The 44,423-nt window shown below is 74.8% G+C and carries 50 protein-coding genes; 25 read left to right on the top strand and 25 right to left on the bottom strand.

All coding sequences use genetic code 11. From position 1 onward, the window contains the following. Positions 1–7: 7 nt before the first annotated feature. Positions 8–508: a metallophosphoesterase gene (locus EAD96_RS20300; RefSeq protein ID WP_121685429.1), complete on the top strand. Its 501-nt coding sequence runs from the start codon at positions 8–10 to the stop codon at positions 506–508. Positions 509–510: 2 nt separating this feature from the next. Here EAD96_RS20300 and EAD96_RS20295 read toward each other — a convergent pair whose 3' ends face one another. Continuing rightward, positions 511–735, bottom strand: a complete 225-nt coding sequence (locus EAD96_RS20295; protein ID WP_120573858.1) for a DUF3072 domain-containing protein — start codon at positions 733–735, stop codon at positions 511–513. A 101-nt stretch (positions 736–836) separates the two neighbouring features. Between EAD96_RS20295 and EAD96_RS20290 the strand changes: the two genes are divergently transcribed. After that, on the top strand, positions 837–1,775 hold the full coding sequence (locus EAD96_RS20290; protein ID WP_199733243.1) for an NAD(P)/FAD-dependent oxidoreductase: 939 nt from the start codon (positions 837–839) through the stop codon (positions 1,773–1,775). A 10-nt stretch (positions 1,776–1,785) separates the two neighbouring features. On the opposite strand, the gene EAD96_RS20285 is transcribed toward EAD96_RS20290, so the two are convergent. The 3 genes from EAD96_RS20285 to EAD96_RS20275 form a co-directional block, all read right to left on the bottom strand. Next, entirely contained in the window at positions 1,786–3,075 is a 1,290-nt protein-coding gene (locus tag EAD96_RS20285) for a sodium:proton antiporter (RefSeq protein WP_120570616.1), read from the bottom strand. A 101-nt stretch (positions 3,076–3,176) separates the two neighbouring features. After that, entirely contained in the window at positions 3,177–3,854 is a 678-nt protein-coding gene (locus EAD96_RS20280; protein ID WP_120570615.1) for an HAD family hydrolase, read from the bottom strand. Between the two features lie 9 nt (positions 3,855–3,863). Next, positions 3,864–6,017 carry a SpoIIE family protein phosphatase gene (locus EAD96_RS20275; RefSeq protein ID WP_121685427.1) on the bottom strand — a complete coding sequence of 718 codons (2,154 nt, stop codon included), beginning with the start codon at positions 6,015–6,017 and terminating at the stop codon, positions 3,864–3,866. A 199-nt stretch (positions 6,018–6,216) separates the two neighbouring features. On the opposite strand from EAD96_RS20275, the gene EAD96_RS20270 reads away from it, so the two are divergent. Then, on the top strand, positions 6,217–7,074 hold the full coding sequence (locus EAD96_RS20270) for a hypothetical protein (RefSeq protein ID WP_120570613.1): 858 nt from the start codon (positions 6,217–6,219) through the stop codon (positions 7,072–7,074). 60 nt (positions 7,075–7,134) lie between these two features. Here the strand turns inward: EAD96_RS20270 and EAD96_RS20265 are convergent, their stop codons facing one another. Beyond that, positions 7,135–7,497, bottom strand: a complete 363-nt coding sequence (locus tag EAD96_RS20265) for a DUF6401 family natural product biosynthesis protein (RefSeq protein WP_121685426.1) — start codon at positions 7,495–7,497, stop codon at positions 7,135–7,137. A gap of 164 nt (positions 7,498–7,661) precedes the next feature. Between EAD96_RS20265 and EAD96_RS20260 the strand changes: the two genes are divergently transcribed. Further along, positions 7,662–8,108, top strand: coding sequence for a hypothetical protein (locus EAD96_RS20260; protein ID WP_121685425.1), 447 nt, complete (start codon positions 7,662–7,664; stop codon positions 8,106–8,108). Position 8,109: 1 nt separating this feature from the next. Here EAD96_RS20260 and EAD96_RS20255 read toward each other — a convergent pair whose 3' ends face one another. The 5 genes from EAD96_RS20255 to EAD96_RS20235 form a co-directional block, all read right to left on the bottom strand. After that, positions 8,110–8,322, bottom strand: a complete 213-nt coding sequence (locus EAD96_RS20255) for a hypothetical protein (protein ID WP_018784964.1) — start codon at positions 8,320–8,322, stop codon at positions 8,110–8,112. A 163-nt stretch (positions 8,323–8,485) separates the two neighbouring features. Further along, positions 8,486–8,746, bottom strand: a complete 261-nt coding sequence (locus tag EAD96_RS20250) for a hypothetical protein (protein WP_162959122.1) — start codon at positions 8,744–8,746, stop codon at positions 8,486–8,488. A gap of 99 nt (positions 8,747–8,845) precedes the next feature. After that, the gene (locus EAD96_RS20245) at positions 8,846–9,307 is read right to left on the bottom strand and encodes an SRPBCC family protein (protein ID WP_120570609.1); all 462 of its coding nucleotides are present in this window, start codon (positions 9,305–9,307) and stop codon (positions 8,846–8,848) included. A 56-nt stretch (positions 9,308–9,363) separates the two neighbouring features. Further along, positions 9,364–9,780: a DUF2795 domain-containing protein gene (locus EAD96_RS20240; RefSeq protein ID WP_120570608.1), complete on the bottom strand. Its 417-nt coding sequence runs from the start codon at positions 9,778–9,780 to the stop codon at positions 9,364–9,366. Positions 9,781–9,837: 57 nt separating this feature from the next. Beyond that, positions 9,838–10,869, bottom strand: coding sequence for a YihY/virulence factor BrkB family protein (locus tag EAD96_RS20235; protein ID WP_121685423.1), 1,032 nt, complete (start codon positions 10,867–10,869; stop codon positions 9,838–9,840). Between the two features lie 138 nt (positions 10,870–11,007). Here EAD96_RS20235 and EAD96_RS20230 point away from each other — a divergent pair, with 138 nt between their 5' ends. After that, the gene (locus tag EAD96_RS20230; RefSeq protein WP_030499864.1) at positions 11,008–11,412 is read left to right on the top strand and encodes a ChaB family protein; all 405 of its coding nucleotides are present in this window, start codon (positions 11,008–11,010) and stop codon (positions 11,410–11,412) included. A 73-nt stretch (positions 11,413–11,485) separates the two neighbouring features. On the opposite strand, the gene EAD96_RS20225 is transcribed toward EAD96_RS20230, so the two are convergent. Next, the gene (locus EAD96_RS20225; RefSeq protein WP_121685422.1) at positions 11,486–12,919 is read right to left on the bottom strand and encodes an aldehyde dehydrogenase; all 1,434 of its coding nucleotides are present in this window, start codon (positions 12,917–12,919) and stop codon (positions 11,486–11,488) included. Between the two features lie 72 nt (positions 12,920–12,991). Here EAD96_RS20225 and EAD96_RS20220 point away from each other — a divergent pair, with 72 nt between their 5' ends. After that, complete coding sequence (locus EAD96_RS20220) at positions 12,992–14,584, top strand: NAD(P)/FAD-dependent oxidoreductase (RefSeq protein WP_121685421.1); 1,593 nt, start codon at positions 12,992–12,994, stop codon at positions 14,582–14,584. A gap of 380 nt (positions 14,585–14,964) precedes the next feature. On the opposite strand, the gene EAD96_RS20215 is transcribed toward EAD96_RS20220, so the two are convergent. Together EAD96_RS20215 and EAD96_RS20210 are read right to left on the bottom strand one after the other, a co-directional pair. Next, positions 14,965–15,732: a polyprenol monophosphomannose synthase gene (locus EAD96_RS20215; protein WP_121685420.1), complete on the bottom strand. Its 768-nt coding sequence runs from the start codon at positions 15,730–15,732 to the stop codon at positions 14,965–14,967. 90 nt (positions 15,733–15,822) lie between these two features. Next, positions 15,823–16,269: an SRPBCC family protein gene (locus EAD96_RS20210; RefSeq protein ID WP_120573857.1), complete on the bottom strand. Its 447-nt coding sequence runs from the start codon at positions 16,267–16,269 to the stop codon at positions 15,823–15,825. Between the two features lie 270 nt (positions 16,270–16,539). On the opposite strand from EAD96_RS20210, the gene EAD96_RS20205 reads away from it, so the two are divergent. Genes EAD96_RS20205 through EAD96_RS20170 form a run of 8 tightly spaced genes read left to right on the top strand, consistent with a single transcriptional unit; the run spans position 16,540 to position 25,170 of the window. Next, the gene (locus EAD96_RS20205; RefSeq protein ID WP_233586093.1) at positions 16,540–18,117 is read left to right on the top strand and encodes an HAD-IIIA family hydrolase; all 1,578 of its coding nucleotides are present in this window, start codon (positions 16,540–16,542) and stop codon (positions 18,115–18,117) included. Then, a complete protein-coding gene (locus EAD96_RS20200; protein WP_121685418.1) occupies positions 18,114–19,088 on the top strand; it encodes a glycosyltransferase in 975 nt (324 codons plus the stop codon). The genes EAD96_RS20205 and EAD96_RS20200 overlap by 4 nt, the downstream gene beginning before the upstream one ends. After that, positions 19,073–20,290, top strand: a complete 1,218-nt coding sequence (locus tag EAD96_RS20195; protein WP_121685417.1) for a glycosyltransferase — start codon at positions 19,073–19,075, stop codon at positions 20,288–20,290. The genes EAD96_RS20200 and EAD96_RS20195 overlap by 16 nt, the downstream gene beginning before the upstream one ends. After that, complete coding sequence (locus EAD96_RS20190) at positions 20,290–20,997, top strand: SIS domain-containing protein (protein WP_121685416.1); 708 nt, start codon at positions 20,290–20,292, stop codon at positions 20,995–20,997. Before EAD96_RS20195 ends, EAD96_RS20190 begins: the two co-directional genes overlap by 1 nt. After that, positions 20,994–22,484 carry a PfkB family carbohydrate kinase gene (locus EAD96_RS20185; protein ID WP_121685415.1) on the top strand — a complete coding sequence of 497 codons (1,491 nt, stop codon included), beginning with the start codon at positions 20,994–20,996 and terminating at the stop codon, positions 22,482–22,484. Before EAD96_RS20190 ends, EAD96_RS20185 begins: the two co-directional genes overlap by 4 nt. Before the next feature lie 55 nt (positions 22,485–22,539). Next, complete coding sequence (locus EAD96_RS20180) at positions 22,540–23,241, top strand: SDR family oxidoreductase (protein WP_121685414.1); 702 nt, start codon at positions 22,540–22,542, stop codon at positions 23,239–23,241. Continuing rightward, on the top strand, positions 23,238–24,197 hold the full coding sequence (locus EAD96_RS20175; RefSeq protein ID WP_121685413.1) for a glycosyltransferase family 9 protein: 960 nt from the start codon (positions 23,238–23,240) through the stop codon (positions 24,195–24,197). The genes EAD96_RS20180 and EAD96_RS20175 overlap by 4 nt, the downstream gene beginning before the upstream one ends. Continuing rightward, positions 24,181–25,170: a DNA topoisomerase IB gene (locus tag EAD96_RS20170; protein ID WP_121685412.1), complete on the top strand. Its 990-nt coding sequence runs from the start codon at positions 24,181–24,183 to the stop codon at positions 25,168–25,170. Before EAD96_RS20175 ends, EAD96_RS20170 begins: the two co-directional genes overlap by 17 nt. A 176-nt stretch (positions 25,171–25,346) precedes the next feature. On the opposite strand, the gene EAD96_RS20165 is transcribed toward EAD96_RS20170, so the two are convergent. The 5 genes from EAD96_RS20165 to EAD96_RS31805 all read right to left on the bottom strand — a co-directional run bounded on the left by EAD96_RS20165 (position 25,347) and on the right by EAD96_RS31805 (position 29,951). Then, entirely contained in the window at positions 25,347–26,390 is a 1,044-nt protein-coding gene (locus tag EAD96_RS20165) for a helix-turn-helix domain-containing protein (RefSeq protein WP_121685411.1), read from the bottom strand. Positions 26,391–26,513: 123 nt separating this feature from the next. Continuing rightward, the gene (locus tag EAD96_RS20160) at positions 26,514–27,017 is read right to left on the bottom strand and encodes a hypothetical protein (protein WP_121685410.1); all 504 of its coding nucleotides are present in this window, start codon (positions 27,015–27,017) and stop codon (positions 26,514–26,516) included. Positions 27,018–27,080: 63 nt separating this feature from the next. Continuing rightward, positions 27,081–28,712: an ATP-dependent DNA helicase RecQ gene (locus EAD96_RS20155; RefSeq protein ID WP_121685409.1), complete on the bottom strand. Its 1,632-nt coding sequence runs from the start codon at positions 28,710–28,712 to the stop codon at positions 27,081–27,083. 49 nt (positions 28,713–28,761) lie between these two features. Continuing rightward, positions 28,762–29,712 (bottom strand): TIGR03557 family F420-dependent LLM class oxidoreductase, encoded by a 951-nt coding sequence (locus EAD96_RS20150; RefSeq protein WP_121685408.1) that lies wholly within the window; start codon positions 29,710–29,712, stop codon positions 28,762–28,764. Positions 29,713–29,828: 116 nt separating this feature from the next. Next, positions 29,829–29,951 carry a hypothetical protein gene (locus EAD96_RS31805; protein WP_255474080.1) on the bottom strand — a complete coding sequence of 41 codons (123 nt, stop codon included), beginning with the start codon at positions 29,949–29,951 and terminating at the stop codon, positions 29,829–29,831. A gap of 139 nt (positions 29,952–30,090) precedes the next feature. Between EAD96_RS31805 and EAD96_RS20145 the strand changes: the two genes are divergently transcribed. After that, entirely contained in the window at positions 30,091–31,590 is a 1,500-nt protein-coding gene (locus EAD96_RS20145; RefSeq protein WP_120570592.1) for a glycoside hydrolase family 3 protein, read from the top strand. 45 nt (positions 31,591–31,635) lie between these two features. Here the strand turns inward: EAD96_RS20145 and EAD96_RS20140 are convergent, their stop codons facing one another. After that, entirely contained in the window at positions 31,636–31,923 is a 288-nt protein-coding gene (locus tag EAD96_RS20140; RefSeq protein WP_121685407.1) for a GNAT family N-acetyltransferase, read from the bottom strand. Further along, positions 31,920–33,146: a cysteine desulfurase-like protein gene (locus tag EAD96_RS20135; protein WP_121685406.1), complete on the bottom strand. Its 1,227-nt coding sequence runs from the start codon at positions 33,144–33,146 to the stop codon at positions 31,920–31,922. Before EAD96_RS20135 ends, EAD96_RS20140 begins: the two co-directional genes overlap by 4 nt. A gap of 99 nt (positions 33,147–33,245) precedes the next feature. Here EAD96_RS20135 and EAD96_RS20130 point away from each other — a divergent pair, with 99 nt between their 5' ends. From EAD96_RS20130 to EAD96_RS20100, 7 genes are all read left to right on the top strand, one after another. Further along, positions 33,246–33,605 (top strand): hypothetical protein, encoded by a 360-nt coding sequence (locus tag EAD96_RS20130; protein WP_121685405.1) that lies wholly within the window; start codon positions 33,246–33,248, stop codon positions 33,603–33,605. Between the two features lie 65 nt (positions 33,606–33,670). Further along, positions 33,671–34,492 carry a DUF1206 domain-containing protein gene (locus tag EAD96_RS20125; RefSeq protein ID WP_121685404.1) on the top strand — a complete coding sequence of 274 codons (822 nt, stop codon included), beginning with the start codon at positions 33,671–33,673 and terminating at the stop codon, positions 34,490–34,492. A 76-nt stretch (positions 34,493–34,568) separates the two neighbouring features. After that, the gene (locus EAD96_RS20120; RefSeq protein ID WP_120570587.1) at positions 34,569–35,765 is read left to right on the top strand and encodes a mechanosensitive ion channel family protein; all 1,197 of its coding nucleotides are present in this window, start codon (positions 34,569–34,571) and stop codon (positions 35,763–35,765) included. Positions 35,766–36,004: 239 nt separating this feature from the next. Beyond that, positions 36,005–36,439 carry a phage holin family protein gene (locus tag EAD96_RS20115; protein WP_013285414.1) on the top strand — a complete coding sequence of 145 codons (435 nt, stop codon included), beginning with the start codon at positions 36,005–36,007 and terminating at the stop codon, positions 36,437–36,439. After that, positions 36,436–36,777, top strand: coding sequence for a DUF3618 domain-containing protein (locus EAD96_RS20110; protein WP_013285415.1), 342 nt, complete (start codon positions 36,436–36,438; stop codon positions 36,775–36,777). The genes EAD96_RS20115 and EAD96_RS20110 overlap by 4 nt, the downstream gene beginning before the upstream one ends. Next, positions 36,774–37,046 (top strand): DUF4235 domain-containing protein, encoded by a 273-nt coding sequence (locus EAD96_RS20105; protein WP_120570586.1) that lies wholly within the window; start codon positions 36,774–36,776, stop codon positions 37,044–37,046. The genes EAD96_RS20110 and EAD96_RS20105 overlap by 4 nt, the downstream gene beginning before the upstream one ends. Before the next feature lie 288 nt (positions 37,047–37,334). Continuing rightward, positions 37,335–37,538 (top strand): cold-shock protein, encoded by a 204-nt coding sequence (locus EAD96_RS20100; protein ID WP_007075740.1) that lies wholly within the window; start codon positions 37,335–37,337, stop codon positions 37,536–37,538. A gap of 82 nt (positions 37,539–37,620) precedes the next feature. On the opposite strand, the gene EAD96_RS20095 is transcribed toward EAD96_RS20100, so the two are convergent. Further along, a complete protein-coding gene (locus EAD96_RS20095) occupies positions 37,621–37,812 on the bottom strand; it encodes a hypothetical protein (RefSeq protein ID WP_120570585.1) in 192 nt (63 codons plus the stop codon). 82 nt (positions 37,813–37,894) lie between these two features. Then, positions 37,895–38,878 carry an aldo/keto reductase gene (locus EAD96_RS20090; protein WP_120570584.1) on the bottom strand — a complete coding sequence of 328 codons (984 nt, stop codon included), beginning with the start codon at positions 38,876–38,878 and terminating at the stop codon, positions 37,895–37,897. 84 nt (positions 38,879–38,962) lie between these two features. Between EAD96_RS20090 and EAD96_RS20085 the strand changes: the two genes are divergently transcribed. Both EAD96_RS20085 and EAD96_RS20080 read left to right on the top strand, forming a co-directional pair. Then, positions 38,963–39,754: a trans-aconitate 2-methyltransferase gene (locus tag EAD96_RS20085; protein ID WP_120570583.1), complete on the top strand. Its 792-nt coding sequence runs from the start codon at positions 38,963–38,965 to the stop codon at positions 39,752–39,754. Continuing rightward, positions 39,751–40,776, top strand: coding sequence for an adenosine deaminase (locus EAD96_RS20080; RefSeq protein ID WP_120570582.1), 1,026 nt, complete (start codon positions 39,751–39,753; stop codon positions 40,774–40,776). The genes EAD96_RS20085 and EAD96_RS20080 overlap by 4 nt, the downstream gene beginning before the upstream one ends. Here EAD96_RS20080 and EAD96_RS20075 read toward each other — a convergent pair. The 3 genes from EAD96_RS20075 to EAD96_RS20065 form a co-directional block, all read right to left on the bottom strand. Beyond that, positions 40,733–41,008, bottom strand: a complete 276-nt coding sequence (locus tag EAD96_RS20075; RefSeq protein ID WP_147457907.1) for a hypothetical protein — start codon at positions 41,006–41,008, stop codon at positions 40,733–40,735. The genes EAD96_RS20080 and EAD96_RS20075 overlap by 44 nt on opposite strands. A gap of 228 nt (positions 41,009–41,236) precedes the next feature. Continuing rightward, on the bottom strand, positions 41,237–42,628 hold the full coding sequence (locus EAD96_RS20070) for a HAMP domain-containing sensor histidine kinase (protein ID WP_199733242.1): 1,392 nt from the start codon (positions 42,626–42,628) through the stop codon (positions 41,237–41,239). 29 nt (positions 42,629–42,657) lie between these two features. Further along, positions 42,658–43,347, bottom strand: a complete 690-nt coding sequence (locus EAD96_RS20065; protein WP_013285422.1) for a response regulator transcription factor — start codon at positions 43,345–43,347, stop codon at positions 42,658–42,660. A 73-nt stretch (positions 43,348–43,420) separates the two neighbouring features. Between EAD96_RS20065 and EAD96_RS20060 the strand changes: the two genes are divergently transcribed. Next, complete coding sequence (locus EAD96_RS20060) at positions 43,421–44,347, top strand: ADP-ribosylglycohydrolase family protein (protein ID WP_121685401.1); 927 nt, start codon at positions 43,421–43,423, stop codon at positions 44,345–44,347. Positions 44,348–44,423 lie beyond the last annotated feature (76 nt).

Genomic DNA, 44,423 nt, shown 5'->3' with positions numbered 1-44,423 from the left:
TGAGGGGGTGGATCTCGTGATCATGGCGGACACGCATGTGCCGAAGCGGGCGCGGGACCTTCCGGCGGTGCTGTGGGCGGCCGTGGAGGCCGCGGACGTGGTGGTGCACGCCGGGGACTGGGTGGACGTCGCGCTGCTGGACGCGCTGGAGGAGCGGTCACGCCGGCTGGTCGGGGTGTACGGCAACAACGACGGCCCCGACCTGCGCGCCCGGCTGCCCGAGGTGGCCCGCGTCGAGCTGGACGGCCTGCGGGTCGCCGTGGTGCACGAGACCGGCCCGAAGACCCGCCGCGAGGAGCGCTGCGCCGCCGCGTACGGCGACTGCGACCTGCTCGTCTTCGGGCACTCGCACATCCCCTGGGACAGCGTCGCCCCGGGCGGTCTGCGCCTGCTCAACCCCGGCTCACCCACCGACCGGCGGGCGCAGCCGTACGCCACGTATCTGACGGCGCGGGTGGCGGCGGGGCGGCTCGACCGGGTCGAACTGCACCGCCTGCCCCCGCGCTGACCTCAGCGGCCCCGGCCGGTCTCAGCCTGGAGCTCGTCGATCCGCCGGGACGCCTCGGCCTTGGTCAGGCCCTCCGGCACCGGCTCGCCCGCCTCCTGGGCCAGGGTGTGCAGGTACGACTCCTGGGCGGCGGTGGGCGGCTCGTCGCCGGTGACCCAGTCGTCCGGGTCCTTGACGGCGGCGTCCGGGTTCACGTTCCTGCCGCTGGTGTTGTTGCGGTCGGCCATGTCGATCACCTCTCCTCGAACAGGTGTACCACTACCCCCGGCCCGGCGGGTTCATGCCGCCCGCCGCCTACGATCACCTGGTGACGGCGGACCGGACGGGCGTGGTGGTGGTCGGTGCGGGCATCGCCGGGGTGGCGTGCGCGACCGAGCTGGCGCGGGCCGGTGTGCCGGTACGGGTGCGCGAACGCGCCCGGGTCACCGGCGGGCGGATGGCCAGCAGACGCTTCGACGGCCGCCCGGCCGACCTGGGCGCCGCGTACTTCACAGTCGACGACCCGGACTTCGCCGCCGTGGTGGACCGGTGGCGGGCCGCCGGGCTGGCGCGGGAGTGGACCGACACGCTCGCCGCGTACGGGCCGGGCGGGCGCGAGCAGGTCACCGGCCCGATGCGCTGGGCCGCCCCGCGCGGGCTGCGCTCGCTCGTCGAGCACCTGGCCGGCGACCTGCCGGTGACGCACGACCGGCTGGTGATGACGGTCGAGCCCGGCCCCCGGGTGGACGGCACCGACGCCGAGGCGGTCGTGCTCGCCATGCCCGGCCCGCAGGCCGCGCTGCTGCTGGACCCGGCGCTGGCCGAGGCGACCCGGGCGGTGGCCGCGCAGCGGTGGTCGCCGGCGCTGAGCGGGGTGCTGCACTTCCCGGCCCGCCGCTGGGCGGACTTCCGGGGCGCGTTCGTCAACGACCACCCCGTGCTCGGCCTGGTCTGCGACGACGGCGACCGGCGCGGCGACGGCGCGCCGGTGCTGGTCGCGCACACCACGGCCGAGTTCGCGACCGGGCACCTGCTCCAGCCCACCGCCGCCCGGCCGGCGATCGAGCAGGCGGTCCGCGACCTGCTCGGACTGCCCGAGCCGGCCGTGGCGGCCCACGTGCACCGCTGGACGTACGCGACCCCCGCGGCGCACGCCGGGAGCGCCACGTTCCACCTGGACGACGACGGGATCGGCCTGGCCGGTGACGCGTTCGGCCGCCCGCGCGTACAGACCGCCTGGCGCTCCGGCCGGGACCTGGGACGCGCGCTCGCCGCCCGGCTGGCCTGAACGTCCCGGCTCAGCCGGTGGCGCCCACGGGTTGCGCCGCCGACCCGGCCCGCGTGTCCTCGCCGGTGCGTTCGCCCTCCCGGTCCAGCAACTGCATCACCGGTGTCGCGGCGATGCCGTGCGCCACCACCGACACCACCACCACGAGACCGACGGTGGCCCAGACCAGATCCGCCTGCGGGAAGTCGGTCTTGCTGGTGGCGTACGCCAGGTAGTAGAACGAGCCGACGCCGCGGATGCCGAACAACGAGATCACCCAGTGCTCGGCCGGCTTGCCCGGCGCCCCGCGCAGCGACAGCCACCCCGCCAGCGGCCGGATCACCAGCACCAGGGCCAGCCCGGCCAGCGCCGCCGGCCAGGTCAGCGGCGCGAGCAGCCCGCCGATCACGGCGCCGCCGAACAGCAGCAGCAACAGCACGGTGAGCAGCCGCTCCACCTGCTCGGCGAAGTCGTGCAGCACGGAGTGGAACTCGTGCGTACGCTCGGCGGCCCGGATCGCGCGGGCGGCCACGAACACGGCCAGGAAGCCGTACCCGCCGATCACCTCGACCAGCCCGTACGCGAGGAACGTCGCGGCCAGCGCGAGGAAGCCCTCGGAGTGCTTGGCCAGCCGCAGCTTGCTCGGGGCGCGGAAGAACAGCTTGCCGAGCAGCCAGCCGACGAGCAGCCCGCCGCCCACCCCGGCGGCGAGCTTGTAGAGCACGTCCACGGCGAACCACTCGCCCAGCCAGCCGGAGGGCGCGAGCCCGGTGGTGGCGATCGCGATGGCCGCGTACACGAACGGGAACGCCAGGCCGTCGTTCAGGCCCGCCTCCGAGGTGAGCGCGAAGCGCACCTCGTCCTCCGAGTCCTCCACATCGGTCGGTTCGCCCACCTGCACGTCGGAGGCGAGCACCGGGTCGGTGGGCGCGAGCGCCGCGCCGAGCAGCAGCGCGGCGGCCGGCACCAGCCCGGCCCACCACCAGCCGAGCAGCGCCACCGCGGCGATGCACAGCGGCATGGCGATCGCCAGCAGCCGCCAGGTCGACGACCAGCGGGCCCAGCTCAGCGGACGGTCGATCTTCAGGCCGGCACCCATCAGCGCGACGATCACCCCGACCTCGGTGAGGTGGGTGGTCAGCTCCGGCCAGCGCAGCGGGTCCGGTGTGGGCAGACCGGTGGGCAGCACGAACACGAGCATGCCGAGCCCGAGGAACGCGATCGGCATCGACAGCGGCCGTCTCTCCAGGACCCGGGGCAGCACCCCGGCCAGCAGCGCACCGACGCCCAGCAGAGCGAACGCGACATCGACCGGTTCCACGACACCACCCTTCGGTCGCCCGTCGGCCGGGCGGCGGAGTCCAGCAGTGCCCCGAAGCGGGCCCGGCTAAGCCTGCGCCCGCCGGCCGATCGGACGGCCGGTCAGCCGAGCGTCGCGATGGCGCTGTCCGGCAGGGCGTGCAGCAGCGCCGCCGGGTCGTCGTAGACCGCCACCGCGCCCGCGCCGGCCAGCTCCGCCCGGCCGGTCCCGCCGCAGGTCAGGCCGATGCAGGGGATGTCCAGCTTGCCGGCGGCGGCCACGTCCCAGACCGAGTCGCCGACGAACACCACCCGCTCCGCGGCCAGCCCCGACTGGTCCAGCGCGGCGACCAGGATGTCCGGCGCCGGCTTGCTCTCCTGCGCGTCGGCCGACGAGGTGACCGAGTCGATCACGTCGTCCACGTCCAGCGCGGCGCGCAGCGCGGTCACCTCGTGCTCGGCGGCCGAGGTCGCCAGCACCACCCGCAGTCCGCGCTCCGCGCAGGCGCGCAGCAGCTCCCGCGCACCGGGCAGCGGCGCCAGCCGCTCCCAGTACTCGGCGTAGAGCGCGTCGTGCGCGTCGCGCAGCCGGCCGTCGGCGTCCCGGTCCCGCTCCGCGCCCAGCAGGTGGTCGAGCAGCTTGTCCGAGCCCATGCCGATGGACCTGTGGATCCGCGCCATCGGCACCCGGTGGTCGGCCTGGCGCAGCGCCTCCCACCAGCTCACCGTGTGCAGGTACGTCGTGTCGACCAGGGTGCCGTCCACGTCGAAGAGGACACCGCGTCGCTTGTCGTCGGCCATGCCCGGCTTCTACCCGCCCGGGGCGTCGCCGACGCGCGGCTCACCCGCGGGAATGAGGATCTCGAACCAGACCGTCGAGCCGCGTACGGTCGGGTCGGTGCCCCAGGCGTCGCTCAGCTCCTCGATCAGGCCGAGCCCGCGGCCCCGGCTGCTGAGCGTGTCGGTCTGCGCCCGGGTGACCTGACCCCGGGTGCCCGAGTCGGCCACCGACACCAGCAGCCGCTCCGCGGACAGGTCGACCTCGACCCGGGCGGCGGTGCCGGCGTGCAGCAGCGCGTTCGTGGTCAGCTCGCTGGTGCACAGCACCGCCGCGCCGATCACCGCCTCGGGCACCTGCCACTCGCCGAGCTGCGCGGTCATCCAGTGCCGGACCCGGCTCGGCGCGGTCGGCTCGGCCGGCACCTCCATGCTCGCCGACCGGCTGGGGCGCACCGCGTACTCCACCGCGAGCACCGCCACGTCGTCCTCGGTGGCGCCCGGCACCGACGCGGTCGCCACCGCGCAGAGCGCGCGCGGATCGCCGCCGGCCGCCCCGGTCACCGCCGCGCCCAGCCCGGCCATCCCGGCGGTCAGGTCCTGCCAGCGCCGCTCCACCACGCCGTCGCTGTAGAGCAGCAGGGTGTCGCCGGGCCGGAACGGCACGGTGGCGGTACGCGCCCGCCCACCCAGGCCCAGCGGAGGAGCGGGCGGCACGTCCACGAACTCGGCAACCGCCGCGTCGGGCCCGGCGCGCCGGATCAGCGGCGCGGGATGACCGGCGCTGGCCAGCGTGATCCGCTCCCGGTCGGCCTCGACCACGCCGAAGACCACCGTCACGAACAGCTCCTGGGTGCCGCCCTCGACGCCGAGGCTGGCCACCAGCCGGTCCAGGCCGTCGAGCACCGCGTCCGGGCGGGGATCGACCAGGGCGAGCGCGCGCAGCGCGGCGCGTACCTGGCCCATCCGGGCGGCGGCCTGAACGTCGTGCCCGGCCACGTCGCCCAGCACCACGCCCAGCGCGCCGGTGGGCAGCAGGAACGCGTCGTAGAAGTCGCCGCCGGCCGCGTTGCCGTCCACGCCCGGGTCGTAGCGGGCGGCGATCCGCAGCCGGGGCAGGTCCGGCAGCCGCTCCGGCAGCATGCTGCGTTGCAGCATCTGGGCGGTGCCGTGCTGGGTCTCGAAGCGGCGGGCCCGCTCGGCGGCCTGGCCGACCAGCTCCGCGGACGCGGTCAGCAGCGCCCGTTCGGCGGGGGACCAGGGACGCGGCGTCCGGTAGCCCACCGTGAGCGAACCCCGCACCACTGTGGTGCGCAGCGGCAGCGCCGCCAGCGCGCTGATCTTCTCGTCGTGCCGGTCCGCCGCGACGCCGCGCAGCGGCTGCCCGTCGGCGATGAACGAGGCCACGCCGCTGCGCGCGGTCACCACCGCCGGCAGCGCCGACTCGGCGGACATCCGGCGCCATAGCGGAGGCAGCCGCTCGTCGGCCTCGTCGAGCAGCTCGCCGCGGATGCGGCGGACCAGCCGCCAGGCGCTGCCCTCGTCCACCGCGAAGGACACCCGGTCGGCGTCGAAGGAGTGCAGGCAGTAGCGCAGCGTCACCCGCGCGACGTCGTCGAGCGTGAGCGTGCCGGCCAGCGCCGCCGCGAAGTCGCTCAGGCTCTGCAACTGCTGGGTCAGCTGGGTGGTCTGCGCCGAGACGGTGAGCACGCCGACGATGCGGCCGGTGGAGTCGCGTACCGGGCAGTGGCCCCGGGTGAACACGGCCGGCTCGGCGGGGCCCTGCCGGTCGGCCGGCAGCACCGCCTCCCGCTGCAGGAACGGCTCGCCGTTCCGGTAGACCCGTTCCAGCGCCTCACCGGCGCCCGGGTCGCGCCACACCTCGGCGAACGCCTCGGCCGCCGGCCGGCCCAGCGCGTCCGGGTGCCGGTCGCCGATCAGCTCGGCGTAGCCGTCGTTGTAGAAGACCACCAGGTCGTCGCCGAGGAGCAGGGCCATCGGCACCGGGGAGGCGAGCACCACGTCGGTCACGGCGCGTACCGCGGGGTCCCAGGTGTGCGGGGCGCCCAGCGGCGTGCCGGCCCACGGGTGGGCGGCCCCGGCCGCCTGCCCGCCGACGACGGGATCGGTGGGCGCTCCCGGTGCGGGGGCGGACGGTGTGGGAACCCGACCGACGGTGCCTGGCATGACCGCAGCCTAACCGGAGCGTGGCCGGGGGGTTCCGATCATGCGTCCGTGGCGGGTGCGGGTGCCCGGTGGCGCGGACGTTCGGGCAGGTCAGGGCGGTTCGGTGGGGCATGTCGGGAAATTGCCCCGGTCCGGCCCGGCGTGCTGCCCAGGCCACCGGGTATGCGGGCGGCGCAGTTCACGCGACAGGAGGGACATCATGCCGAAAACCCTCGCGGTCGGGCAGGTCGACATCGGTGCGGCCTGGACCGACTTCTGGAGGTCGGTGCTGCTCTTCGTACCGCGGGCGATCGCGTTCATCGCGATTCTCGTCGTGGGTTGGCTCATCGCCCGAGCCGTCCTCAAAATCGTGGACGCGGCACTGGAACGGGTCGGATTCGACCGCGCCGTCGAGCGCGGCGGCATCAAACGGGCCCTGGAACGCACCAAGTACGACGCCAGCGACATCCTGGCCAAACTGGCCTACTACGCGGTCCTGCTGTTCACCCTGCAGTTCGCCTTCGGGGTGTGGGGACCGAACGCGATCAGCGACCTGATCCGCGGGGTGGTGTCCTGGCTGCCGCGGGCCTTCGTGGCGATCGTGATCGTGGTGATCGCGGCTGCCATCGCCAACGCCGTCCGGGACCTGGTCTCCGGCGCGCTGGGCGGGCTCTCGTACGGCCGCGTGCTGGCCGACGTGACGGCGATCTTCATCTTGGCGCTCGGCGTGATCGCTGCGCTGAACCAGGTGGGCATCGCCACCACGGTGACCACACCGGTGCTGGTGGCGTTCCTCGCCACCGTGGCCGGCATCCTGATCGTCGGTGTCGGTGGTGGTCTGGTCAAGCCGATGCAGGACCGCTGGGACGGGTGGCTGCACCGGGCCTCGGAGGAGTCCCGGGCGTTCCGGGAGCAGCGGCAGGCCCAGCAGGCCGGTCGTGGCGACTACGAACGGCAGCAGGCCGACCGGGGCGGGCAGCCGACGCCGGCCGGACCGCAGCCGATGTCGGGCGCGGGCACGTACCGCTCCGGCGAGGCAGGGGACCAGACGCAGCAGTTCCGTCGGCCGGGCGGCTGACGGCAACGGGTGACGGGGTGTCCGCGGGGCGATCGCGGGCGCCCCGTAGCCGTGTCCGGGTCAGGCCAGGTGACGCGGGTCCAGCCCGCGGGCCAGCAGGCAGACCGCGAGCAGGCGGGTGAGCACCCAGTCCGGCTCGGACCAGTCCACCGGCTCCGTGGGCGGCGTCCACCCGTGCTCCGACGCCGCGTCGCGCAGCCCTTCGGCGTACCCGGCGAGCGCCGCCACGGTCAGCGGGCGGCGGTCGCCGTCGAGGCTGTCGCGTACCCCCGCCGCGTGCTGGTCGACCTCGGCGAGCAGCCCGGGGTTGGCGTGGGCCGCGGCGAGGCCGGCGGTGCCGACGGCGGCGGTAAGCGTGGTGAGGGTCGACCGCGCGGCCACCGCCGCGGAGCGGGTCGCGACCCGGTTGTTCGGCACGCGCATGGTGTCCGAGGCTATCGCCGGTCACCGCGGGCCGACCTCGGCCGAGCGGCGGATGCCCGGGTCGTCCCGGGGGAGCGGCCGCCTCGTCCGCCGGGATTGAGTCGCCCGTGCGGGGGCAGAAGTCCGGTACGCAGACCACACGATCGGGGTCACGGAGGGACACGATGGGACAGCGGGCCGACGGACCGGACCGGGCACACCGGCGCCCGGACGGAGTGAGTGACGCCACGGTCGAGGCGCTGGGCAAGCTCAGCGAGGCCCTGGAGTGCGTCGAGCGGGCCCGCGGCCACCTGTACGAGCTGCACCAGCTCATCGGCCACGCCGACCTGATGCTCGACGACGCGGTGGCGATGTTCCGCTCCGCCGGCCATCCGGCGCTCGCCGAACGGATCGACACGGAACTGCTCGGCCGCAACGTCATCGCCGGGCGCTGGACGTTCCAGATCGTCGAGGACTTCGACGACGGCTACTACGCGCTCTTCCGGGAGCTGGACCGGCAGGCCCGCGACGAGCTGGTCGAGGGCCGGCGGCACCTCTACGAGGCGGAGATGAAGGAGCGGCGCCGCAGCCGGGGGATGCCGGGGCACGAGGCGCGCCCCGGCACACGCTGACTCAGTCGGAGGAGCGTGCTTCGGCCGGGCGGCGGCGGGCGCCGTCGTCGGCGATGATCACGGTCGCGACCATCAGCGCCACCACCAGGCTGAACAGCCAGGAGCTGTCCTCGGTGAACCGGGCGGAGACGGGAGCCTGGATCGCGGCGAGCAGGAAGCCCAGCCAGGCGAGCTTGCGCTGACGGTTGGAGAGGAAACCGGAGCCCTGTTGCATCCCGAAAGTCTTGCGCGCATCGGGGGGAGTGCCGTCAGCCGTTCGGCCGATTCTAGATGGGCTGTCCGTTTTCCCGGCCGTCCGTACCGCACTTTTTGTCGTTTCGGCCGAGCATGAATCCGGCGGCCGCGGGCATCGGCACTGATGCCCGCAGCCGGCGGAGTCACATGCTGTCCGGGCCGGTCCGGCCGATCGTCGACGGCCGGTAGGCCCGGTCCGCGTCGGTCATCTCACGGCGCTCGGCCTCGGCGCCCGCGCCCCGGTCCACCGCCTCCGGGCCGTGGCCGAACGCGGCCTCCTCGCCGGCGTCGTTCGCGGTGACGTCGTCGCCCTGGCCGTCCGTGGCCGACCGGGCGACGGCCTGGTCCAGCTCGTGCAGGGGAGTACGGTCCTCGTCGCGCCACTGGCGGTCGTTGTCGGTCATTCCCCTGCGGTACCCGGACCGGATGATCGCAAACGGCCGGGCACGGCGATGGCCGCCGGCATCGCCGGCGGCCATCGAAACTCGGGTACGGGGGATGGATCAGGGGGTCGGCCGGTCGACCGCGCCGCGCCAGGCGCCGGTCTCCTGACCGCGCCGCTCGATGAACTGCTTGAACCGCTCCAGGTCGCCCTTGGCGCGCCGGTCGACCACGCCCAGCTTGTCGCCGGCCTGCTCGACCACGCCGTGCGGCTCGAATTCCATCTGGAGCGTGACCCGGGTGTGCCCCTCGTCGAGGCGGTGGAACGTCACCACGCCCGCCTGCTGGGTGCCGCCGGTGGAGCGCCAGGCCACCCGCTCGTCGGGCAGCTGCTCGGTGATCTCGGCGTCGAACTCGCGCTTCACGCCCGCGATCTCGACGGTCCAGTGGGTCATCGTGTCCGAGAGCTGCCGGACCTCCTGCACACCCTCCATGAAGTGCGGGAACTCCTCGAACTGGGTCCACTGGTCGTACGCGGTCCGGATCGGGACGTCCACGTCCACGTGCTCGGTAACGCCGCTCATGTCGGGGTTCCTCCTGTTCCGCTGGGTGTCTACGTACGGGCCGTGGGCCGGCCCGCTCACCAGCGCGTCGTCTCGTTCCTGTGCCCGAGTGCGGCCCACACCTCGGAGATGGTCTGGTAACGGGTGCCCTCGGGCAGGGTCTCCAGGGCGGCGACGATGTCCGCCGGCGCCTCGTTCTCCCGCGCGTTGGCCAGCAGCGTCTCCCGGTCACCGGGCAGGGCGGTCATGGTGATGAACCGTCCCAGTCGGCTGCGCGCCTCGACGTCCTCGGAGCTCATGCCCTGCGGCGCGCCGCTGCGCAACTCCCCGGCCGGCGCGGTGGTGGCCTCCGGCTGGTCCTCGCCGGCCGGCTCGGGGATCCGGAACTCCTCGGCCCGCGAGCCGCCGGTGCCCGGTCCCTGGACGAGACCGCTGACCTCGCTGCTCATCTGGTCGTCGACCCTGGGCGAGTGCTTGCTGCTGCCACGTTCCATGCCTTGGGAGATGCCCCGGGGGGCCGCCGGTAAACCGGCGCCGGCCGGGGGAGCCGGTCATCCGGGCGGCAACCGGTCGGCCGTCTTCTCCCCGTCCGCCTTCGCTGCCTTGTCCTCGTCGGCCGGGGCGCGCGGCGGCAGCACCGGGTCGTCCGGTTCCTCGACCCCGGCCTGCATCGCCCGCCCGCGTTGCAGCTCGGCGTTCACCTGCACGCCGAGCATCAGCGCGCAGTTGGACAGGTAGAGCCACACCAGGAAGGCGATGACCGCGCCGAGACTGCCGTACGTCACGTCGTACGAGCCGAAGTTCGCCACGTACAGGCCGAAGCCGAAGGAGGCGAGCACCCAGACCACGAGCGCCAGCGCGCCGCCCGGGGTGAGCCAGCGGAACCGCGGCTGGCGCACGTTCGGGGCGATCCAGAACAGCAGCGACAGCAGCGTCATGGCGACCACCGCGAGCAGCGGCCACTTCGCCACCGACCACGTCGTACGGGCCACCGCGCCGGCGTTCACCAGGTCACCCACCGCGTCGGTGACCGGGCCGCTGACGATCAGCCCGGTGGCGACCACTGCCAGCAGCACCAGCGTCACCGCGGCCATGCCGATCTGCAACGGGCGCAGCCGGTAGAACGGGCGGCCCTCCCGTACCCCGTAGATCGCGTTGGAGGCGCGGGTGAACGCGCCGATGAACCCGGACGCCGACCAGAGCGCGCCGAGCAGACCGAAGCTGAGCAGCACCTTCGCCGAGCCCTGCTGCTCGACCACGTTGCGGACCACGCCCACGAACGCGTCGTTGCCGACCACCGAGCCGGCGCCGATCTCCCGGGCCAGGTCGATCACGGTGTCGACGGTGCGCGGGCCGTCGGAGACCAGGCCGACCAGCGCGACCACCACGATCGTGGACGGGAACAGCGCCAGCACGCCGTAGTAGGTGAGCGCCGCGGCCCAGTCGGCGCAGTTGTCCGTGACGAAACCCTTGCCGCTGCGCACCAGCACACCGCGCCAGGTGCGCCAGTTGAGCTGGCGGATCCGCCGCGGGAGACGCGACCGCGTCCGGCCGCCGACCGTCTGTGGTGTCGTCACGGTCATGTCCGCCTCCTCCAGGCCCCGCCACCGGGCGTGGGCGGGCGGTACCCCCGGGGGGAAATCGACAAACCGGGTGCCGGTTTGCCCGCCGGGCGGGAGGGAACCACACCAGACACCCGATCGAGACTCCAGGAGGACGAGATGCCCGGGCGCGAGGTACTGCCCAGCACGCTGCGGCGCTCCCCGGCGAAGGCGCAGCGGACCTGGGAGAAGACGCACGACTCGGCGGTCGAGACGTACGGCGAGGGGGAGCGGGCGCACCGCACCGCCTTCGCCGCGGTCAAGCACGAGTTCGAGAAGGTGGGCGACCACTGGGAGCCCAAGGGCCGCAAGGGGCCCAGCGACAAGCAGGCCGAGGGCGGCGGCCCGGCCCGGCGCGCGCCGACGGCCGGCGGGGTGGACGCCAACGCCACCAAGGACCACCTCATGGAGGTGGCGAAGAAGCTGGACGTGCGCGGCCGGTCCCGGATGACCAAGCCGGAACTGGTCAAGGCGATCGAGAAGGCCAACAACAACGCGACCCGCAAGGCCCGCGGGGGTCGTTGACCCCTGGGGTACGCGCCGAGCCCGGGACCGATGCGGTCCCGGGCTCGTGTCGTCCGGTCTCAGTCGTACGGTCTCACCAGTGGCCGCCGCCCGGCGCCTCCAGGTGCACCGCCTTCACTGTGCTGAACTCGTCCAGCAGTTCCGGGCCGTACCCGAAGCCCTGCCCGCTGCCCCGGCGCGGCTGGGCCGCGCCGCCGGGCGCCCCGCCGAACACGGAGTTGATCTTCACGGTGCCGACCGGCAGCTCCCGCCAGGCGCGCTGGGCGTGGCTCATCGAACCGGTCAGCACGGTGGCGGCCAGGCCGTACGGGGAGTCGGCCGCACAGCGCAACCCCTCGCTGAACGAGTCGACCACCACCACCGGGGCGACCGGCCCGAACGTCTCCTCGCGGACCAGCGCCATGTCGTGGCGGCAGCCCTCGATGACGGTGGCCGGGTAGAACGCGCCGGGCCCGTCCGGCAGCACACCGCCGGTGCGTACCCGGGCGCCGTCGGCGAGCGCGGCGGTGACCTGCCCGTGTACGTGGTCCCGGTGCCGCCGGTCGACCAGCGGCGCGAGCTGCGTGCCCGGGTCACGGCCGGAGCCCACGGTGAGCGCCTCGGCGCGCGCCACGAGCGCGTCCAGGAAACCCTCGGCGACGTCGCGGTGCACGTAGATCCGCTCCACCGCCACGCAGATCTGACCGGCGTTGGCGAAGCAGCCGAGCGCCGCCTGTTCGGCCGCCCAGACCGGGTCGACGTCCGCGTCCACCACGAGCGGGTCGCTGCCGCCGTTCTCCAGCAGCACCTTCGCCCCGGTGCGCGCGCCCGCGGCGGCGATCGCCCGGCCGGTGGCGGTGGAACCGACGTGGGCGATCACGTCCAGCTCCTGCCCGGCCAGCGCGGCGCCCACCTCGCCGCCGCCGGTGAGCAGCGACAGCACACCGGCCGGCAACGCCGAGTCCAGCGCGCGGGCCAGCAGCCAGCCGGTGGCAGGGGTCCGCTCGCTCGGCTTGTAGACCACCACGTTGCCGGTGACCAGGGCCGCGCCGAGCAGTCCGCAGGACACCGCCACCGGGTCGTTCCACGGGGTGATCGCGGCGACCACGCCACGCGGCTCGGGGGCCATGAAGTCCAGGGCGTCGTGCGCGCCGTGCAGCGTCCGGCCGCCCCGCAGCGGGGCCAGTTCGGCGTACTGTCGCAGCGTGCCGATGGCCGCATCCACCCCGCCCCGCGCGTCGTCGAGCGGCTTGCCCATCTCCGCCGTGGTCGCCTCGGCCAGCTCGCCGGCCGCCGCCTCGACCGCGTCGGCCGCCCGGTGCAGCGCCGCGGCCCGTTCCGCGGGTGCGGTCGCCGCCCACTCCGCCGCCGCGCCCCGGGCCGCCTCCACCGCCTTGGCCACCTCGTCGGCGGTGGCGACCGGCGCCCGCGTCACCGGCGACCCGTCCGCCGGATCGTGGACGACCAGCTCGCCGCCCTCGCCGCCGGCGCCCCACACTCCACCAATGAGCTGCGCAACCGTGTACATGCGGCCATGCTTGCCCCGGCCTGGGCGGGGCAAACGCGTTTCGCCCGGTGAGCGGCCGGGTAGGCGGATCCGATGACCTCCACCGCAGACGCCGTCGTCATCGGGGCCGGGCACAACGGGCTGGTGGCCGCGAACCTGCTCGTGGACGCCGGCTGGGACGTCGAGGTCCTGGAGGCCACCGAGGCGCCCGGCGGGGCCGTCCGCTCCGCGTACGTGACCGCGCCCGGTTACCTCAGCGACCTCTACAGCTCCTTCTACCCGCTCGGCTACGCCTCCCCGGTGCTCGACGGGCTGGACCTGGAACGGCACGGCCTGTCCTGGACGCACGCGCCGGACGTGCTGGCACACCTGCTGCCCGACGGCCGCGCCGCGGTGGTCAACCGCGACCTGGACGTCACCGCCGCCTCGCTGGAGGCGTTCGCCCCCGGTGACGGGGAGCGCTGGCGGCACGCGTACGCGGACTGGTGCCAGGTCGCCCAGCCGATGCTGCAGACCATCACCACCCCGTTCCCGCCGGTGCGCGGCGGGCTGGGCCTGCTGCGGCAGCTCCGGGTCGGCGGCGCGCTCCGGCTCGGCCGCCGCCTCGTGCTCCCGGTCCGCAAGCTCGGCGCCGAGCTGTTCGAGGGCGAGGGCGGCACCGTGCTGCTGGCCGGGTGCGCCCTGCACACCGACCTGTCCCCGGAGGAGGCCGGCTCCGGCGTCTACGGCTGGCTGCTCGCCATGCTCGGCCAGCAGGTCGGCTGGCCGGTGCCGGTCGGCGGCGCCCAGCGGATCACCGACGCGCTCGTGACCCGTCTGGTCGAGCGGGGCGGGCGGATCACGTACGGCGCCCGGGTCGAGCGGGTGCTCACCGCCCGGGGCCGGGCGATGGGCGTCCGCACCGCTGGTGGCACCGACTGGCGGGCCCGGCGCGCGGTGCTCGCCGACGTGCCGGCGCCGGCGCTCTTCCTCGACCTGGTCGGCGCGGCGGCGCTGCCGCCCCGGATGGTCGAGGACCTGGCGCACTTCAAGTGGGACGGCTCGACGCTCAAGGTCGACTGGGCGCTGTCCGCGCCGGTGCCGTGGAAGAACCGCGGCCTGGCCGGCGCCGGCACCGTGCACCTGGGCGCAGACCTCGACGGCCTCACCACGTACGCGGCCGAGCTGGCCCGCGGTGAGCTGCCGCGGGATCCGTTCCTGCTGGTGGGGCAGATGTCGGTGGCCGACCCGAGCCACTCACCGCCCGGCACCGAGTCGCTCTGGTCCTACACCCACCTGCCGTTCCGCCGGAACTGGCGGGCCGAGGAAGTGGTGGGGCACGTGGAGCGGATGGAGGAGGTGCTGGAGGCGGCGGCGCCGGGTTTCCGGGCGTCGATCGTCGGGCGGCACGTGGCCGGCCCGGCCGACCTGGAGGCCGCCGAGCCGAGCCTGGTCGGTGGAGCGCTGGGCGGCGGCACCGCCGCCGCGTACCAGCAGTTGTTCCTGCGGCCGATCCCCGGCCTGGGCCGGGCCGACACCCCGGTGGACCGGCTCTACCTGGCCAGCGCCTCCGCGCATCCCGGCGGCGGCGTCCACGGCGCGCCGGGGGCGAACGCGGCGCGCGCCGCGCTGGCCCGCGACCGGGCCGTCACCGGCGCGGTGTACGCCCGGACGATCGCCGCCGCCCACCGCACCGTCTACCGCTGACCCGACCGCGTCTCCACCCGGATGCAGCCGTAGATCTTGGTACGAAAGTGCCCCTATGGGGGCCGTTTCCTACCAAGATCTACGGGCTGCCCGCGACGGCTGACGGCCGTCCAGGATGCGTCACGCTGCGTGTTCGGGGCTGCAGCGACGGTAGGACTGCAACGCCGCCTTTGCTCTGCAGCCGCATACGCATCGGTCACGCACCGTGCCCGCGCCGGGAGTCGGGCGGAACGGTGCCGTGAGGTTCGCCCCTGCTCAGGGCCGTGCTGCGCCGATGGCTGCAGAGCAAAGGGGCCGACGGGGGAAGTGACGGGACGACCGCGCCCTCACGCGCGGTGACGATGACGCGGCGTGAGGGCGCGGTGGAGCTGCGGGAGCGTTCAGGTGTCGAGGTTGCGGTGCCGGCTGCGCAGCTTGAACGGCATCAGCGCGCTCTCGATCTTCGTGGCGGTGGTCATCTTCGAGTCGCCGTCGCGGCGCTCCTCGAAGCGGATCGGCACCTCGAGGATCGTGTGACCCAGCTTGGTGGCGAGGTAGTGCATCTCCACCTGGAAGCTGTAGCCGTTGGACTGCACCCGGTCCAGCCCGATCGCGCGCAGCGCGTCGGACCGCCAGATCTTGAAGCCGGCGGTCAGGTCGCGGATGCGTACCCGCAGCAGCGTGTGCACGTACAGGTTCGCCCAGCCGCTGAGCGCGCGCCGGTACAGCGGCCAGTTCTCGTCCAGCTCGCCGCCGGGCACGTAACGCGAACCGATGACCACCGAAGCCTGGGTGGACAGCAGCGCGCCGAGCATGCCGGGCAGCGCCTCCGGCGGGTGCGACAGGTCGGCGTCCATCTGCGCGACGAAGTCCGCGCCGTCGTCGAGCGCCCGGCCGATGCCGTCCACGTACGCCCGGCCGAGACCCTCCTTGCCCGGGCGGTGCAGCACCGTCACCCGGTCCGGGTGCTCGATGGCCAGCTTGTCGGCGACCTCGCCGGTACCGTCCGGGGAGTTGTCGTCGGCGACCAGCACCTTCAGCCCCGGCAGCGGCAGCGCGAGGAGGCGCTCGACCAGCACCGGGAGGTTGCCCGCCTCGTTGTAGGTCGGAACGACGACGGTCAGGCGCGCATCCCCCCACGGGGAGGGTAACTGCACGGGTTCGATCATCACGGACATCCTCGGTCAGCCGACAGGTTCACCTGAGAGGGTAGCCAGTCCCTCGCGCGGCAGCCGCACAGACGCCCCGCCACCGATCGATCACCGCTCCGGCTTCTGCCGTGTCGCGATGTCGGACAGCCGAGCCAGCGTCTCCCGGTTGCGCAGGTGCAGCACCAGGTCGTTGAGTTTGGTCCGGACCCATCGCAGTGGCCCGGCGGCGAAGTCCTCGCCGATCGTCACCCGGGTCCGGCCGTCCTGCAGCGGCTCCAGGGCGAACGCCACGATCGCCTCCCCGGCCGGCCACAGCCCGGCGCGCAGCACGAGCCGGTGCGGCGCCTGGCACTCCAGCACCGTCGACTTGTCCTGCAGCGAGAACGGCCAGGGCCCGGCCCGATGGTGCAGGTTGCTGCCGACGCGCGGCCACGTGTCGTCCACGTCCCGCACGTGCGCGGTGCCCACCACCCAGTCGCTGTACGTCCACCCGTCCGCGAGCACCTCGAAGACCTGCTCCGGGGGCGCGTCGATCACCTTCTCCACAACCGCCATCATCGAGCGGTACCCCGGCGCGGGCCGTCGCTAACGGCGATCCGGGTTAGCTTCTCCGGGGCGGCGGGTATCGCCGGACACGGGCCGGTCGTGGCAGGCATGCACCCGGCTGTGCGGCACCGGCGGGGCGGCCAGGCGCCGACGTTGACGTTTACTCCTCGGGGCGTCGGGAACCCGCCGCCCGTGCGACGGGACCAGGAGCGGGATCAGTGCAGGTCAGCCCGGGTTGACCCGGGTTCTGACCGGTTCCCGTCCGGCCTGTACGACGCGGTGCTGCTGGACCGCGACGGCACGCTGGTGGAGGACGTGCCGTACAACGGCGACCCGGAGAAGGTACGGCCGGTGCCCGGCGCCCGGGAGGCGCTGGACCGGTTGCGCGCGGCCGGGTTGCGGCTGGCCGTGGTGACGAACCAGTCCGGCCTGGCCCGGGGCTGCTTCACGGCGCACGACCTGCGCCTGGTCAACGCCCGGGTGGAGGAGCTGCTCGGGCCCTTCGACCACTGGGCGATCTGCCCGCACGCGGAGGCCGACGGGTGCGCCTGCCGCAAGCCCGCGCCCGGCCTCGTACACGAAGCCGCCGCCGCGCTCGGGACCACGCCGACCCGGTGCGTGCTGATCGGGGACATCGGCGCGGACACGGCAGCCGCCGCCGCTGCGGGCGCCGCCGCGATCATGGTGCCCACGCCGGCCACCCGGGCCGCCGAGGTGGCTGCCGCGCCCACAGTCGCCGCCGACCTGCCGGACGCGGTGGGCATCGTGCTGGCCCGGATGCGCCTGACGGCGGCGCCGCGGCCCGCGCACCGGTCGCGCCGGGGAACCGTGCTGGTGGTGCGCAGCGACGCGGCGGGCGACGTGCTGGTGACCGGTCCGGGTATCCGGGCGGTCGCGGCCGGCGCGGAGCGCGTGGTGCTGCTGTGCGGGCCGCGCGGCCGGGCCGCCGCCGAGCTGCTGCCGGGCGTCGACGAGATCATCGAGGCGCCGTTGCCGTGGATCGACGCGCCCGCCCCGCCCCTCGACCCCGACGCGGTGCGCGCGCTGACCGACCGGCTGGCGGCGGTACGCGCCGACGAGGCGGTCGTGTTCACCTCCTTCCACCAGTCCGCCCTGCCCCTGGCCCTGCTGCTACGCCTGGCCGGCGTACCCCGGATCAGCGCCATCAGCGACGACTACCCCGGCAGCCTGCTCGACGTCCGCCACCGCGTCCCGGCCGGCGTACCCGAACCCGAACGCGCCCTGTCCCTCGCCGCCGCCGCCGGCTTCGCGCTGCCCGACCACGACGAACCGGCGCTGCGCATCCGCACCGACCGGCTTCCGCCGCCCGCGGCCGACGCCGGGGCGCCCGGCTACGTGGTCCTGCACCCCGGATCCTCGGTGGAGACCCGCGCCTGCCCGGAGGAGCTGGCCACCCGCGTGGTCCGGGTGCTCGGCGCCGCCGGTCACCGGGTCGTGGTCACCGGCGGGCCGGACGAGCGGGACCTGACCGCACGCGTCGCCGCGGCGGGCGGCGTCGACCTGGGCGGGCGGACCGGGCTGGACGACCTGGCCGCGGTGATCGCCGGGGCCGGCGCGCTGGTGGTCGGCAACACCGGCCCGGCGCACCTGGCCGCCGCGCTCGGCGTGCCGGTGGTGAGCCTGTTCGCACCCACTGTGCCGTTCGGACAGTGGGGACCGTACCGGGTGCCGACGGTCCGTCTCGGTGACGCGGGCGCCGCGTGCCGGGACACCCGCGCCACGGTCTGCCCGGTCCCCGGGCACCCGTGCCTGTCGGCGGTCGAGCCGGGACGGGTGCTGGAGGCGTTGCGGCTGCTGCGCGTACCGGCGCCGGTGGCGGGCGGGGTGGCCGGATGAACATCCTGCTGTGGCACGTGCACGGCTCCTGGACGACGTCCTTCGTGCACGGCAAGCACCGCTACCTGGTGCCGGTCACCCCGGATCGCGGCCCGTACGGCCTCGGCCGGGCGCGCACCTACCCGTGGCCGGACAGCGCCGTGGAGGTCACTCCCGAGGAGCTGCGCGACACCGACGTGGATTTGGTGATCCTGCAGCGCCCGGAGGAGATCGACCTGGCCGCGGAGTGGCTCGGCCGCCGGCCGGGCCGCGACGTGCCGGCGATCTACGTCGAGCACAACACGCCCAAGGGCGACGTGCCCAACACCCGGCACCCGATGGCCGACCGCGACGACCTGCTGCTCACCCACGTCACCGCGTTCAACGAACTGTTCTGGGACAACGGCGGCACCAGGACCACAGTGGTCGACCACGGCGTCGTACCGCCCGCCGTCGAGTGGACCGGCGAACTCGACCGCCTCGCCGTGGTGATCAACGAGCCGGTACGCCGCTGGCGGGTCACCGGCACCGACCTGCTCGCCCGGTTCGCCGCGCTGGCGCCGCTGGACGTCTACGGGATGAAGGTGGACGGGCTCGCCGCCCACCTCGGCCTCCCGGAGGACCGGCTGACCAGCCACGACGACGTACCCCAGCACGCCATGCACGCCGAACTCGCCAAACGGCGCGCGTACCTGCACCTGTGCCGCTGGACCTCACTCGGCCTCAGCCTCATCGAGGCCATGACCATGGGCATGCCCGTGGTGGCACTGGCCACCACCGAGGCGGTGGAGGCGGTGCCGCCGGCCGCGGGCGCGCTGTCCACCCGCGTCGACACGCTCGTCGACGCCGCCCGTGGCCTGCTGGACGACAGGGAGTCCGCCCGCCGGGCGGGCGCCGTGGCCCGGGCCGCCGCCCGGGACCGCTACGGCCTGGAGCGATTCCTCGCCGACTGGGACCGGCTGCTGGAGGAGGAAGTATGCGCATCGCGATGATCTCGGAGCATGCCAGCCCGCTCGCCGTCCTCGGCGGGGAGGACGCCGGTGGCCAGAACACGCATGTCGCGGAGCTCTCCGCCGCGCTCGCAGCCGCCGGTCACGACGTGCGCGTCTACACCCGCCTCGACGCGGTGGACCTGCCGGTGAGCGTCCGCACCCCGGACGGGTACGAGGTGGTGCACGTACCGGCCGGGCCGGCCGAACCGGTGGCCAAGGACGACCTGCTGCCGTACATGCCGGCGTTCGGGCAGTGGCTGGCCGACCGGTGGCGCACCGGCGACTGGCAGCCCGAGGTGGTGCACGCGCACTTCTGGATGAGCGGGCTGGCGGGTCTCGCCGCGGCCCGCCGCGCCGGCGTGCCGGTGGTGCAGACGTACCACGCGCTCGGCACCGTGAAGCGCCGCCACCAGGGCGTGCAGGACACCAGCCCACCGGGCCGGGTCGAGCACGAGCGGAAGCTGGGCCGCTCGGTGGACCGGGTGGTCGCCCAGTGCCAGGACGAGGTCGCCGAACTGGTCCGGATGGGCGTGCCCCGGTCCCGGATGACAGTCGTGCCGTCGGGGGTGAACCTGACGACGTTCTCCCCGCTCGGCCCGGTCGCCGACCGCGACGGCGGCCGGGCCCGCATCCTCACCGTCGGCCGGCTGGTCGAGCGCAAGGGCTTCCAGGACGTCATCCGGGCCGTCGCCGAGGTGCCGGACGCCGAGTGCGTGGTGGTCGGCGGGCCGCCGGCCGGGCTGCTGGAGACCGACCCGTACGCGTTGCGCCTGCGCGCGCTGGCCCACTCCCTCGGCGTCGCCGACCGGGTGCGGCTGGTCGGCGCGGTCCCCCGGGAGGAGATGGGTCGCTGGTACCGGTCGGCCGACGTGCTCGTCGCCGCCCCCTGGTACGAGCCGTTCGGGCTCACCCCGCTGGAGGCGATGGCCTGCGGCGTACCGGTGGTCGCGACGGCGGTCGGCGGGCTGATCGACACGGTGGTGGCCGGACGCACAGGTGACCTGGTGCCGCCCCGGGAGCCGGCGGCCCTCGGCGCGGCGATCCGGGGCCTGCTCGGCGACCGGATCCGCCGCTTCGCCTACGCCACCTCCGCACTGGAGCGGGCCCGCACCCGCTACTCCTGGGCCACCACTGCCGACCGCCTCACCGAGCTGTACGGCGAGGTGGCCACCGTGCGCCGCCCGACCCGGGTGGTCGCCTGATGACGGCCGGGACGCCGGCCGCCGGCGCGACGGTGCTGGAGGACCACCTGAGCCTGCTGGCCGCCGCGCTGCTGCCGCTGCGGGAGGCGGAACGGATGCTGGCCCGCTGGGGTGCGGAACTCGCGCAGCGGCTGGCCGCCGGTGGCCGGCTGCTGGTGGCGGGCAACGGCGGCAGCGCCGCCGAGGCCCAGCACCTCACCGCCGAACTCGTCGGCAAACTCCGCCACGACCGCCAACCACTGTCCGCCATCGCACTGCACGCCGAAACCAGCGCCCTCACCGCCATCGCCAACGACTACGGATACGACGAAACCTTCGCCCGGCAGGTACGCGCCCACGGCCGACCCCACGACATCCTCCTACTCCTGTCCACCAGCGGCACCAGCACCAACCTCCTCACCGCCGCCCACGCCGCCCACCAGACCGGACTACGCTGCTGGGCCTTCACCGGACCCGCACCCAACCCCCTCGCCGACCTCTGCCACGAGCACCTGGCGATCGACTCGCCGGACGGGCAGGTGGTGCAGGAACTGCATCTGGTGGCCTCGCACGTGCTCTGCGAGTACGTCGAACTCGCGCTGCCCGCAGCGCTCGCCGCCCGGCCGGCGGCCGGGCCGGTTCGCGCCGGTGTCGAGGTCGTCCTCACCGAGCCGGACCTCACCGAGCCGGACCCGACGGCGCCGGCCGGCCGGGGAGGCCCGGCATGAGGGGACCGGTGGTGGTGCTCGGTGACACGCTGCTGGACCGCGACGTCGAAGGTCTGGTGAACCGGCTCTGCCCGGACTCCCCGGTGCCGGTGCTGGACGAGACCGTATCCGTCGACCGGCCCGGCGGCGCCGGGCTGGCCGCCGTCTTCGCCGCCGCGCAGGGCGCCGAGGTCGCGCTGGTCACCGCCGTCGCCGACGACGCGGGCGGGGCGCGGCTGGGCACGCTGCTCGCCGCCGCCGGGGTCCGGTTGTACGCGCTGCCGCTGGCCGGCGCCACCCCGGAGAAGATCCGGCTGCGGGTGCGCGGCCGGGTGCTGCTGCGCCACGACCGGGGCGGGACCGCCGGCGCGCCGGGTCAGCCGAGCGACGCCGTGCTGCGGCTGCTCGCCGACGCGTCCGCCGTGCTGGTCAGCGACTACGGCCGGGGCGTGGCGGGGCATCCGGCGCTGCGCGCCGCGCTGGCCGCCACCCGGGCGCCGGTGGTCTGGGATCCGCATCCGCGCGGGCCGGCCGCCGTACCCGGGGTGCACCTGGCCACCCCGAACGAGCCGGAGGCCCGCGAGCTGGCCAAGACGCCCCCGGGCGGGTCCCGCCTGGCCGTCGCGTCCCGCAGCGCGCACGCGTTGCGCCGCCGCTGGCAGGCGCGCGCGGTGGCGGTGACGCTCGGCGGGGATGGCGCGCTGCTCAGCCACTCCGGGTCCACGCCCCTGGTGGTGCCGGCGCCGCCCGCCGAGGGGGACACCTGCGGGGCCGGTGACCGGTTCGCGTCCACCGCGACGCTGGCGCTGGCCCGGGGCGCGCTGGTGTCCGAGGCGGTGCAGGAGGCGGTCGCCGAGGCGTCGGCGTACGTGGCCGGCGGCGGCGTCGCAGCCGCGCTGCCCGCGCCGGTGCGCGCGGTGGCCCCGGCGGTGGTCACCGGCGGCGGGGACCGGATCGGCGCCGGGGCGGCCGGCGAGGTGGTGGCCCGGGTACGCGCGGCCGGCGGCACGGTGGTGGCCACCGGCGGCTGCTTCGACCTGCTGCACGCCGGGCACGTCGCGACTCTCCAGGCGGCCCGGCAACTCGGGGACTGCCTGGTGGTCTGCCTCAACTCCGACGCCAGCGTGGCCGGGCTGAAGGGTCCGGAGCGTCCGGTCGTGCCGCAGGGCGACCGGGGACGGCTGCTCGCCGCGCTCGGCTGCGTCGACGCGGTGCTGATCTTCGACGAGCCGACCCCGGAGGCGGCGCTGTCCTGGCTGCGCCCGGACATCTGGGTCAAGGGCGGCGACTACGCCAGCGGCGGCGGCCCGGAGACGCTGCCCGAGACGGAGATCCTGGCCCGCTGGGGCGGTCACACGGTGGTCGTGCCGTACCTCGACGGGCGCTCGACCACCGACATGATCGCGGCGGCGCGGGCCGGGCGGGGCAGCGGCGGCTGGCCGGCCGTGCCGGTCGACCCGGCCGAGACCGCCGCGCAGGTCCGGTCCACGGCGAAGGGAGCACGATGAACGAGCGACGCATCCGACCCGGCGCGGTCGCGCCCGCCGGTGCGACGGTGGCGGCGTGAGCGCCGGCGCGCCCGGAGCCGGGCCGACCGTCCTGGTCACCGGCGGCTCCAGCGGGCTCGGCGCGGCGGTGGTCGCCGCGGTGGCCCGCGCCGGCGGGCGCCCGCTGGTGCTGGACCGGCAGCGTCCCGCCGACGGGGTGCCCTGGGTCGAGTGCGACCTGGCCGACACCCGCGCCGCCGAGGCCGCCACCCGCGACCTCGCGGAACGCTCCGGCGGGCTGGACGCCGTGGTCACCGCCGCCGGGATGGACGTACCCGGGAAGCTGGCCGACATCCCGGCGGAGACCTGGGAGCGGATCGTCACGGTGGACCTGCTCGCCACCGCCGCGGTGATCCGGGCCGCGCTGCCGTGGCTGGAGGCGTCGCGGGGCAGCATCGTCACCGTGGCCTCGACGCTCGGGGTGAAGGCGGTCGGCGACGCGACCGCGTACTGCGCGGCGAAGTTCGGGGTGGTCGGCTTCACCCGCGCGCTCGCCGCCGAACTGGCCGGCGCGGTCGGCGTGACGCTGCTGATCCCCGGCGGGATGCGGACCGCGTTCTTCGACGAGCGGGACGAGCAGTACCGCCCCGGCCCGGACGCGGTGCTCAACGAGCCGGCCGACACCGCCGCCGCGGTCATGTTCGCGCTGTCCCAGCCGGCCGGCTGCGCGGTACGCGAGATGGTGGTCTGCGCCGCGCAGGAGTCCTCGTACCCGTGATCCTGGTGCTGCGGGCGCTCGGGGTCGGCGATCTGGCCACCGCCGTGCCGGCGCTGCGCGGCCTGCGCGCCGGCCTGCCGGGCCGGGAGCTGGTGCTCGCCGCCCCGGCCTGGCTGGCGCCGCTGGCGGAGCTGACCGGGGCGGTCGACCGGGTGCTGCCCACCACCGGGCCGGACCGGATCGCCTGGACCGGCCCGCCGCCCGAGGTGGCGGTCAACCTGCACGGCCGCGGACCGCTGTCGCACCGGGCGCTGGCCGCCGTCCGCCCCGGCCGGCTGCTCGCCCACCGCAACCCGGACGCCGGCCACCCGGACGGCCCGGCCTGGGACGACGACGAGCACGAGGTCCGCCGCTGGTGCCGGCTGCTGCACGCGTACGGGCTGCCGGCCGACCCGGCGGACCTGGCGCTGCGGCGTCCGGCGGTGACCGGCGTACCGGCCGGGGTGACGCTGCTGCACCCGGGCGGCAAGATCCCGGCGAAGCGCTGGCCGGCGGACCGGTTCGCCCGGCTGGCCCGGGAGCTGGCCGCGCGCGGGCACCGGGTGGCGGTCACCGGCTCGCCGGACGAGCGGGCGCTGGCCGAGCGGGTCGCCCGCGACGCCGGGCTGCCGCCGGAGGCGGTGCTGGCCGGCCGGACCGGACTGGCCGAGCTGGCCGCGCTCGTGGCGGGCGCGCGGCTGGTGGTCAGCGGCGACACCGGCGTGGCCCACCTCGCCACCGGCTACGGCACCGCGTCGGTGGTGCTGTTCGGGCCGGTGCCGGCCGCGCACTGGGGCCCACCGCCGGACCGGCCCCGGCACCGGGCGCTGGGTGCGATCGAGCACACCACCGTCAACCGGGATTCGACCGGGTCGGGCCGGGTAGGAACCCACCCGACATTGAATGCCATCGGGATCGACGAGGTGGTGGCTGCGGTGGCCGACGTGGAACGGGTCTCCGGTGCGGTTGCGGCGTAGCGATCCGGGCCGGCCGGGGTACGCGCGCCGGCGGCGTGGCAAGGGCTGGCTGTTCCTCGACCCGACCGGCGAGCCGGTGCGCGACGCCGGGGAACTGGCCCGGCTGCGCGAGCTGGTGATCCCGCCCGCCTGGCGCGACGTGTGGATCTCGCCGTACCCGAACGGCCACATCCAGGCCACCGGCATCGACGCGGCGGGCCGCAAGCAGTACCTCTACCACCCGCACTGGCGGCGCAAGCGCGACGAGGCCAAGTTCGACCACGTGCTGGAGGTGGCCCACCGGCTGCCCGCGCTGCGCGACCGGGTCACCCACGACCTGTCGCTGCGCGGACTGCGCCGGGAGCGGGTGCTGGCCACCGTCGCCCGGCTGCTCGACATGGGCGCGTTCCGGGTCGGCAGCGACCAGTACGCCACCGGCGACGACCCCACGTTCGGGGTGTCCACGCTGCGTCCCGAGCACGCCCGCTCCCGGGGCGGCTGCGTGGTGTTCGAGTTCCCGGCCAAGGGCGGCATCGACCAGGTCCGCCGGATCGAGGACGCCGAGCTGTGCCGGGTGCTGCTCAACCTGCGCCGCCGCCGGCGCGCCCAGGAGCGGCTGTTCGGCTACTGGGACGGCCGGGCCTGGCGCGACGTGCGCAGCGACGAGGTGAACGACTACCTGCGCGACGCCAGCGGCGGCGAGATGACGGCGAAGGACTTCCGCACCTGGCACGCGACGGTGCTGGCCGCCGCCGAACTGGCCACTGTGGGTCCGCAGCGCTCCGCGACCGCCCGCAAGCGCGCCGTGGCGGCGGTGATGCGTTCGGTGGCCGACCTGCTCGGCAACACCCCGACGGTGGCCCGGACCTCGTACGTGGACCCGCGCGTGGTCGACCTCTACCACGACGGGGTGCTGGCGCCGGTGCAGCCGGAGATGCCGCGCGAGGCGGTGGAGAAGTCGGTGCTGGCGCTGCTGGAGGAGGAGGCCGGCTGACGCCGACCGGCCCCGCCGGTCCTGGGGGGAAGCGCGACGGGGCCGGAAATCTCGGCCGCCGGTGCGGTCCCGGGAGGCCACACCGGGCGGGGCCGCCCGCGGCCGGGACCGCCGCGGGCGCCGCGCCCGGCCCCCCGATATCCGTGGGCCCGCCACGAACGGCACGGGCCCGGGTTTCAGTATGTACGGGACAGGTTGACGGTGGATGCCGTGCTGTTGACGATCCGTGCCGGTTCCAGGTGACGGGTCCGGTACTCCTGAGGTGTCTCGCCCTGCGCCGCCCGGAAGACGCGGCTGAAGTGCGCCTTGTCCCGGAAGCCCCAGCGGGAGGCGACGACCTGGATCGGGCGGTCGCTCAGCGCCGGGTCGGCGAGGTCGCGGCGGCACCGGGCCAGCCGCTCGTCCCGGATGTACGCGGCCACCGTGGTCTCCTCGTCCTCGAAGAGCCGGTGCAGCGAACGCACCGAGATGTGGTGCGCGTCGGCGACCGCGCGCGGATCGAGCGTGGCGTCGCCGAGGTGCTGGCGCACGTACGCGCGTACCTGGGCCTGGAGTGCCCGGCGCCGGACCTCGGTGGGCATCTCGTCCTCGGAGACGAGATTGCGGCCGAGCAGCGTGGCGATCAGGTCGAGACCGACGGCGCCGAGCCGCTCCGCGTCGGCCGCGTGGTACTGCTCGGGGTTCGCGGTGATCCGGGTGAGGAAGTCGGCGACCAGCCCGCCGATGCCCTCGGAGCCGGACATCCGGCCGGCGAACAGGGGAGCGAGCCGGCGGGGCGGCAACGGCAGCGCGTCGTACGGCACCAGGGCCGCGATCGAGCGGGCGAACTCGGGTCCGGCGGGGTCGGCGTGGTGACTGAGTTCGTGCGGCCGGGAGCAGTCGTAGAAGGTGAGGTCGCCGGGGCGGCACCGGGCGCGCTGCCCCGCCTGGTCGGCCTGGCTGGTGCCGCTGAGCGTCAGCGCGAGCATGTAGTAGTCGGGGTCGGAGCGCTGGATCAGTTTCGCGGTGCGCACGCAGTCCACCGACGGGTAGTGGTGGCGGATGAGCTGCATGGGGCCCAGGTCGATGAACTCGGCCCGCGCCACGAAGTCGTCGGCGTGCGCGCTGTACACCCGCAGCGGCGTCGGGGTGCTCGCCATCGTGTCCAGCCATATGCCGAAGCGCTCCCGAGGCGGCAGCGCCCGCGTGTCGAGGACCTGCCGGTGCAGCTTCCCGTCCATCAACGACTCCCGTGTTCGTCACTCCCTGCACAAACAGGACGCCCCACGGGGCCGAAAAGCGACACCCGTGGGGCCGTGACGTCCGTCATTGACGGATCTGCGCACGTTCTGTTAGGAGTCCGTTCAGTCGTTCAGCACCTGGGACAGCCGGTCGCGGAACCGGCGCTCGGAATCGGTCACCGCGTCGCCGCCGAGGCCCAGGATGCCGCCGGTGGAGGCCGCGCCCACCACCTGCTCGGCGATGTCCACCAGCCAGTGCCGGTACGCCCCGGCCTGACCCTCGTCCACCCGTGCGGCGAGCAGCGCGGACGCCTGCCCGGCCCGGGCCAGCACGTCCTCGATCATCGCCTTCGGGTCCTGCGGCGTGAGCACCGGCAGTTCCGCGCCGGTCTCCGGGTCGCCCACCCGGTCGACGACCTCACCGGCCACGGCGGCGACCAGCGGGCTGGCCGACTCCCGGCCGGCGGCGATGGTCTCCAGCCCGGCGGCGTTCTCGGCCATGGTGCGGCGGGTGCCGTCGGACTCGGCGGCGGCCGCCGCGGTGAGCACCGACTGCGGCAGCCCCACAAGCAGTCCCCACTCCTCGTCGGAGACGCCGAACCGGGTGTACGCCGGCTGCTCGATCACGATCAGGCCCCTTTCGCCGTGGTCGTCGTTGTCGACGGGCGCCCCCGCGGCGCCCGGGTCAGGTTAGTCCAGCTCCAGCAGGCCCTGTTCGGACACCACGCGCACGGACAGCGTCTTGTAGCCCACCTCGTCGAAGAGCACGGTCATCCGGTCCTCCTCGTAGCTGAGCACCAGGCCGGCGCCCCACTCCGGGTGGCGGACCTGGCTGTGCACCGGGAACGGCCCGACCGCGCCGTCACCCGCGACACTGGTGCCGGCGTGGCAGTTGTCGCAGTGCCCGCAGACCTCGTTCATCTGCTCACCGAAGTACGCCAGCAGGGCCTGGCCCCGGCAGCCGGTGGTCTCGGCGAACGCGCGCATCATGTCGGTACGCGACCGGGTCACGGTCTGCTGCCGTTCCGCCTCGGCCAGCGCGGCGCGGCCGGACTCGGCGGCCGCCGGCGCGTACCGGGGTGCGCCGATGCGCTGCTTGGCGCGTGGCTCGGCGGCCCCGATCTGCTCCAGCAGGGACAGGTACTGCCCCAGCTTGCGCGGGCCGAGGCCGGTCAGCTCGCGCAGCTCCTTGCGGTTGCGGGCCTTGCCGCGCAGCACCGCGGCGAGCTCGGTCAGTTCCTTTTCGTCCGGCAGCCCACCGCTGAAGTAGCGCTGGAGGCCGACGTCCTCGGCGCGCCACAGCAGCAGCACCCGGGCCGGCGAGCCGTCGCGTCCGGCCCGGCCGATCTCCTGGAAGTAGCTGTCCGGCGAGTCGGGCAGCGCCATGTGCACCACCCAGGCGATGTTCGGCTTGTCGATGCCCATGCCGAACGCCGACGTGGCCACCATGATCGGCACCCGGTCGGCCAGGAACGCCTCGTGCAGCTCGTGCCGGGCCGCGGTGGGCATGCCGCCGTGGTAGAAGTCGGCCGGGTAACCGGCGCCGGTGAGCCGCTCGGCCAGCTCCTCGGCCGCCCGGCGGGTCGGCACGTAGATGATGCCGGGCCGCTCGTCGTCGCTCAGCAGCGCGATCAGCCGACGCCACCGGTAGTCCTCGGTCGGGCAGTGGGCCACCTCCAGGAAGAGGTTCGGCCGGTCCAGCCCGGAGACCACCACCTCCGGCTCGCGCAGCCGCAGCCGGGCGATGATGTCGTCGCGTACCGGCGGGGAGGCGGTCGCGGTGAGCGCCACCACGGGTGGCCGGCCCAGACCGTCGATCAGGTGACCGAGCGCCAGGTAGTCCGGCCGGAAGTCGTGGCCCCACGCCGAGATGCAGTGCGCCTCGTCGATCGCCACCAGCGCCGGCTTCAGTTCGCGGACCTCGGCGAGCCGGTCCGGGTTGCTCAGCGCCTCCGGCGTGATGAACAGGAACTCCGCGCGCCCGGCGCGGATGTCCTCGATCGCCTCGGCCTGCTGGGCGGCGCTCTCGTCCGAGCTGATCCGCACCGCGCGCAGCTCCGGGCGCTGCCGTTCGTTGAGCGCGGCGATCTGGTCCTGCTGCAACGCGAGCAGCGGGGAGATCACCACCGTCGGGCCGGGGATCAGGCTGGCCGGGATCTGGTAGATCGCCGACTTGCCGGCGCCGGTGGGCAGCACCACCAGGGCGTCGCGGCGCTTCATCACGGCGCGCATGGCGGCGAGCTGGTTGGGCCGCAGCGCGGTCCAGCCGAACAGGTTCCGCGCCGCCCGGCGCAGGCTGGAGGAGTGCGTGGTCAGTTTCATCAAGCGCCTCAGCTACCCCCGGTGATCCCGCGCGAAACCGTCCGGCCCGTCACCGGAGCCGGGGCAGGACCTCGCGCTGGTAGAGGTCGAACAGGCCCTGCCAGTGCGGGCCGGTGTTCGCCACGTAGACCTCGTCGAAGCCGGCCTTGGCGTACTCGTCGATCATCTCCAGGTGGGCGTCGGCGTCCCGGCCGCAGACGAACGCCTCCCGCACCTGCTCGGGCCGGACCAGTTCGGCGGCCTGCTCGAAGTGCCGGGGGGAGGGGAGCACCTGGGACAGCTCGCCCGGCACGCCCGCGTTGGGCCAGCGCTCGTACGCGATCCGCGCGCCCTCGTCGGCGGTGTCGGCGTACGCCGCCTTGAACCCGCCCTGGCACGGCTTGTCGCCGCCGCCGGACTCGCGGAACCGGCGCACCATGTCGGCGTCGGGCATGGTGCTGACGTAGCCGTCGCCGATCCGGCCGGCCAGCTCGATCGACTTCGGGCCGAACCCGGAGACGTAGATCGGCGGGGGAGTGTCCGGCCGGGTGTAGATGCGGGCGTGCTCGACCGTGTAGTGCTTGCCGTGGTGGTTGACGAACTCGCCGCGCCACAGCTCGCGGATCACCTCGACCGCCTCCTCCAGCATCTCCAGCCGTACGTCGGTCTGCGGCCAGGCGTCGCCCAAGATGTGCTCGTTGAGCGCCTCGCCGGTGCCCACGCCGAGCACGAAGCGGCCCTCGTGCAGCACCGCGCTGGTGGCCGCCGCCTGCGCGATGACGGCCGGGTGGATGCGCATGGTCGGGCAGGTGACAGCAGTGGTCACCGGGAGCCGGCAGACCTGGCTGAGCGCGCCGATGGTGGACCAGACGAACGGGCTCTGGCCCTGGGCGTCGACCCACGGGTGGTAGTGGTCGGAGATCCACAGTGCCTCGAAGCCGGCCTGCTCGGCGCCGCGCGCCTGGGCCAGCAGCTCCGCCGGGGTGTACTCCTCGCTGGACAGGAAGTAGCCGATCTTCATGGTGTGTGCCCTCTCCGCGGTGACCGGCGGGTCCGCCGGTGCCCGGACGGCTCCGTCGTGTCCGGACAGGGCAAGCCCTACCCCCGGCGGGCGGCTCCAACCCGGGCGGCGCGGGATCAGCGGCGGAACATGGCCCGGATCGCGATCAGCAGGAACAGGCCGCCGACCACCAGGCCGAGCAGGCGTACGCCGGGGATGTCGGCGGCGCTGGTGGCGTCGGCGAGCGGCAGAGCGGGCATGTGGGAACTCTCCCACGGGCCGTCCGGGTGCGCCAGCGGCTAACAGTAAGGATTGTTGACTATTTAGCTGCGCGGTGTGACCATGTCAGCACCCGCCGGCCCTGGCGGGTCCGTGGGGGAGACGGGGGTACGACAGCACATGAGCGAGCGGACCGTGGGATCGACCGGAGACCTGGCGGCGCTCGCCGCCGCCGTCCTGCAACCGGGGTTCGTCGGCACCACACCGCCGCCGTGGGTGTGCCGCTGGCTCGGCGAGGGCCTCGGCTCGGTCGTCCTGTTCGCCCGCAACGTCGTCGACCACGAGCAGGTCGCCACGCTCACCGCGAACCTGCGCGCCGAGCGGCCCGACGTCATCGTGGCGATCGACGAGGAAGCCGGCGACGTCACCCGGATCGAGTCCGCCCGGGGCAGCTCCCGTCCCGGCAACTACGCGCTCGGCGCGGTCGACGACCCGGCCCTGACCGAGGAGGTCGCGCGCGACCTCGGCGCCGAACTGGCGGCCGTCGGCGTGACGCTCGACTACGCCCCGGACGCCGACGTCAACTCCAACCCGGCCAACCCGGTCATCGGGGTGCGCTCCTTCGGCGCCGACCCGGACCTGGTCGCCCGGCACACCGCCGCCTGGGTACGCGGCCTGCAGTCCGGCGGCGTCGCGGCCTGCGCCAAGCACTTCCCCGGGCACGGCGACACCCGGGTCGACTCGCACCACGACCTGCCCCGCATCGGCGGCGACCGGGCCCGCCTCGACGCGGTCGAGCTGGCCCCGTTCCGTGCCGCCGTGGCGGCCGGGGCGCAGGCGGTGATGACCGGTCACCTGCTGGTGCCGGCGCTCGACCCGGAGCTGCCCGCCACGCTCAGCCCGCGCGTGCTCGGCGGCCTGCTGCGCGAGGAGATGGGCTTCGGCGGCGTGGTGGTCACCGACGCGGTGGAGATGCGCGCGGTCGCCGACCGGTACGGCTTCACCGGCGCCGCGGTGCGCGCGCTGGTGGCCGGCGCGGACGCGATCTGCGTGGGCGGGGAACGGGCGACCGAGGCCGACGCCCGCGAGCTGCGCGACGCCATCGTCGCGGCGGTGATCAGCGGGGAGCTGCCCGAGGAACGGCTCGCCGAGGCGGCCAAGCGGGTCGGTCAGCTCGCCGCGTGGAGCGTCGCCGCCCGCGCCCGCCGGGTCGCCGGTCCGCCGTCGGCCGACGGCTCACCGATCGGGCTGACAGCCGCCCGCCGCGCGGTACGGGTCACCGGCGACGCCGGGCTGCTGCCGCTGACCGGCCCGGCCCACGTGGTGGAGTTCGCGCCGCCGCGCAACATCGCCATCGGCGAGGAGACGCCGTGGGGCATCGCCGCGCCGCTGACCCACCTGGCGCCCGGCACCACCACCGCCCGCTACGCCGCCGACGCCGTACCGGCCGACCCGGGCGCGACGCCCGCCGGCCGGCCGCTGGTGCTCGTGGTACGCGACCTGCACCGCCACGACTGGATGCGCGACGCGGTACGCCGGGCGCTCGCCGCCCGTCCCGACGCGGTGGTGGTCGAGCTGGGCGTGCCCGAGCTGGTCACCGGCGCGGTGCACCTGGCCACCCACGGCGCCACCGCCGCCGCGGCGCGAGCCGCCGCCGAGGTGCTGACCGGGGCGCGCTGACTCCCGGCCCGGCCGGGTGGGGAGGTCCCCCGGCCGGGCCGGGCCTCACGGCTTGCCGGCCACCAGGTCGGCGTACTCGGGGTGGCGTTCGATGAACGAGGCCACGAACGGGCACTGCGGCACCACCCGGCCGCCCCGGGCGCGGACCTGGTCCAGCGCGCCCCGGACCAGCGCGGCCCCGACGCCCTGACCCTGGAACCGGTCGTCGACCTCGGTGTGCGTGAAGACCAGCGTCTCGCCCCGGAGCGTGTACGCGGTGAACCCGGCCAGCGCGTCGTCCACCAGGATCTCGAAACGGCGCTTCGCGGTGTTCTCCTCGACCAGAAAACTCACCGGATCATTCTCCCTCCGGGCCCGGCCAGCCGGTCCAGTTCGGCCAGCAGCCGGTCCACCTCGTCGACGGTGTTGTAGTGGTAGACGCTCGCCCGCACCGCGCCGCCGCTGCCCCGCAGGCCCATGCCCTCGAAGTACTCGTAGGCGTAGTAGTCGCCGTGCGACAGGCACAGGCCCGCCTCGCCCAGCGCCGCCGCGGTCTGCGCCGGGGTCGCTCCGGCCACCCGGAACGACACGGTCGGGCAGCGCCGCGCCGGTGCGCCGTACACGGTCACGAACGGGCGATCGGCCAGCCCGGCGACCAGCCGGTCGAAGACCGCCTCCTCGTGCGCCTGCGCGGCGGCCAGGCCGGCGCGTACCCGCTCCCGCCGGTCGCCGGTCGCGGCCGGATCCAGACCGGCCAGGTGGTCCACCGCGGCGGTCACGCCGGCCAGCAGCGGGAAGCTCGGCGTGCCGTACTCGAACCGGTCCGGCACCCCGTCGGCGGAGGGGAGCAGCTTCGCCGGGCGCAGCGCCTCCCAGCGCGCCGGGTCGGCGACCATCGCCGCCAGGTGCGGCCCGGACCACTTGTACGCGCTCGTCACCAGGAAGTCCGCGCCGAGCGAGGCCGCATCGGTCGGGCCGTGCGGCACCGAGTGCACGCCGTCCACGCACACCAGCGCCCCGGCGGCGTGCGCGGTCTTGGCGATCGCCGCCACGTCCGGCACGGTGCCGATCGCGTTGCTGCCGGCGGTCACCGCGACCAGCCGGGTGCGCTCGGTGACCAGGTCGGCGTACTGGCCGGCGGGCAGCTCGCCGGTCGCCGGGTCGAACTCGGCCCAGCGCACGGTGGCGCCGGCCGCCTGCGCGGCCTGCACCCACGGGCGGACGTTCGCGTCGTGGTCCAGCCGGGACACCACCACCTCGTCGCCCGGACGCCAGCCGGCGCCGAGCGTCCGGGCCAGCGTGTACGTCAGCGCCGTCGCGCTCGGCCCGAGCACCACGCCCGACGGCTGCGCGCCGAGCAGGTCGGCGACGGCGGCCCGCGCCCCGGCGACCAGATCCAGCGCCCGGCGGCCGGGCAGGAACGCGGTGCTGCGGTTGCCCGTCGCGGCGCGCATCGCCCCGGCCACCGCCTCGACCACGGCGGCGGCGGTCTGGGTGCCCCCGGCGCCGTCGAAGTGGGCGAATCCCTCGCCCAGGGCAGGGTAGGCGGCCCGGACCCGGGCGACGTCGAAAACCATTCCGGAACCCTAGCGCGCACCCTGGACACCCTGCCCGGCGTGGCCGTCCCGCGCTCGCCCGCGAGGCCGCTGTGGCGTTCGCCGCCTATCCTTGGACGGGTGACGATCCGACGCGCCACCTCCGCCCCCGCCCGTCGCGCCGCCGGTCTGCTCGCCGGCCTCGCCCTCGGCGCCGCACTGCTCGCCGGATGCAGCTCCGAGGGCGCCGAGACCGACTGCGGTCTGGACGCCTGCACGATCACCTTCGACCGCGGCGTGGACGCCAGCGCCCGGATCCTCGGCGTCGAGGCGAAGCTGATCGGCGCCGACGGCGACCAGGTCACGGTCGAGGTCGCCGGGGAACAGCTCTCGCTCACGGTGGGCCAGCAGGCCACCGAGGTCGCCGGCTTCCAGGTCAGCCTGGACAGCGTCAACGAGCAGCAGGTGGTGGTGCGGGTCGCGCGCGACCTCAGCGCCTGATCCGTTTCGGCCGTCCCGGCGGGCGGCGACGTTTGGAAAATCGCCCGCCGGGAGATTGAGGGCTCATGTCTCTCACCCGGAACGCCGGAGCCACCGCCGCCCAGGCTCGAAACAGCCGGTGGCTCGAACTGTTGACCCGTGCCGGCTTCATCGGTTACGGAATCGTGCACCTTCTCCTCGCCTGGCTGGCGCTGCAGATCGCCTTCGGCAAGTCGGGCGAGGAGGGAAATCAGAACGGCGCGCTGCGCACCCTCGGTGAACAGCCGCTCGGGAAGTTCCTCCTGATCGCAATGGCGGTCGGCCTGTTCGCCATGGCGATCTGGCAGGCCTTCGAGGCGATCTCCGGCCACGTGTCCAAGACCGGCAAGGAGCGACTGTTCGAACGGATCGCCTCGGTGGTCCGGGTCGTCGTCTTCGTCTGGCTCGGCTGGACCGCGATCAAGGTCTTCCAGGACGCCAGCTCCAACGCCTCGGACCAGCAGCAGCAGCTCTCCGAGAAGCTGATGGCCTCCGACGGCGGCCGGTGGCTGGTCGGGCTGGCCGGCCTCGCGCTCGCCGGGCTCGGCATCGGCATGGTGATCTACGGCCTGAAGAAGAAGTTCGAGCGCAACCTGAAGACCGGCGAGATGAGCCCGAAGACCCGGCAGCTCACCCGTCGCCTCGGCATGGCCGGGTACGCCTCCCGAGGCGCCGTGTTCGCCGTCGCCGGCGTGCTGGTCGTGATCGCCGCCGTGAACTACGACCCGGAGAAGGCGCGTGGCCTCGACGCCGCGCTGCGGACGCTGCGCGACCAGGCGTACGGGCCGTGGCTGCTGGCGCTCATGGCGCTCGGCATCGCCGCGTTCGGTGTCTACTGCTTCTTCCAGTCCCGGTACCGCAAGGTCTGATCCTGGTCGATACCCGGGCCGCCGGGCACCATTGGGCCTTTGCCCGATGCCCGCCCGTCGGAGGGAGAGAGAGTTCGTGCAGAGTTACGTCGTGACCGTCGCCGCCGCGCTCGCCGCGGCGGCGATCGCGTTGGTGCTGGCCCAGGTGGTGCACCGGGTCACCCGCCGTCTCGGCCGCCGCTCGCTGCTGATGACCGAGCTGACCGAGCACGCGCACCGCGCGTTCCAGGTCGCGGTCACGGTGGCCGCGGTGCAGTTCGCGGTCCGGTTCACCACCGCGTACGCGGTCGGCAGCCCGTGGCGGCAGTTCGTCCTGCACACGCTCGTGCTGGCGACGATCGCCGCCGCCGCCTGGCTGGTGGCCTCGCTGCTGGTCGTGGCGGAGGACACCGCGCTGGCCCGGTTCCGGGTCGACGTGCCGAACAACAGGCACGCCCGCCGGGTGCGTACGCAGGTGGTGCTGCTGCGCCGGCTCACCATCGCGGTGATCGTGATCCTCACGGTCGGCGTGATGCTGATGACGTTCCCGGCGGTACGCGGCGTCGGAGCCGGTGTGCTGACCTCCGCCGGTGTGATCGCCGCGGTCGCCGCGCTGGCCGCGCAGAGCCTGCTCGCCAACGTCTTCGCCGGCCTCCAGCTCGCATTCAGCGACGCGGTACGCCTGGACGACGTGGTGGTGGTCGAGGGGGAGTGGGGCCGGATCGAGGAGCTGACGCTCAGCTACGTGGTGGTGCAGATCTGGGACGACCGCCGGCTGATCCTGCCCACCTCGTACTTCACCAGCCGGCCGTTCCAGAACTGGACCCGTACCGAGGCGGCGGTGCTCGGCACCGCCGAGTTCGAGCTGGACTGGGCCGTCCCGGTGCAGGCGATGCGGGAGGAGCTGCGGCGGCTGTGCGAGGGCACCGAGCTGTGGGACGGCCGGGTCTGCGTGCTCCAGGTGACCGACGCGACCGGCGGCATGGTCAAGGTCCGCGCGCTGGTCAGCGCCGCCGACGCGGGCAGCCTGTGGGATCTGCGGTGCCTGGTCCGCGAGCACCTGGTGACCTGGGTACGCGACCAGCGCCCGACCGCCCTGCCCCGGCTGCGCGCCGAGGTCGGCGACACCACCGGCCCGCTGCCCTGGCAGACGGTGCAGCCGCGCCGCCCGGTACGCCGCCCGGCCGGCACCGAGGCGCCCGACGACGCGCGTGTCTTCGGCGGCAGCGACGACGGCGAGGCCCGCAGCGAGGTGTTCGTGGGCCGGGAGGAGCACGCCGAGGCGCGTCGCTGACCCCGTACCCGATCGGAGCCCCCGGCCGCCCACGGCGCCGGGGGTTCGGCGCGTTCGGGCGGCTTTCCGGCCGGACGGGTTTGGCCGGGCGGTTGCGGGGGACGTGGTGCGCACGCCCCGGATCCGGTGCCCGGCACCGGGTTGCGGCGGCGCGCGGCCGGGCGGACCGGCCGCGCCGCGCAGGATTGACGGGCGGCGACTCCGGGCATACAGCGCGGTGATGACGAAAGGAGGACAGCATGGCTGACGTCGCGAGTCGCAGCACGTCGCGGACCGGGAGCGAACCGTCCACCGCCGAACTGGTACAGCGCGCCACCGAGCAGGTCACCCGCCTGGTGCGGGACGAACTGGCCCTGGCCCGTGCGGAGCTGACCCAGAAGGGCAAGCACGCCGGGATCGGGATCGGTCTGTTCGGCGGCGGCGGGGTGATGGCGCTCTACGGCGCCGGTGCCCTGGTCGCCACCGTGATCCTGCTGCTGGCACTTGTCATGCCGGCGTGGCTGGCCGCCCTGATCGTGGCGGTGGCGCTGTTCCTGCTCGCCGGGATCCTGGCGCTGGTGGGCAAGAAGCAGGTCAGCCGTGCCGTCCCGCCGGTGCCCCAGGCGGCGGTCCGCAGCGTCCGGGCGGACGTCGACACGGTCACCGCCGCGGTGAAGGACGGGAGGCGGGCATGACCGGTAACGGGACCGGGGACGTGGCGGCGCTCCGGGAGGAGATCCGCCGGACCCGGGTGGAGCTCGGTGAGACGATGGAGCTGCTCGCGGCCAGGGCCGATCCGAAGGCGCTGGTGCGGCACTCCGCCGAGGCGGCGAAGGCGCGGATGCGTGAGCAGGCGTCGCTGACCGCGGCCCGGGTGCGCGGGCGGGCGGCGGAGCGGGCCCGGCTGGTCCGGGCGCAGGCGTACGAGAAGGGTGAGGCGGTCGGGCGCAACCCGTTGCCGTGGGCGGCCATCGCGGCCGGCGCGCTGGTGACCGCGGTGGTGCTGGTGATCGTCCGAGGGAGGCGCAGGTGAGCGGGAAGATCGGCAAGGCGGCGTACAGGCCGGTGGGGGTGCTGCTCGGCCTGGCCGCCGGTACCGTCGCCGGCGCGATCTTCCGCCAGGTCTGGAAGGTGACGGCGGGCGACGGCGAGGCGCCGAGCGCGACCGACGAGGACCGCCGTTGGGGCGAGGTGCTCGCCGCCGCGGCCCTGCAGGGGGCCATCTTCGCGGTGGTGCGGGCCGCCGTCGACCGGGGCGGAGCGGTGGGCGTACGCCGGTTGACCGGTCGCTGGCCGGACTGAGGTAAAGGCCGGAAAGGCCCCTTTCCCGAGCGCGGGGAAGGGGCCTTTCGCATGGCTCCGGCGGGGCCGCGTAGCGCCGTCCGCGCGACCTTCAGGTCACATGTCGGAGAATTTCGTCCGCTAGGCTGTGCGAAGTTTTTGCGTACGTGGTTTGCTGTCTCACGCTGTTGAGAGACGCGTGGGTTGAGAGAAGTCTCCTGCATTGGGGGCCGCCTCAGGCGCCGCTGCTCGAAAACGGCCAATCGGCCGCACGGCGTGCTCGGCCGCCAGTTTTAGAAGGAGATACACATGGCGCAGGGAACCGTGAAGTGGTTCAACGCTGACAAGGGCTTCGGCTTCATCACCGTCGACGGCGGGGGTGCTGACGTGTTCGTCCACTTCTCGGCCATCCAGACCAGCGGCTACCGCACGCTGGAGGAGAACCAGCGGGTGGAGTTCGAGATCGCCCAGGGTCAGAAGGGTCCGCAGGCCGAGCAGGTCCGCCCCATCTGAGTCTCACCGCACCGGCCGCGCCGGCCGGTGCCGGAAGCCCCGCATCCCGCACGGGAGGCGGGGCTTCACCGTGCCCGGCGCCTCAGCGGCGCCGCGCCCGCATGCCCCACCAGAGCCCGGCCAGTCCGATCAGGACGAGCACCGGACCGGCCGCCGCCCAGATCCGCTGGTCGCTCATGACGCTGCCCTCGACGTACCCGAGGCCCAGCACCGTCCACAGCGCACCGAGCACCACGGCGAGCAGGCCCAGGGTGAGCCGGAACCAACCCCTCATCGTTCCCCCTCCGACGACGACAGTCCCGCTCCAGCATGCCCGCCGCCGCCGGCGCCCGGCGGCGCCGCGCCGGCCGGCCGGCTCACCACCGGTCGTGCACCTGCGGGCGGATCAGCTCGTCGTAGGTGGCCCGCACCGCGGCCAGCTCCACCTCGGTCAGTGCCGGCTGCCCGGCCGCCTCGGCGTTGCGCCGCGCCTGCTCGGGGGAGCGGGCACCGGGGATCACCACAGTCACGCCGGGCTGGTCGAGGACCCACCGCAGCGCGAACTGCGCCATCGTACGGTCGTCGCCGACCAGCGGCGCGAGCCGGCGCACCGCGGCCAGGCCGCTGTCGTAGTCGACGCCGGAGAACGTCTCGCCCACGTCGAACGACTCGCCGTGCCGGTTGAACGTGCGGTGGTCGTTCGCCGGGAACGTGGTGTTCTCGTCGTACCGGCCGGAGAGCAGGCCGCTCGCCAGGGGCACCCGGGCGATGATCCCGACCCCGGCCGCTGCGGCGGCGGGCAGCACCTGCTCCAAGGGCTTGTGCCGGACCGCGTTGAGGATGATCTGCACGCTGGCGACACCGGGCCGGGCGATGGCGGTGAGCGCCTGGTCGCAGGTCTCCACGCTGACGCCGTACCCGGCCACGCGGCCCTCGTCGACGAGCGTGTCGAGCGCGTCGAAGACCCGGTCGTCGGCGAAGACGGCGGTGGGTGGGCAGTGCAGCTGCACCAGGTCGAGCGTGTCGACGCCGAGGTTGGCCCGGGACCGGTCGGTCCAGGCCCGGAAGTTCTCCGGCGTGTACGCCTCCGGCGTCTGCTCCACCCGGCGGCCCATCTTGGTCGCCACGGTGAGCCCGTGCCCGGGGCGGGAGCGCAGGAACCGGCCGATCAGCGCCTCGCTGCGGCCGTCGCCGTACACGTCGGCGGTGTCCAGGAAGGTGACGCCCGCGTCGACGGCGGCGGCGAGCACGGCGAGCGCGTCGTCCTCGCTGACCTCGCCCCAGTCCGCGCCGAGCTGCCACGCGCCGAGTCCGATGATGCCGACGTGCCGGCCGAGCCGGTCGAAGCTGCGCTGTTCCACCCGGTCGAGCCTAGTGAGCCGCTTGCCGTGGCGCGCGGCGGGCCGTACGGTCTAACAAGACGTACGTACGGTTTGGAGGCTGTCATGTGGGATCCACGCACCTACCTGCGCTACGGCGACGAGCGGTCCCGGCCGTTCCACGACCTGCTGGCCCGCGTCGGCGCCGAGCACCCGCGCGCCGTGGTCGACCTCGGCTGCGGCCCCGGCACCCTCACCGCCACGCTCGCCGGCCGCTGGCCCGCCAGCCGGGTCACCGGCCTCGACTCCTCCCCGGAGATGATCGACCGGGCGGGCGCCGAGGGCGGTCCGGTCACCTACGCGGTCGGCGACGTCCGCGACTGGCGACCGGAGCCGGACGTGGACGTGCTGGTCGGCAACGCCGTGCTCCAGTGGGTGCCGGAACACCGCGACCTGCTCCGCCGCTGGGCACACGCGTTGCCGACGGGCGCGTGGATGGCGTTCCAGGTGCCCGGCAACTTCGACGCGCCCTCGCACCGGCTGCTGCGCTCCGTCGCCGCGGGGGACCGGTGGCGCGACGCGCTCGCCGGAGAGCTGCGCGAGGCACCGGTCGACGAGCCGGTCGGCTACGCCACGCTGCTGACCGACGCGGGCTGCGCGGTCGACGCCTGGGAGACTACGTACGTGCATCTGCTGCCCGCCGCCGGCGCCGACCACCCGGTGCTGGCCTGGATGGAGGGCACCGCGCTGCGCCCGGTCCGCGCCGCGCTGGACGCCGCCGGCTGGGCCGCCTTCCGCGCCGAGCTGGGGGTACGGCTCGCGCAGGCGTACCCGGTGCGGCATGGTCAGGTGTACTTCCCGTTCCGCCGGATCTTCATGGTGGCCCGCACCGGCGCCCGCGCAGAGGAGAACTCGTGACCGACCTGCCCACCTTCATCGCCGGACTGCCCAAGGTGGAGCTGCACGTGCACCACGTCGGCTCGGCCTCGCCCCGGATCGTCGCCGAGCTGGCCGCCCGGCACGAGGGGCGCAGCCCCGTCCCGGCCGACCCGGAGGCGCTCGCCGACTACTTCGCGTTCCGCGACTTCGCCCACTTCATCGAGGTCTACCTCAGCGTGGTGGACCTGATCCGCGACGCCGACGACGTCTGGCTGCTCACCCACGAGGTCGCCCGGGAGCTGGCCCGCCAGCAGGTCCGCTACGCCGAGCTGACCGTCACGCCGTACTCGCACGTCAACCGCGGCATCCCGGCGCCGGCGTTCTGCGAGGCGATCGAGGACGCCCGCAAGCGCGCCGAGGCCGACTTCGGCATCGCGCTGCGCTGGTGCTTCGACATCCCCGGCGAGGCCGGCCTGCCCGCCGCCGAGCAGACGCTGCGGATCGCGCTCGACGAACGACCCGACGGGCTGATCAGCTTCGGCCTCGGCGGCCCCGAGATCGGGGTACCCCGGCCGCAGTTCAAGCCCTGGTTCGACCAGGCCCGGGCGGCCGGGCTGCGCTCGGTGCCGCACGCCGGCGAGACCACCGGCCCGGAGACGATCTGGGACGCGCTGCGCGAGCTGGGCGCCGAGCGGATCGGCCACGGCATCTCCGCCGCGCAGGACCCGGCGCTGCTGGCCCACCTCGCCGAGCGGCGCATCCCGCTGGAGATCTCCCCGACGTCCAACGTGCGCACCCGGGCCGTACCGAGCCTGGACGCGCACCCGCTGCCGCGGCTGGTCGAGGCCGGCGTGCCGGTCAGCATCAACTCCGACGACCCGCCGATGTTCGGCACCACGCTCAACGACGAGTACGCGGTGGCCGCCCGGCTGCTGCGACTCGGCCCGGACGGGGTGGCCGCGCTGGCCCGCGACGCCGTCGCCGCGGCGTTCCTGGCACCGGCCGAGCAGGCCCGGATCACCGCCGAGATCGACGCGTACCTGGGGAGCGCGGCGGGCTGAGCGGCCGTACGGGCGCCGGCCGCCGGGACATCCGGGGCGGCCGGCGCCGCACGGTCAGCATCAGCCCGGCCAGCGCCAGCGCGGTGAGCGCGGCGGCGGGACCGGGCGCGACGGGCGGGGGCCGGACGGGACCGTGCGCGAGCACCGGGTCCTGCCACACCGCGAGCGTGAGCGCGATACCCACGCCGATGACGGCGGCCCAGCGGAGCAGACGACTGACGGCCGGTGGCATGACGGTCACCTCGCGCCCGGGATCGACGGGAGAGCGCGCGCGACGGGAGCGAGGTGTGGGGGGACCGGACTCCCGCCGCGCGCATGATCCGTCGGCCGGAAGGTCTTACGGGGCGTCCCGGCCGACGGAACTGATGGGTTCTGTCAACGATCCTGGCAGTTCACGCCGGTTTCGCGGCCGTCGTTAAACCACCTTTAAGGAGAACTTGCGCCCGTACACAGCCACGGGTCAGCGCGGGCGCGGCCAGCGCCGCCCCGGACGCGGCTCGCGTGCCTCCCGGGCCATCCGCCCGACCAGCCCGAACCGGTTCACCGGCCGGGGTGCCGCGTCCGGGTCGGCCAGCAGCATCACCACGCTCGCGCCGCCGAGCCGGGCCCGGTCGATGCTCACCGAACCGTTCGCCTGCAACGCGACCCGCTTGGCGATGTCCAGCCCGAGGCCGGTGGAGCCCTTGTCGCTCTCGCCCCGGCGCAACGCCCGGTCCGGGTCGGCGATGCCCGGCCCGGCGTCGTCGATGCGGATCGCCACCCAGCCGTCCCGGCGGCTCACCGCCACCTCGAACGCGGTGCCCTGCGGCGTGTACCGGAACACGTTGCCGATCACCGCGTCCAGCGCGGCGGCCAGCTCGGCGCGGGGCACCGGCGCCGGGATGCGCAACTGCGCCCCGACCACCCGGTGCGGCCGGTTCTGGTCCCCGGCCAGCGCCGACCAGAAGACCATCCGGTCCCGGACCACCTCGCTCACGTCGCACGACGCCGGCGCCGACTCCTGGGCGACCGCCTTGCGGGTCGTCTTGATGAGCTGGTCGACCTCGCCCTCCAGCGTGACGATCGCCTGCCGGATACGCCGGATGCCGCGCCGCCGGTCCAGCTCCGCCTCGCTGAACGTGCCGATGCTCGTGTCGTCGGACTCCAGCGCCTCGGCGTCCAGCCGCAGCGCGGTCAGCGGCGTACGCAGCCGGTGCGACAGGTCGGCGACCAGTTCGTGCTCGTCGGCGCGCAGCGCCACCAGCCGTTCGGTCATCCGGTTGAACGCGTGCCCGGCCTCGGCCAGCTCACGTGGGCCGGTCGGCTCGACCCGTACCCCCAGCTCGCCGTCGCCCACCGCGAGCGCCGCCTTGACCAGGTCGCCGGTGGCGTCCACGGCCCGGGCCGCCACCCGGTCGACCACCGCGACCGCCGCGCCGACCAGCGCCAGGCCGATCGCGAGCAGCAGCAGCCACCGCCCGCCGCCGCCGGAGTCGAGCACCTCGTCGGGGACGAAGACCTCCACCACCGCGACCCGGTCACCGAGCACCACCGGGTCCAGCCGCAGCACCCCGCCGTCCACCTCGGTCACCACCGAACGCCGCTGCGCGGCGGCGTCGGCGAGCACCCGCGGGTTCGCGCGGCCGGCCGACTCGTCCGCGCCGATGCCGTGCACCACCGGTCGCTTGGCCGGATCGTCGCCGGCCGCGGCGGCCACCGCCCGCTCGATCGTCGCGGTGTCCGTACTGACCGCCAGCGCGCCGGTCACCAGCGCGGCCCGGCGCGCGGCGTCGGCCAGCTCCGCCTCCCGGGTCCGGTCGGCGAGGGTCAGCCCGAGCGGGACGAGGAAGGCGAGCGCGATCAGGCCGCACAGGCCGGCGGTGAGCCCGGCGAGCGTGAGCCTCAGTCCGGCGCCACCAGCCGGAAGCCGACCCCCCGCACGGTGCGCAGGTAGCGCGGCTTCGCCGCGGACTCGCCCATTTTGCGGCGGAGCCAGTACAGGTGAACGTCGATGGTCTGGTCCTCGCCGACCGATGGCTGCCGCCATACCTCCTCCAAGAGTTCCCGCCGGGACACTACCCGGCCGGGACGTGCGGCGAGATACGCCAGCAGGTCGAATTCCTTGCGGGTCAGGGCCAGCGCCTCCCCGTCCAGCACGGCGCTGCGCTCGCCGACGTCGACGCGCAGGCCGCCGACCGTGTGCACGGCCGGCGCGACGGTACGGCTGGCCCGGCCCGCCCGGCGCAGCACAGTGGTGATCCGGGCGTCCAGGTGCGCACCGGTGAACGGCTTGACCATGTAGTCGTCCGCGCCGGCGCGCAGCAGCCGCACCACCGACTGCTCGTCGTCACGGGCGGTGGCGATGATGATCGGCACGTCGGTGATGCCGCGCAGCATGCGCAGCGCGTCCGAGCCGTCCAGATCGGGCAGGCCGAGATCGAGCACCACCAGATCCGGTGTCTCCGCGGCGACCCGGCGCAGCGCGTCCAGCGCGGTGCCGACCGCGTGCACCGCGTGCCCCCGGTCGGTCAGCGATCGCAGCATGGCGCCGCGCACGACGTGGTCGTCTTCGACCAGCAGGACGGTTGCCACGTCAGCACCGTACTCGGCGTGGCAAGCCGGTCGCGTTGCGGCGGTCCGGCCAACCGGGCAAGCTGGGACGGCGATGACGTTCACGCTCTTCCCCGACACCCGCCTCACGCTCGCCCGCGACGCGCTGGCCGGCCTGTCGGTGGGCGACGCCCTCGGTTCCCAGTTCTTCGTCCCCGGCGGGGCGGTCGCCCCGTGGCCGGATGCCTTGCCGCCGGGCCCGTGGCTGTGGAGCGACGACACCGAGATGGCGTGTTCCGTGCTCGACGTGCTCGCCAGGCACGGCCGGATGGAGCCTGACGCCCTCGCGCTCGCCTTCGCCGCGCACTACGACCCGGCCCGCCGCTACGGCGCGGGCGCGGTCGAGCTGCTCGAACTCATCCGGGCGGGCACGCCGTGGCCGGTGGCCGCCGCGTCCGCGTTCGACGGGCAGGGCTCCTGCGGCAACGGCGCCGCCATGCGCGTCGCCCCGCTCGGCGCCTGGCACGCCGACTCCACCCGCCGCGCCGCCGAGCAGGCCCGCGCCTCGGCCGAGGTGACCCACGCCCACCCGGAGGGCGTCGCCGGTGCGGTGGCTGTCGCGGTGGCCGCCTCGCTCGCCGCCCGCGCCCGCCTCGACGGCGGCCGGCCCGAACCGGCCCGGTTGCTCACCGCCGTCGCCGGGGCGCTCGACCCGGCCGGTGAGGTGCACCGGGGGGTACGCCGGGCCGCCGCGCTGCTCGGTCACTCCGCCGCCGCGGCGGCCGACGCGCTCGGCAACGGCTCCCGGGTGACCGCGCAGGACACCGTGCCGTTCACGCTCTGGGTCGCCGCCACGCTGCTGCACGACTACCCCGCCGCGATCCGCGCCTGCGTCGAGGCGGGCGGCGACGTGGACACCACGGCCGCCATCGTGGGCGGGATCGTGGCCGCGTACACCGGGGTCGGCGCGCCGGGTGGTGTGCCGGAGGGCTGGCTGACCGCCCGCGAGCCGCTCCCCACCTGGCTCCCCAACCCCGCCTGACCGCCCGCCCTCCCTCGCCGGCCATGTTGGTCGTGGGTACGCGCGCCGGTTCGGGGAGGTGGCGGGGTCGAGGCCC

This window comes from Micromonospora sp. BL1, from assembly GCF_003667485.1.
GTDB lineage: Bacteria > Actinomycetota > Actinomycetes > Mycobacteriales > Micromonosporaceae > Micromonospora > Micromonospora tulbaghiae.
Note: the sequence above shows the minus strand (reverse complement) of the source record. Positions and strands in the feature narration are given on the sequence as shown.

Bases quoted from the DNA above. Each gene is read 5' to 3' on its own strand.
- EAD96_RS20245 (WP_120570609.1), bottom strand. From the start codon at position 9,307: ATGAGCGGCGTTACCGAGCACGTGGACGTGGACGTCCCGATCCGGACC.
- EAD96_RS20275 (WP_121685427.1), bottom strand. From the start codon at position 6,017: ATGCCAGGCACCGTCGGTCGGGTTCCCACACCGTCCGCCCCCGCACCG.
- EAD96_RS20260 (WP_121685425.1), top strand. From the start codon at position 7,662: ATGGGACAGCGGGCCGACGGACCGGACCGGGCACACCGGCGCCCGGAC.
- EAD96_RS20210 (WP_120573857.1), bottom strand. From the start codon at position 16,269: ATGGCGGTTGTGGAGAAGGTGATCGACGCGCCCCCGGAGCAGGTCTTC.
- EAD96_RS20200 (WP_121685418.1), top strand. From the start codon at position 18,114: ATGAACATCCTGCTGTGGCACGTGCACGGCTCCTGGACGACGTCCTTC.
- EAD96_RS20295 (WP_120573858.1), bottom strand. From the start codon at position 735: ATGGCCGACCGCAACAACACCAGCGGCAGGAACGTGAACCCGGACGCC.
- EAD96_RS20230 (WP_030499864.1), top strand. From the start codon at position 11,008: ATGCCCGGGCGCGAGGTACTGCCCAGCACGCTGCGGCGCTCCCCGGCG.
- EAD96_RS20085 (WP_120570583.1), top strand. From the start codon at position 38,963: ATGTGGGATCCACGCACCTACCTGCGCTACGGCGACGAGCGGTCCCGG.
- EAD96_RS20215 (WP_121685420.1), bottom strand. From the start codon at position 15,732: ATGATCGAACCCGTGCAGTTACCCTCCCCGTGGGGGGATGCGCGCCTG.
- EAD96_RS20265 (WP_121685426.1), bottom strand. From the start codon at position 7,497: ATGCGCGTGCCGAACAACCGGGTCGCGACCCGCTCCGCGGCGGTGGCC.
- EAD96_RS20235 (WP_121685423.1), bottom strand. From the start codon at position 10,869: ATGACCGTGACGACACCACAGACGGTCGGCGGCCGGACGCGGTCGCGT.
- EAD96_RS20115 (WP_013285414.1), top strand. From the start codon at position 36,005: ATGGCTGACGTCGCGAGTCGCAGCACGTCGCGGACCGGGAGCGAACCG.
- EAD96_RS20145 (WP_120570592.1), top strand. From the start codon at position 30,091: ATGAGCGAGCGGACCGTGGGATCGACCGGAGACCTGGCGGCGCTCGCC.
- EAD96_RS20075 (WP_147457907.1), bottom strand. From the start codon at position 41,008: ATGCCACCGGCCGTCAGTCGTCTGCTCCGCTGGGCCGCCGTCATCGGC.
- EAD96_RS20270 (WP_120570613.1), top strand. From the start codon at position 6,217: ATGCCGAAAACCCTCGCGGTCGGGCAGGTCGACATCGGTGCGGCCTGG.
- EAD96_RS31805 (WP_255474080.1), bottom strand. From the start codon at position 29,951: ATGCCCGCTCTGCCGCTCGCCGACGCCACCAGCGCCGCCGACATCCCC.
- EAD96_RS20135 (WP_121685406.1), bottom strand. From the start codon at position 33,146: ATGGTTTTCGACGTCGCCCGGGTCCGGGCCGCCTACCCTGCCCTGGGC.
- EAD96_RS20185 (WP_121685415.1), top strand. From the start codon at position 20,994: ATGAGGGGACCGGTGGTGGTGCTCGGTGACACGCTGCTGGACCGCGAC.
- EAD96_RS20190 (WP_121685416.1), top strand. From the start codon at position 20,290: ATGACGGCCGGGACGCCGGCCGCCGGCGCGACGGTGCTGGAGGACCAC.
- EAD96_RS20165 (WP_121685411.1), bottom strand. From the start codon at position 26,390: ATGGACGGGAAGCTGCACCGGCAGGTCCTCGACACGCGGGCGCTGCCG.
- EAD96_RS20195 (WP_121685417.1), top strand. From the start codon at position 19,073: ATGCGCATCGCGATGATCTCGGAGCATGCCAGCCCGCTCGCCGTCCTC.
- EAD96_RS20100 (WP_007075740.1), top strand. From the start codon at position 37,335: ATGGCGCAGGGAACCGTGAAGTGGTTCAACGCTGACAAGGGCTTCGGC.
- EAD96_RS20095 (WP_120570585.1), bottom strand. From the start codon at position 37,812: ATGAGGGGTTGGTTCCGGCTCACCCTGGGCCTGCTCGCCGTGGTGCTC.
- EAD96_RS20125 (WP_121685404.1), top strand. From the start codon at position 33,671: ATGTCTCTCACCCGGAACGCCGGAGCCACCGCCGCCCAGGCTCGAAAC.
- EAD96_RS20240 (WP_120570608.1), bottom strand. From the start codon at position 9,780: ATGGAACGTGGCAGCAGCAAGCACTCGCCCAGGGTCGACGACCAGATG.
- EAD96_RS20255 (WP_018784964.1), bottom strand. From the start codon at position 8,322: ATGCAACAGGGCTCCGGTTTCCTCTCCAACCGTCAGCGCAAGCTCGCC.
- EAD96_RS20280 (WP_120570615.1), bottom strand. From the start codon at position 3,854: ATGGCCGACGACAAGCGACGCGGTGTCCTCTTCGACGTGGACGGCACC.
- EAD96_RS20060 (WP_121685401.1), top strand. From the start codon at position 43,421: ATGACGTTCACGCTCTTCCCCGACACCCGCCTCACGCTCGCCCGCGAC.
- EAD96_RS20150 (WP_121685408.1), bottom strand. From the start codon at position 29,712: ATGAAGATCGGCTACTTCCTGTCCAGCGAGGAGTACACCCCGGCGGAG.
- EAD96_RS20225 (WP_121685422.1), bottom strand. From the start codon at position 12,919: ATGTACACGGTTGCGCAGCTCATTGGTGGAGTGTGGGGCGCCGGCGGC.
- EAD96_RS20110 (WP_013285415.1), top strand. From the start codon at position 36,436: ATGACCGGTAACGGGACCGGGGACGTGGCGGCGCTCCGGGAGGAGATC.
- EAD96_RS20155 (WP_121685409.1), bottom strand. From the start codon at position 28,712: ATGAAACTGACCACGCACTCCTCCAGCCTGCGCCGGGCGGCGCGGAAC.
- EAD96_RS20250 (WP_162959122.1), bottom strand. From the start codon at position 8,746: ATGACCGACAACGACCGCCAGTGGCGCGACGAGGACCGTACTCCCCTG.
- EAD96_RS20220 (WP_121685421.1), top strand. From the start codon at position 12,992: ATGACCTCCACCGCAGACGCCGTCGTCATCGGGGCCGGGCACAACGGG.